At 68.6% G+C, this 49075-nt stretch carries 42 protein-coding genes; 15 read left to right on the top strand and 27 right to left on the bottom strand.

The features are described from left to right. Nucleotides 1-628: AsmA family protein (locus B551_RS02765; RefSeq protein ID WP_043437002.1), on the bottom strand; the 628-nt coding region annotated here is incomplete at its 3' end. 271 nt (nt 629-899) lie between these two features. Here B551_RS02765 and B551_RS02760 point away from each other — a divergent pair. Then, nucleotides 900-1742 carry a ThiF family adenylyltransferase gene (locus B551_RS02760; protein ID WP_043437022.1) on the top strand — a complete coding sequence of 281 codons (843 nt, stop codon included), beginning with the start codon at nt 900-902 and terminating at the stop codon, nt 1740-1742. Nucleotides 1743-1836: 94 nt separating this feature from the next. On the opposite strand, the gene B551_RS02755 is transcribed toward B551_RS02760, so the two are convergent. Next, nucleotides 1837-2415, bottom strand: a complete 579-nt coding sequence (locus B551_RS02755) for an ATP-binding protein (RefSeq protein WP_006580022.1) — start codon at nt 2413-2415, stop codon at nt 1837-1839. Between the two features lie 117 nt (nt 2416-2532). Between B551_RS02755 and B551_RS02750 the strand changes: the two genes are divergently transcribed. Then, on the top strand, nt 2533-3057 hold the full coding sequence (locus tag B551_RS02750; protein WP_023263435.1) for a hemerythrin domain-containing protein: 525 nt from the start codon (nt 2533-2535) through the stop codon (nt 3055-3057). Nucleotides 3058-3273: 216 nt separating this feature from the next. Here the strand turns inward: B551_RS02750 and trxA are convergent, their stop codons facing one another. Then, complete coding sequence (trxA, locus tag B551_RS02745; protein ID WP_006578662.1) at nt 3274-4119, bottom strand: thioredoxin; 846 nt, start codon at nt 4117-4119, stop codon at nt 3274-3276. Nucleotides 4120-4428: 309 nt separating this feature from the next. Between trxA and B551_RS02740 the strand changes: the two genes are divergently transcribed. Next, the gene (locus tag B551_RS02740; RefSeq protein ID WP_023263434.1) at nt 4429-6129 is read left to right on the top strand and encodes a long-chain fatty acid--CoA ligase; all 1701 of its coding nucleotides are present in this window, start codon (nt 4429-4431) and stop codon (nt 6127-6129) included. A gap of 30 nt (nt 6130-6159) precedes the next feature. Here the strand turns inward: B551_RS02740 and B551_RS02735 are convergent, their stop codons facing one another. Then, complete coding sequence (locus B551_RS02735) at nt 6160-6966, bottom strand: ankyrin repeat domain-containing protein (protein WP_157071897.1); 807 nt, start codon at nt 6964-6966, stop codon at nt 6160-6162. A gap of 13 nt (nt 6967-6979) precedes the next feature. Then, nucleotides 6980-7729: a gamma-glutamylcyclotransferase gene (locus B551_RS02730; RefSeq protein WP_006578664.1), complete on the bottom strand. Its 750-nt coding sequence runs from the start codon at nt 7727-7729 to the stop codon at nt 6980-6982. Nucleotides 7730-7891: 162 nt separating this feature from the next. On the opposite strand from B551_RS02730, the gene B551_RS02725 reads away from it, so the two are divergent. After that, nucleotides 7892-8212: a hypothetical protein gene (locus B551_RS02725; RefSeq protein ID WP_006578665.1), complete on the top strand. Its 321-nt coding sequence runs from the start codon at nt 7892-7894 to the stop codon at nt 8210-8212. 139 nt (nt 8213-8351) lie between these two features. Here the strand turns inward: B551_RS02725 and B551_RS02720 are convergent, their stop codons facing one another. From B551_RS02720 to B551_RS02695, 6 genes are all read right to left on the bottom strand, one after another. Further along, nucleotides 8352-8699 carry an FKBP-type peptidyl-prolyl cis-trans isomerase gene (locus tag B551_RS02720; RefSeq protein ID WP_006578666.1) on the bottom strand — a complete coding sequence of 116 codons (348 nt, stop codon included), beginning with the start codon at nt 8697-8699 and terminating at the stop codon, nt 8352-8354. A 151-nt stretch (nt 8700-8850) separates the two neighbouring features. Further along, nucleotides 8851-9399, bottom strand: a complete 549-nt coding sequence (locus B551_RS02715; protein WP_006578667.1) for a YaeQ family protein — start codon at nt 9397-9399, stop codon at nt 8851-8853. 177 nt (nt 9400-9576) lie between these two features. After that, complete coding sequence (locus B551_RS02710; RefSeq protein ID WP_023263433.1) at nt 9577-9897, bottom strand: hypothetical protein; 321 nt, start codon at nt 9895-9897, stop codon at nt 9577-9579. Nucleotides 9898-10023: 126 nt separating this feature from the next. Then, complete coding sequence (locus B551_RS02705) at nt 10024-10407, bottom strand: MAPEG family protein (RefSeq protein ID WP_006578669.1); 384 nt, start codon at nt 10405-10407, stop codon at nt 10024-10026. An 83-nt stretch (nt 10408-10490) separates the two neighbouring features. Next, the gene (locus tag B551_RS02700; RefSeq protein ID WP_006578670.1) at nt 10491-10709 is read right to left on the bottom strand and encodes an RNA-binding S4 domain-containing protein; all 219 of its coding nucleotides are present in this window, start codon (nt 10707-10709) and stop codon (nt 10491-10493) included. A gap of 159 nt (nt 10710-10868) precedes the next feature. Next, complete coding sequence (locus tag B551_RS02695) at nt 10869-12626, bottom strand: glutamine--tRNA ligase/YqeY domain fusion protein (RefSeq protein WP_006578671.1); 1758 nt, start codon at nt 12624-12626, stop codon at nt 10869-10871. A 223-nt stretch (nt 12627-12849) separates the two neighbouring features. Between B551_RS02695 and B551_RS02690 the strand changes: the two genes are divergently transcribed. The 4 genes from B551_RS02690 to B551_RS02675 all read left to right on the top strand — a co-directional run bounded on the left by B551_RS02690 (nt 12850) and on the right by B551_RS02675 (nt 17526). Then, nucleotides 12850-14274 (top strand): CoA transferase, encoded by a 1425-nt coding sequence (locus B551_RS02690; protein ID WP_023263432.1) that lies wholly within the window; start codon nt 12850-12852, stop codon nt 14272-14274. A 206-nt stretch (nt 14275-14480) separates the two neighbouring features. Then, entirely contained in the window at nt 14481-15452 is a 972-nt protein-coding gene (locus tag B551_RS02685; RefSeq protein WP_006576712.1) for an NAD-dependent epimerase/dehydratase family protein, read from the top strand. After that, on the top strand, nt 15449-16855 hold the full coding sequence (locus tag B551_RS02680) for an NAD(P)/FAD-dependent oxidoreductase (RefSeq protein WP_006576713.1): 1407 nt from the start codon (nt 15449-15451) through the stop codon (nt 16853-16855). The genes B551_RS02685 and B551_RS02680 overlap by 4 nt, the downstream gene beginning before the upstream one ends. Further along, entirely contained in the window at nt 16852-17526 is a 675-nt protein-coding gene (locus tag B551_RS02675; RefSeq protein WP_006576714.1) for a TetR/AcrR family transcriptional regulator, read from the top strand. Before B551_RS02680 ends, B551_RS02675 begins: the two co-directional genes overlap by 4 nt. 25 nt (nt 17527-17551) lie before the next feature. On the opposite strand, the gene B551_RS02670 is transcribed toward B551_RS02675, so the two are convergent. From B551_RS02670 to B551_RS02640, 7 genes are all read right to left on the bottom strand, one after another. Then, nucleotides 17552-18154, bottom strand: coding sequence for a 2-hydroxychromene-2-carboxylate isomerase (locus B551_RS02670; RefSeq protein WP_006576715.1), 603 nt, complete (start codon nt 18152-18154; stop codon nt 17552-17554). Between the two features lie 7 nt (nt 18155-18161). Next, nucleotides 18162-19133, bottom strand: coding sequence for a tripartite tricarboxylate transporter substrate binding protein (locus B551_RS02665; protein WP_006576716.1), 972 nt, complete (start codon nt 19131-19133; stop codon nt 18162-18164). Then, on the bottom strand, nt 19130-20710 hold the full coding sequence (locus tag B551_RS02660) for an AMP-binding protein (RefSeq protein WP_006576717.1): 1581 nt from the start codon (nt 20708-20710) through the stop codon (nt 19130-19132). Before B551_RS02660 ends, B551_RS02665 begins: the two co-directional genes overlap by 4 nt. Before the next feature lie 150 nt (nt 20711-20860). Then, nucleotides 20861-21478: a pyridoxamine 5'-phosphate oxidase family protein gene (locus B551_RS02655; RefSeq protein WP_006576718.1), complete on the bottom strand. Its 618-nt coding sequence runs from the start codon at nt 21476-21478 to the stop codon at nt 20861-20863. A 97-nt stretch (nt 21479-21575) separates the two neighbouring features. Then, nucleotides 21576-22445, bottom strand: coding sequence for a PhzF family phenazine biosynthesis protein (locus tag B551_RS02650; protein WP_023263431.1), 870 nt, complete (start codon nt 22443-22445; stop codon nt 21576-21578). Between the two features lie 155 nt (nt 22446-22600). Further along, the gene (ggt, locus tag B551_RS02645; RefSeq protein ID WP_023263430.1) at nt 22601-24226 is read right to left on the bottom strand and encodes a gamma-glutamyltransferase; all 1626 of its coding nucleotides are present in this window, start codon (nt 24224-24226) and stop codon (nt 22601-22603) included. A 51-nt stretch (nt 24227-24277) separates the two neighbouring features. Next, nucleotides 24278-25255: a tripartite tricarboxylate transporter substrate binding protein gene (locus B551_RS02640; protein ID WP_023263429.1), complete on the bottom strand. Its 978-nt coding sequence runs from the start codon at nt 25253-25255 to the stop codon at nt 24278-24280. Between the two features lie 240 nt (nt 25256-25495). Between B551_RS02640 and B551_RS02635 the strand changes: the two genes are divergently transcribed. Further along, nucleotides 25496-26386 carry a LysR substrate-binding domain-containing protein gene (locus B551_RS02635; protein WP_023263428.1) on the top strand — a complete coding sequence of 297 codons (891 nt, stop codon included), beginning with the start codon at nt 25496-25498 and terminating at the stop codon, nt 26384-26386. Nucleotides 26387-26466: 80 nt separating this feature from the next. On the opposite strand, the gene B551_RS02630 is transcribed toward B551_RS02635, so the two are convergent. Beyond that, nucleotides 26467-27969 (bottom strand): tripartite tricarboxylate transporter permease, encoded by a 1503-nt coding sequence (locus tag B551_RS02630; RefSeq protein WP_006578404.1) that lies wholly within the window; start codon nt 27967-27969, stop codon nt 26467-26469. A 10-nt stretch (nt 27970-27979) separates the two neighbouring features. Beyond that, complete coding sequence (locus B551_RS02625; protein ID WP_006578403.1) at nt 27980-28441, bottom strand: tripartite tricarboxylate transporter TctB family protein; 462 nt, start codon at nt 28439-28441, stop codon at nt 27980-27982. A gap of 414 nt (nt 28442-28855) precedes the next feature. On the opposite strand from B551_RS02625, the gene B551_RS02620 reads away from it, so the two are divergent. Further along, complete coding sequence (locus tag B551_RS02620; RefSeq protein ID WP_023263427.1) at nt 28856-30574, top strand: potassium/proton antiporter; 1719 nt, start codon at nt 28856-28858, stop codon at nt 30572-30574. Here the strand turns inward: B551_RS02620 and B551_RS02615 are convergent. From B551_RS02615 to B551_RS02600, 4 genes are all read right to left on the bottom strand, one after another. Further along, nucleotides 30571-33447, bottom strand: a complete 2877-nt coding sequence (locus B551_RS02615; RefSeq protein ID WP_006578401.1) for a hypothetical protein — start codon at nt 33445-33447, stop codon at nt 30571-30573. The two genes, B551_RS02620 and B551_RS02615, sit on opposite strands and share 4 nt — an antisense overlap. Nucleotides 33448-33650: 203 nt before the next feature. Then, on the bottom strand, nt 33651-34679 hold the full coding sequence (locus B551_RS02610) for a tripartite tricarboxylate transporter substrate binding protein (RefSeq protein WP_006578400.1): 1029 nt from the start codon (nt 34677-34679) through the stop codon (nt 33651-33653). 125 nt (nt 34680-34804) lie between these two features. Beyond that, nucleotides 34805-35263 (bottom strand): DUF2214 family protein, encoded by a 459-nt coding sequence (locus B551_RS02605; protein ID WP_006578399.1) that lies wholly within the window; start codon nt 35261-35263, stop codon nt 34805-34807. 121 nt (nt 35264-35384) lie between these two features. Then, nucleotides 35385-36605 carry a CaiB/BaiF CoA-transferase family protein gene (locus B551_RS02600; RefSeq protein WP_006578398.1) on the bottom strand — a complete coding sequence of 407 codons (1221 nt, stop codon included), beginning with the start codon at nt 36603-36605 and terminating at the stop codon, nt 35385-35387. A gap of 369 nt (nt 36606-36974) precedes the next feature. Here B551_RS02600 and alaS point away from each other — a divergent pair, with 369 nt between their 5' ends. Then, nucleotides 36975-39599: an alanine--tRNA ligase gene (gene alaS, locus B551_RS02595; protein ID WP_006578397.1), complete on the top strand. Its 2625-nt coding sequence runs from the start codon at nt 36975-36977 to the stop codon at nt 39597-39599. Nucleotides 39600-39803: 204 nt separating this feature from the next. On the opposite strand, the gene B551_RS02590 is transcribed toward alaS, so the two are convergent. Continuing rightward, on the bottom strand, nt 39804-41024 hold the full coding sequence (locus B551_RS02590) for a GNAT family N-acetyltransferase (RefSeq protein ID WP_052511241.1): 1221 nt from the start codon (nt 41022-41024) through the stop codon (nt 39804-39806). A gap of 167 nt (nt 41025-41191) precedes the next feature. On the opposite strand from B551_RS02590, the gene B551_RS02585 reads away from it, so the two are divergent. Both B551_RS02585 and glnK read left to right on the top strand, forming a co-directional pair. Further along, entirely contained in the window at nt 41192-43309 is a 2118-nt protein-coding gene (locus tag B551_RS02585; protein ID WP_043437009.1) for an NAD(+) synthase, read from the top strand. Between the two features lie 81 nt (nt 43310-43390). After that, complete coding sequence (gene glnK, locus B551_RS02580) at nt 43391-43729, top strand: P-II family nitrogen regulator (protein WP_006578394.1); 339 nt, start codon at nt 43391-43393, stop codon at nt 43727-43729. A gap of 63 nt (nt 43730-43792) precedes the next feature. Here the strand turns inward: glnK and B551_RS02575 are convergent, their stop codons facing one another. Both B551_RS02575 and trxB read right to left on the bottom strand, forming a co-directional pair. Beyond that, entirely contained in the window at nt 43793-44491 is a 699-nt protein-coding gene (locus tag B551_RS02575) for a Smr/MutS family protein (RefSeq protein WP_023263425.1), read from the bottom strand. Between the two features lie 295 nt (nt 44492-44786). Beyond that, nucleotides 44787-45734: a thioredoxin-disulfide reductase gene (gene trxB, locus B551_RS02570; protein ID WP_043437006.1), complete on the bottom strand. Its 948-nt coding sequence runs from the start codon at nt 45732-45734 to the stop codon at nt 44787-44789. A gap of 184 nt (nt 45735-45918) precedes the next feature. Between trxB and B551_RS02565 the strand changes: the two genes are divergently transcribed. Further along, entirely contained in the window at nt 45919-48240 is a 2322-nt protein-coding gene (locus tag B551_RS02565) for a DNA translocase FtsK (RefSeq protein WP_023263423.1), read from the top strand. Between the two features lie 132 nt (nt 48241-48372). Next, complete coding sequence (lolA, locus tag B551_RS02560) at nt 48373-49029, top strand: outer membrane lipoprotein chaperone LolA (RefSeq protein WP_023263422.1); 657 nt, start codon at nt 48373-48375, stop codon at nt 49027-49029. The last annotated feature ends 46 nt before the right edge of the window (nt 49030-49075 follow it).

The following is a 49075-nucleotide window of genomic DNA, read 5'->3' as shown; positions in this document are numbered from 1 at the left end:
AAGGTGCCGATGAAGGTGCGGATGAAGGTGCAAGCGGGCCGTCGCGATCCTTGTCATATAGCTGGGCATCGCCGATGGTCTCCAGCGTCGCGCGCAGTTCGATCTTGCTGGCGGCGTCGTTCAGCGCCAGATGGCCGCGCGTCAGCACCACCTCGCCGATTTCCAGATGCCATTGCGATGGCTCCTTGTCTTCGCGGGTGGGGAAGGTCCAGTTGTTGCGCTTGTCGGCCAGCCGTTCGAGCGCGACCGAGGGGCCGTCGATCGTGATGGTCGGCAGCGAGATCTCGCGCGCCAGCAGCGGCAGCGGCCGCAGCAGGAACACCAGCTCGCGCGCGGTGGCGAGGTTGGGCTGCTGGGTCCAGTCGGGATTGCCGATCGTGATGTCGCGCGCGGACAGCCGCGGCCACGGCACCAGGCGCCGCCAGCCGCTCTCGCCTTCTGGCCGGCGCCAGGTCAGGATCAGGTCGCCATTGACGGCGAATGGCCGCCCGATCGCATCGCTGACCTTCTCGTTGAGCCACGGCTTGAGGCGGTTCCAGTCGAACAGCAGCACGAAGGCCACCACCGCCGCAATCAATACCAAGGGCGTCAACACACTCCACAGCACGGCCTGGCGGCGCATCGACATTGAAGGGCTCCTGGCCGGCGCACGCGCGGACCGGGCTGGTGCGCTGGCGCGGCGGACGTACCACGTTGCGGCTATTGTATAGTTGCGCGCCGGGCCGTCCTGTCGGCATGCGACTGACAATGATGCCCGCGTTTTCCGCATTTTTCGCCCGCCGCCGCGCCTTGTCCCTGCCGGCCGGCGGGTCCAGCCGATGGTGAAGTCCTCGATGGCCGACGACCGCAACGCGCACTCCCGACCCGACCACAATGACGACCCCGCCGCCGCGCTGGCGCTGGCGGAACTGCCTGCCGCGCTGCCGCACGACAGCGCCGAGGCCGACGACTATCACCGCCGCTTCGGCGGCGTGGCGCGGCTCTACGGCGCCGAGGGGCTGGCCCGGCTCGAGGCGGCCAGCCTCTGCGTGGTCGGCATCGGCGGGGTCGGCAGCTGGGCCGCCGAGGCACTGGCCCGCAACGCGGTGGGCCGCATCACGCTGATCGATCTGGACCATATCGCCCCGTCCAATACCAACCGGCAGATCCACGCATTGGGCGACGAGTACGGGCGCGCCAAGGTCGAGGCGATGGCGCAGCGGCTGGTGCAGATCAACCCGCGCGTGCGGGTCCGTCCGGTCGACGATTTCGTGACGCCCGACAACGTCGAGGCGCTGCTGGCCGGCCACGACTACGTGATCGATGCGATCGACGCGGTCAAGGTCAAGATCGCGATGCTGGGCTGGGCCCGGCGCCAGCGGCTGCCGATCGTCACCTGCGGCGGCGCGGGCGGCCAGCTCGACCCGACCCGCGTGCGCGTCGCCGACCTGTCCCGCACGATCCAGGACCCGTTGCTGGCCAAGGTCCGTGCCGGGCTGCGCAAGCAGTGGGGTCTGCCGCGCGACCCGAAGAAGCCGTTCGGCCTGCCGGCGGTCTATTCCGACGAACCGTTGCGCTATCCCGAGCCCGAGCAGCAGGCATGCGAGATCGACGAGGCGCCGTTCGCCGACGCCGCCCATCCGCCGCGGCAGGGGCCGCAGGGGCTGGCCTGCGCGGGCTTCGGCTCGTCGGTGGCGGTCACCGCGGTGTTCGGCTTCGTCGCGGCGTCGGTGGCGCTGAGCGCGATCGCGCAGGCCCGCTGACGCTGGCGGTTCTCTGTCGCCCCCGCGAACGCGGGGGCCCAGCGACTTGAGCTCAAGCCACTGGGTCCCCGCCTGCAGGGAACGACACGAGTGTTCAGGCGCGCAGCGCGTCCAGCAGCCGCGCGACCTGCGCCTCGCCGGGCGCGAGGTTGTCGAAGAAGATCAGTTCGGGATAGTCGGCCGCCGCCGGCATGAAGCGCCGCTGCCGATAGTCTTCCCAGTGCGCGAGCTTGTAGGCGTCGTTGGGATTGCCGCGCCGCACGATGCGCGCGTGCGCCTCGTCCTCCGGCAGATGGACCCAGACGATGCGCACCGTGGTGCCGGCCGGCACCGCCAGCCAGTTCGGGTCGCTGAGCCGATGCTCGCGGATCTCGCGCGACAGCGGGCCGATCACGATCGCGCTGATGCCCAGCGCCAGGTTCTCGCGCGCGGTATCGAGCAGGCCCTGGTATTCCGGATCGCGCAGATGCTGCAGATAGAGCGGACTGTCGCGGTCGTTGGGATCGCCGGTCAGCGCCCCCATCGCGGCGGCGCTGTAGCGGCCGTACAGCGTGTCCTTGTCGAGCAGGCAGAACGGCTCGCCGGTGGCCTCCATCAGCGGGCCGATCAGCCGATGGGCCAGCGTGGTCTTGCCGGTACCGGCATGTCCGCAGAAGAAAATCAGTCGTGGCATCGAGGGGAACGAAGGGGGAAGGACGGCGTGCCCGGCGCGGGATTCGCGCGGGATTCGGTATCCTTGCGCGTATCCCTGTGCCTTCGGGCATTCCGCGCAGCATAACCGATCGCCTACATGACCGTTTCCGCTCCCGCTTCCGCTCCCGGTTCCGCTCCCGCTCACGCTGACGCCTCCGATCACGCGGCGCCGGCCCCCACGGCTTCCCCTGCCGCACCGCCCGAGCTCGACAGCAGCGCGCTGCCGGCCGACCTGCATCTGGGCGAGCCGGTCACCGACCATACCCATGCGGAGTTCGTGCTGCTGCTGGAGGCCGCCGCGCGTGCCGGCGACGATGGCTTTCTGGCGGCGCTGGACGAATGGATCGACCACACGCGCTATCACTTCGGCATGGAAGAGGCGTGGATGGAGGCGATGAACTTCGGGCCGCGCCAGTGCCATGCCGGCGAGCATCGGCAGATGCTGGAGATCGTCGACAAGGTCCGGGCCAAGGTCGAGCAGGAAGGAGACTTCGAGACCGGGCGCCGCCTGGTGGCGGAACTGCCCGGCTGGTTCGCGCTGCATGTGCGCAAGCAGGACGCCGCGATGGTCGCCCATATGCGGCAGAACGGCTTTACGTTGGTGGAGGGGCCGGCGGGTTGAGGGTGGGGCGATTGCCTGCGCTTCAAGACCACCCCCTCTCCCCAATCCTCTCCCCCTGAGGGGGAGAGGGGGGCGCACTCGGCAAGCTCGGACAGACATAGCGATCGGTTTTCTGCTTTCCTGCTCGCCGGACATCGCGGTCGGTTTTCTCCCCTCTCCCGCTTTGCGGGAGAGGGGCCGGGGGAGAGGGCAGCCGCCCCCGTCAGCCCAACGGCCTCAGTTCAACGCCGCACTCAACTGCCGCCGCCAGCGCGACACCGCCTCCGGCGCGTCGCCCATCATCTCGAACACCGACAGCATCGTCTTGCGGCCGACATCGTCCTCGAAGCCGCGGTCGGTGCGCACGATCGCCAGCAACTGCTCCAGCGCCGGTTCGTATTGACGGCGGGCGATCAGCAGCCGCGCCAGATCGAGCCGGGCCTGCAGGTCCGCGGCATTGGCCTCGATGCGGCCGGTCAGCGTGGCCTCGTCGGGCAGGTCGCCCAGGCCCTTCATCGCCTCGAGCCGCGTCTGCAGCGCGGCGTAGGCATCGTGCTGCGGCGCGCGCGGCGTCAGCATGCCGAACTGGGCCTCGGCTTCCTCCAGCGCATTGCCGTCGAGCAGGAACGCGATGTAGTCGATGCGGGCCTCGTCGAAGCCGGGATCGAACGCCAGCGCGGCCTGGAAGGCCTCGCGCGCGATGTCGCGCTTGCCGCCGGCGGCCGCCTGTCGTGCCTCGCGCAGCGCGATCTGGCCCGGGTTCGGCGTGACTCGCGCGATGAATTCGCGCAGGCCCGATTCGGGAAGCACGCCGATGAACTGATCGACCGGCTTGCCGTCGACAAAGGCCACCACATGCGGAATGCTGCGCACGCCGAAGTGGGCGGCCAGCTCCTGATTCTCGTCGACGTTGATCTTGGCCAGCTTCCACTTGCCGCCGGCCTCGCGCTCGAGTTTTTCCAGCAGCGGGCCCAGCGTGCGGCACGGTCCGCACCATGGCGCCCAGAAGTCCACCAGCACGGGGACGCTGCGCGACAGCGCAATCACGTCGTGGTCGAAGTTCTGCAGGGTGACGTCGCTCATTCCTTGCCTCGCTGTTCGTGAATTCCTGATATCGCGTGTGATCCGCGCCCGGCCCAGGCGCATGCCGCCAGGTTCGGCAACGCGCCGTACGGCCGGATCCCTGTGATCGATGTGGGGACGGCGCCGCTCATGTCAACCCTGTTTGCGGGAATCTACCCCTTGGAAATAGAACGGTCGTTCGGTTATATTGCTTGACGATTCGCCGCCGAGGCTGCTTGCCGGCCGCGGCGGCGTCGGCTCATCGCCAGACTACGACGCCCAGCAACGACGCTCGAGAACAGGTCGCGAAGACCGCTCAGGAGACAACGCATGCAGACCCAGAAGCCCGCCGCGCGCCCGCATTTCCAGTTCTGGCCCAAGCGGGCGCCCACCGCCATCGTGCTGCCCGAGACCTCGCTGTGGGTCAATCTGGAAGTGTCGGCGCGCCGCTATGCCGACAAGGCCGCGATCCGCTACTTCGGCAAGGCCATCACCTTCCGCGAGCTCGAGGCGCAGGCGACCGCGCTGGCCGGCTGGCTGCAGCGCGAGGCCGGCGTGGCCAAGGGCGACCGGGTGCTGCTGTACATGCAGAACTGCCCGCAGTTCATCGTCGGCTACTACGCGATCCTGCGTGCCGACGCGGTGGTGGTGCCCGTCAATCCGATGAACCGCGCCGAGGAATTCAAGCACTACATCACCGACGCGCAGGCGCGCGTGGCGATCTGCTCGGCCGATCTGGCCGGCGGCGCCGCGGCCGCCAATGCCGAGCTGCCGCAGGAGCAGCAGCTGCAGCATCTGCTGGTGACCCAATACGCCGACGCGCTGCCCGAGCGCCACGAACACCCCGAGGACGCGCCGCCCGCCTGGCTGACCGCCGAGCACCCGCTGCCGGCCGGCGCCGTGCCCTGGCGCGACGCGCTGGCCTCCGGCCACCAGCCCAGCCCGCATACCGCAGGTCCCGACGACATGGCGGTAATGCCCTATACCTCGGGCACCACCGGTTTCCCGAAGGGCTGCATCCATACCCATCGATCGGTGATGCACAACGTGGTCGGCGGTTCGACCTGGTCGGGCTCGGGCGCCGAGTCGGTGATCCTGTCGGTGCTGCCGCTGTTCCACGTGACCGGCATGCAGTACGGCATGAACGGCCCGATCTACAGCGGCGCGACCGTGGTGATGCTGCCGCGCTGGGACCGCGAGGTCGCGGGCCGGCTGATCTCGCGCTACCAGGTCACGCACTGGACCAATATCCCGACGATGGTGATCGATTTCCTGGCCAGTCCGAATCTGGCCGAGTTCGACCTGTCGAGCCTGCGCTATATCGGCGGGGGCGGGGCGGCGATGCCGCAGGCGATCGCCGAGCGGCTGCGCGAGCAGTTCGGCCTGAACTATCTCGAAGGCTACGGCCTGTCCGAGACGATGGCGCCGACCCACAGCAATCCGTCGGACCGGCCCAAGCTGCAGTGCCTGGGCGTGCCAACCTTCAACACCGATGCGCGCGTGGTCGACCCGGTCACGCTGAAGGAGCTGCCGCCGGGCGAGGTCGGCGAGATCATCGTCTGCGGCCCGCAGGTGTTCAAGGGCTACTGGGGCAAGCCGGACGCGACGCGCGAGGCCTTCATCGAGTTCGAGGGCAAGACCTTCTTCCGCACCGGCGACCTGGGCCGGATGGACGAGGAGGGCTATTTCTTCATCACGGACCGGCTCAAGCGGATGATCAACGCGTCCGGCTTCAAGGTCTGGCCGGCCGAGGTCGAGAACCTGCTGTACAAGCATCCGGACGTGCAGGAGGCCTGCATCATCGGCACGCGTGACGCCTATCGCGGCGAAACGGTCAAGGCCGTGGTCGTGCTGAAGGCGCACGCCAAGGGCAAGACCACCGCCGACGACATCATTGGCTGGGCCAAGGACAATATGGCCGCCTACAAGTATCCGCGCGTGGTCGAGTTCGTCGACGCACTGCCGAAGTCCGGGACCGGCAAGGTGATGTGGCGCCAGTTGCAGGAAGCCGAGAACGCGCGCCTCCGTTGATGCCGCGCGGTGCAAGGGGTGCGCGGCCGCTCAGTGCCCGCGCACCCGCATCAGCATCTTGACCATCGTCTTGTAGCCGCGCTCGCGCGCATGGCGCGTCGGCGTGACGCCGTCGCGATCGGCCAGGTTCGCATCGGCGCCGGCGTCGAGCAGCAGCTGCACCACGTGCTCGTAGCGCGCGCTGCCGTCGCCGAGCACGATCGCCTCGAGCAGCGCCGTCCATCCCAGCGCATTGACATGATCGACCGGCACGCCGGCCTGCAGCAGCAGCTGGACCACCTCGGGGTTGCCGTGCTGCGACGCCGCGGTCAGCGCGGTGCCGCGATAGCGGTCGGTGCTGCGCGGATCGGCGCCGTGCGCCAGCGCCAGCCGCACCAGTTCGAGCTGGCCGCTGGCGGCGGCCAGCAGGAAGGCGCTGTTGGCCTGCTCGTCCTTGTGATTGACATCGGCGCCCGCGTGGATCAGCGCGCGGGCCGCCTCGCCATGCCGCTGATAGACCGCGAGCAGCAGCGCCGTGCGTCCGCGCTCGTCGGCGGCATGCGGCGACGCGCCGGCACCCAGCAGCTTGCGCACCAGCGCCGCGTCGCCGAGCGAGGCGGCAGTCAGCAGATTGCGGTTCAGCCCGCTCAGCCCGTCGTGTGGCCTGCCGGCGCTGCCCGGCTGCGTGGCGGCACGTTGTGGGGACGACGGCGAAGCGGGAGCCGGCGAGGACGAGCCGGGCCGGGCCGCCATCGATACGCCGGCCGGCCCTGACAGCAAGGCCCCACCGAGCAGCAGCCCCGACAACCCCAGCGCTTCGGCGACCATCAGGCGGCGGGCTCGGGCGGGGGCGGGCATGGCGCTCTCCGGTTCAGGCGGCGTTGGCCGCTTTGCTGTCGGCGGCGGGCTCGCCGGCCGATTCACCGTCCGATTCGTCGGCCGGTTCCGCGTCGGCGGCCTGGATCTGCCGCCACAGCCGGCCCAGATAGGGGTCGTCGACGCCGTGCGTGGCCAGGCCCAGCAGTGTCTGGTGCAGATAGTCGCGCGCGGGGCCGTACAGGCCGGTGGCGCGCCGCAGGCAGGCCACCACGCGCTCGTCGGGCAGGCGGCCGGCATAGGCTTCGTGGGCGCGGTTCATCACGAAGGCGAGCGCCCGCTGCGGGGCCGCATCGCCATCGAGCTTCACGCGCAGCCACCGCGGATGGTAGGCGCCGGTCATCATCTCCCGGCGCCACAGCACGCGGAATTCCTGCTCGACGACGTGGCTCGGGATGCGGAACACCATGCCGTGGCAGCTGCCGCCGCGGTCCAGGCCGAGCACCAGGCCGGGGTTGTCCCAGGTGCCGCGATTGATGCGCGAATAGAGGTAGAAACCGCGGTGGTAGCCGTGCACGGTCGCGAGCCGGCGCTCGGTGTGCACCACCATCGGGTTCCAGATCAGGGAGCCGTAGCCGAACAGCCAGACGTCGCCATGCATGTCCGGCTGGTCGGGCCGGCGATCCAGCGTGGACCGCAACGAGCGCTCGAGCGCGTCGTCCGACAGCAGCGAGGAAGCCACCGGGGTACCGCCCAGCGTGGTCCGCAGCCGGTCCGCTTCGAGATCTTGTCGGGTGATGGCCATGGTGCAAGCATAATGCAAAGCCGGGCAGCGGGAGGCTTGGTACACCACATGGCAGGAAGATGTCGGCGTGGGGCAACGGGGAAGCCCTACCCACTGCCGGCGGGGTGGCGGCCGATGTTGCGCCGTCCTTACAATGGCTGCCAACTACCAGGAGGGACGGATATGGCGCGAACACTTACGGTGGCCTTTGGCACCGGCAAGGAATTCGAGTTCACCATCGGCGATACCGAACTCGCGGGCATCAGCGACGATGCGGGCTGGCGCTGGTTCGACCGGGAGTATGCGGAGCTCGACTGCCAGGCGTCCAGCCCGGTGGGCAAGGTGCTGGTCATCGACAAGATCCTCAGCGTGGCGCGCTTCTCGGGCGAGCAGCGCTTTGCCGGCGATCCGGACTGGGCCCGGGAGTACGCGCGGCATGCCGCGCATATCCTGGGCCGCGATAAGGTGCGCGTCGACGTCGGCAACGCGTCGATCGGCTTCTGAGCGTGTTGGCTGGCTCGTACCCGCAGACGACGCCCGATCGACCATCATGTCATTCCCGCGAAGGCGGGAATCCAGCGTCTTCAAGAGTCACTGGGTCCCCGCGTTCGCGGGGACGACAAACCTGGCGTGCTGAACCGCCTCAGACGGCCAGCAGCTCCACTTCGAACAGCAGCGTGGCGTTCGGCGGAATCACGCCGCCGGCGCCGCGTGCGCCATAGCCCAGGTCGGCGGGAATCACCAGCCGGCGGGTGCCGCCGACCTTCATGCCTTGCACGCCTTCGTCCCAGCCGCGGATCACGTGGCCGGCGCCCAGCGGGAACACGAAGGGATCGTTGCGATCCTTGCTCGAATCGAATTTGCGGCCGGCCTGGCCGTTCTCGTACAGCCAGCCGGTGTAATGCACGGTGACGTGCTTGCCCGCGGTCGCTTCGGCGCCCTGGCCGGTCACGGTGTCTTCGTATTGCAGGCCGGAAGGAGTGGTGATCATCGGTCTTTCCTTTGTGTGACTGCGCATCGCGATCGGCGATCGCGACCCGCGTGGTGATTCGGAGCATGGACCCCGCGGCCGTGGCCGGCGCTCACGGTCCTGCCGCAGTGCTGCCGCGGTGCTGCCGAGACGGCAGTGTACCCGCAAGCGCTCAGCCGTCGGCCCGCTGCCAGGTATCCAGGCGCAGCTGCACGCTGCGCTCGTCGTCGCTGAACCAGATCTCGCCGTCCTGGATCGTCACGGTCAGCCGCATCGCGCGGCGCGCCATGCCGGCCAGCGCGTCGACCGCCTCGCCCGGCACCGCGTGGACCGTCAGATTGCGCAGCTTGCCGGCCTTGCCGGCGATGCCCTTCCACCATTCGCGGGCGCTGGCGGGCTGGTAGGCGAACACGGTCACGCGCGCGGCACGCGAGGCCGCGCGCTTGAGCCGCGTCTCGTCGGGCTGGCCCAGGTCGATCCAGTGTTCGATCTCGCCGGTCAGGCTGCGCTCCCACAGGTCCGGCTCGTCGGGCTCGTCAAGCCCGCGCGTCAGGCTCAGCGTCTCGCTGGCCTCGCAGGCGAACGCCAGCAGCCGCACCATCATGCGGGCATCGTTCTCGGACGGGTGTTGCGCGACGGTCAGCGCATGGGTGCCGTAGTAGTGCCGGTCCATATCGGAGATCGACAGCTCGGCTTTGCAGATGGTGGACTTCAGGGCCATGGGGGAAGAGGGGGCGGCGGGCCGGCCGATGGCGCGGGCAGGATGCCCGGCATGGCCGGCCGGCAAAGCGCGCATGTTACCCGATCACCGCGCGCATGACGGTGCGGGACATGGCCGCAGGCAAGCGGCAGCGGACTGTGAAAAACACAACGCCGCGCGGGAGGCGCGGCGCGGATGTCAGCGGGACTTGCGGTAATCGCTGAGGTAGAAGCGCAGCAGCGCGGAGGCGATCACCAGCGCGAGGAAGGCGGCGGCGATGACCATCGCCTGGCCGGCCGGGCTGTCGACCTGCCCGTTGACGCCGAGTTCGACCAGGCGGCCGATCACCAGCATCACCAGCACCGGGATCACCAGGGCGCGGCGGCCGTAGGTACGCATCACCCAGCCGGGGAAGTTGCGCAGATGGCCGACGAAATCGCGCGGAATGCTGCAGATCAAGCACGCCCCTGCGGCAGCGAGCGAAGCCGCCACCACATCCCCCAGTCCAATCCCGAACATGATTCCCCGTCCCGTCGCACCCGGGCGAAACATGCCGGGGCTAAATTTTGCAAAGCGCTGATTCTACAGAAGATTTCGGGATCTCAGGTGTCGCCTGGTCGACCTGTGAAAGAAGCCGACACTCTGTCAGGGCACCAGCACCGGCAGCAGGAAAATGCCGAGCACACACAGGAAGCCCAGCGTCCAGCACAGCGAGCGCAGCGTGGCGCGATCGGCGAGATAGCAGACGGTGTAGAGCACGCGGATCACGATGAAGGCGACCGCCAGCTCGTCGATGCGCGCCTGCGGCGCCTGCAGATGGCTGGCGCACAGCACCGCGGCGGCGAACAGCGGGAAGGCCTCGAAGTGATTGCGGTGGGCCAGGTCGGCGCGGCGGGCGCGGCCGCTCTGCCGCTCCAGCCAGGCGCGCGGGTCATGGTTGTCGAAGCCGGGCGCGCCCCATTTGGCGATGCCCACCGTGACGATGGGCAGGATGCCGGCGATCAGCACGCACCAGAAAGCGATCGGCATGGCGTTGTCCTTGGTTCTGTCGTGGGCGGCAGGCAGCGCTCAGGCCGTGATGAGGCAGCGGTCCCGCAGCAATGAGGCAGCAATCACGCCGCCACCACCCGGATCGTCACGCCCGGCAGCGTCACCACCTGGCCGGCGCGGATCTTCGCGGTCTTGCGCGACTCGGCCACGCCGTCGACCGCGACCTCGCCGGCAGCGACCAGCGCCTTGCCGGCGCCGCCGCTGTCGACCACGCCGGCCAGCTTGAGCAGATCGTTCAGCGCGATGTGCTCGCGGTCCAGCGGGAAGGTCAGGGTCTGCATGGTGAAGATCGGGTTTGGGTGTGTGGCATCGGTTGCTGACAAAGCCTCAATAACCATCATGTCGTTCCCGCCAAAGCGGGAATCCAGCGTCCTTGAAAGCCACTGGGTCCCCGCGTTCGCGGGGACGACCGGCTTTGTCGGCAATCGAGGACAGGGCGCCTACTTGCCCCAGCTGTCCTTCAGTCCGACGATGCGGTTGAAGACCGGACGGCCGGGCTGGCTGTCGACCCGGTCCGCGACGAAGTAGCCGTGCCGCTCGAACTGGAAGCGGTCCTCGGCCTTGGCCTCGCGCAGGCCGGGCTCCAGATACGCTGTGACCACGCGCTTGGAGTCGGCGTTCAATGCATCGAGGAAGTTCTTGCCGCCGGCGTCCGGATGCGGGTCGTTGAACAGCCGGTCGTACAGCCGCACCTCGGCCTGCAGCGCATGCTCGGCGCTGACCCAGTGGATGTTGCCCTTGACCTTGACGCTGTCCGCGCCCGGCGTGCCGCTCTTGGTGTCCGGCAGGTAGTTCGCATGGACTGCGACCACATTGCCGTCGGCGTCCTTGTCGACGCCGGTGCATTCGATCACGTAGCCATAGCGAAGCCGCACCTTGTTGCCCGGGAACAGCCGGAAATAGCCTTTCGGCGGGTTCTCGTTGAAGTCCTCGCGCTCGATCCACAGCTCGCGCGACAGCGGGAACACGCGCTTGCCGAGCTCGGGCTGCTTCGGATGGACCGGCGCCGAGCACTCCTCGCTCTGGCCTTCCGGATAGTTGTCCAGGATCAGCTTCAGCGGATCGAGCACCGCCACGCCACGCGCCGCGCGGGCATCGAGGTCGTCGCGCACCGCACCTTCCAGCGTGCTCATGTCGATCCAGCTGTCCGACTTGGCCACGCCGACGCGATCGCAGAACAGCTGGATCGATTCGGGCGTATAGCCGCGGCGGCGGATGCCGACGATGGTCGGCATGCGCGGATCGTCCCAGCCATCGACGCGGCCCTCGTTGACCAGCTGCAGCAGCTTGCGCTTGCTGGTGATCGCATAGGTCAGGTTCAGCCGGGCGAACTCGTACTGATGCGGCAGCGGCTCGCGGAACACGCCGCATTCGCGCAGCTGGGCCAGCACCCAGTCGTACAGCGGACGGTTGTTCTCGAACTCCAGCGTGCACAGCGAGTGGGTGATGTTCTCCAGCGCATCGGAGATGCAATGCGTGAAGTCGTACATCGGATAGATGCACCACTTGTCGCCGGTGCGATGGTGGTGCGCATGGCGGATCCGGTAGAGCACCGGATCGCGCATCACGATGTTGGGCGCGGCCATGTCGATCTTCGCGCGCAGCACGTGTTCGCCGTCGGCGTACTTGCCGGCGCGCATGTCGCGGAACAGCTGCAGGTTCTCCTCGACGCTGCGCTCGCGGTAGGGCGACGGCGTGCCCGGCTCGGCGAAGTTGCCGCGGCTGGCGGCGATCTGCTCGGCGCTCTGGCTGTCGACATACGCGACGCCGCGTTCGATCAGCTTCTCGGCAAAGGCGTACAGCTGGTCGAAGTAGTCGCTGGCGTAGTACAGGTGGGCCTGCCGGCCGCCCTGCGCGTCGGCGCTGTCCCAGCTGAAGCCGAGCCAGTGCACCGCGTCGATGATCGAATCGACGTACTCGGTGTCTTCCTTGACCGGATTGGTGTCGTCGAAGCGCAGGTGGCAGCGGCCGCCGTAGTCGCGCGCCAGCCCGAAATTCAGGCAGATGCTCTTGGCGTGGCCGATATGCAGATAACCGTTGGGCTCCGGCGGGAAGCGCGTGATCACGGTGGGCAACGGCCGGCCCTGGGCGTCGTTGCGGCCGGCATAGGTGCCGGCGGCCAGATCCTGGTCGATGATGCTGCGCAGGAAGTTCGAGGCGGCGGGCGTGCTGTCTTGGGCTTTCGGGTCGTGGCTCATGGTTTGGCCAGGTTGGGCCGCGGGTCGCGGCCGGCTTCAGGGCGAATTCGGATTCGAGGTAAGGATCGGCGCGGATGGCGCCGGGCCAGCGCACCGCGGCCCCGAGGGCCCGGCATGTTGGCGGGAACCGGGGATTTTACCGTGCCGGCGCATCGGACGCGCGCGCAATCGCTGGAGGCGGGCTAGCATGGAGTCCCATCCCCCTTCGTTGACGAGGAGCGCCATGCCATCGCCCGAACCCGCCGCCGTCCTAGCCGCGCTGTGGCGCACCACCGGCCTGCCCGACACCGCCCTCGCGCAGGCCACGCTGAGCGGAGCCGAACCGGTGCTGCCGTCGTCGTTCGCGGTCGGTACCGCCGCGCAGGCGAGCCTGGCGGCGTCGGCGCTGGCGGCCGCGGCGCTGTGGCAGCAGCGCACCGGCCGCTGGCAGCAGGTCGCGGTCGACATGCGCCACGCCATCGCGGAATTCCGCAGCGAACGTTATCTGCGCGTCGATGGCGGCCCCGCGCCGGAGCTGTGGGACAAGATCGCGGGCGCCTATCGTTGCGGCGATGGCCGCTGGGTCCGGCTGCACACCAACTTCCTGCATCACCGCGACGGCGTGCTGCGCCTGCTCGGCTGCGCCAATCAGAAGGACGAGGTGCAGGCCGCGCTGGGCAAATGGGACGCCGAGGCGTTCGAGACCGCGGCTTCGGATGCGGGCATGGTGGTCGCGGCGATGCGCAGCTTCGACGAATGGGATCGTCATCCGCAGGCCGCCGCGCTGCGCGAGCTGCCGCCGATCGTCATCGAGCGGATCGGCGACGCACCGCCGATGCCCTTGCCGGACCTGCCGGCGCAGGACGCCCGCCCGCTGTCCGGCGTGCGGGTGCTCGAGTTCACCCGCATCATCGCCGGCCCGGTTGCCGGGCGCACGCTGGCCGCCCATGGCGCCGACGTGCTGCTGGTCACCGCGCCGCACCTGCCGTCGATCCCGCCGCTGGTGATCGACACCGGCCGCGGCAAGCGGTCCTGCCAGCTCGATCTGCGCGACGCCGACGACAAGCACACGCTGCACAAGCTGCTGCACGGCGCCGATGTCTTCCTGCAGGGCTATCGGCCGGGCGGGCTCGCGGCGCTGGGCTTCGGCCCCGAGGCGGCGGCGCGCGCCCGGCCGGGCATCGTCTATGTCTCGCTGTCCGCCTATGGCCATGTCGGACCGTGGGCCGGCAAGCGCGGCTTCGATTCGCTGGTGCAGACCGCGACGGGCTTCAACGACGCCGAGGCACGAGCGGCCGGCAGCGACACGCCGCGTCCGCTGCCGGCCCAGGTGCTCGATCACGCCGCCGGCTACCTGCTGGCGCTCGGCGCGATGGCCGCGCTGCACCGGCGCGCCACCGAGGGCGGCAGCTGGCACGTACGCGTGTCGCTGGCACAGACCGCGCAGTGGCTGCGCGGCCTTGGCCGGGTCGACAACGGCCTGCAGGCGCCGGATCAGCGCATCGACGACATCAGCGACCTGCTCGAGGCCGTGCCGTCGGGCTTCGGCATGCTGACGACGGTGCGCCACGCGGCGCAACTGTCGGAGACGCCGGCGCGCTGGGAACAGCCGTCGGTGCCGCTGGGCAGCGACGCGGCCGAGTGGCTGCCGCGCGGTACGTCGAAATAACGCGATCCGACAGCGCCCGTCGCCCCCGCGAACGCGGGGGCGCAGCGTCTTTGGTCCTCCGGCTTCGGGCCAAAGCCGCTGGGCCCCGCGTACTCGACAGGGTGATGCCGTCGCCAAAAAATTTTGACCGCATCGAACCTACTGAGTAGTATGTTTTGGCAAACGGCAGGGGCGACACTTGCCGACACAAAACAGGAGACTGAGGCATGCGGGTTCTGATCACGGGCGCGGCCGGCTTCATCGGCACCGCGCTGCAACGTGCGTTGATCGCGCGCGGTAGCCTGGCCGACGCGGACGGCACGCCGCGCCGGATCCAGGAACTGGTGCTCGCCGATCGCGCCGAGGTGCCGCTGGTGGGCGATGCGACGTGCCGGCGCAACGTGCTGCGCGGGGACCTGGCCGAGCCGGGCTTTGTCTCGCAACTGGCAAGCCTGGCGCCGGACAGCGTGTTCCATCTGGCCGCGAGCCTGACGCTGGAGACCGAGGCCGACGAGCCGCGCGCCTATCGCCTCCATGTCGAGGCGCTGCGCGCGCTGATCGCCGGCTTCGGCAAGCCGCCCCGGCTGGTGCTGGCGAGCTCGATCGCGGTGTTCGGCGGCAAGCTGCCCGCGACCGTCGGCGATGGCCTGCGCGCCGAGCCCGACACGACCTACGGCACGCACAAGGCCATTGCCGAGCTGCTGCTGGCCGACTACAGCCGCCGCGGTCGCGTCGACGCACGGGCGTTGCGGCTGCCGATCGTGCTGATCCGCGACGGCGCGCCATCGCCGGCGGTGTCGGACCGCATCGCCGCGATCGTGCGCGAGCCGCTGGCGGGCCGCGATGTCGTCTGCGGCCTGCATCCGGACACGCGGATGCCGGTCGCGTCCGCACAGGCCGTCGCGCGGGCGCTGATCGCTATGCACGATCTGCCGGCGGACCGCTTGCCGCACGACCGCGCGCTGAACCTGCCGTCGTTGTCGACTACCGTCGCGGAGATGGTGGCCGCGCTGCGTCGCGCGGCGGGCGACGAAGCCGCGGCGCGGGTCCGCTACGAACCCGACCCCGCGCTCCAGCGCGTGATCGACAGCTGGCCGCGTGCCTTCACGTCGGACCGGGCCAGCGCGCTCGGTCTGCATGCCGATCCGGATGTCGACGCGATCCTCGCCGCCTATCTGGACGAGAAGGCGGCGGCATGAAGAACCCCGCAATCGGATTCCGCCGCAACGGCCCGATGTCCGTTGACGAAGGCGAGCGGCAGGCCGAGGCCGCGATGCGCTTCGACGACCGGCTGCCGGCCGAGGTCGCCGCGTTGCCGGTCTGCATCGTCGGCGCAGGCTCGTCCGGCGTGACCGCCGCCAAGGCGCTGAAGGAGAAGGGCATCGCTTTCGACTGCTTCGAGCTGGGCTCGAAGATCGGCGGCATGTGGCGCTACGAAAACGACAACGGCATGTCGTCGGCCTATCGCAGCCTGCATATCGACACCAGCCGCACCAACCTCGGCTACTCCGATTTTCCGATTCCGGACCGCTATCCCGACTTCCTGTCGCACTACGAGGTCATCGAGTATCTGGAAGCCTATGCCGAGCGCTTCGGCATCCCGCCGCATATCCGCTTCAACACACGGGTCGAGCGCGTCGAGCCGGCCGGCGATGGCAGCTGGCGCGTCACGCTGGGCGACGGCAGCAGCCGGCGCTATCGCGCGGTGATCGTCGCCAACGGCCATCTGTGGGATCCGCGCTGGCCGAGCTTCGACGGCCACTTCTCCGGCGAGCAGATTCACTCGCACCACTACCGCACCGCCGAGCCGTTCCGCGACCGCAACGTGCTGATCGTCGGCATCGGCAATTCCGCGGTCGATATCGCGGTCGACGTCTGCAAGTCGGCGAAGCGGACCTGGATCTCGACGCGGCGCAGCGCCTGGATCATGCCCAAATACATCATGGGCCATCCTACCGACCGCTGGTCTGCCTTCTTCGCGCGGCGCCTGCATCTGCCGACGCGCGTCACCCGTACGCTGGTGCGCTGGCTCGCGTATCTGGCCACCGGCGACCAGGCGCGTGTCGGCATTCCGCGGCCGCGCCACGCGATCTGGCGCGAGCATGCGACGCTGAGCCAGGAGCTGATCCCGTATTGCGGTCATGGCTGGATCCGCGTCAAGCCAAACATCCGCCGGCTCGATGGCGAGTACGTCGATTTCGACGACGGCAGCCGAGAAGCGGTCGATGCGATCATCCACGCGACAGGCTACCGGGCCAGCTTTCCGTTTCTCGATCGCCAGGTGTTCGAGGTCGCGGATGGCAAGGCCGAACTCTATCGCCGCATGATGCCGCCGGATCGGCACGGTCTGTTCATGCTCGGGCTGGTGCAGCCGATCGGCCCGACGATCCCGCTGGTCGAGATCCAGGGCAAGTGGCTGGCCGCGGTGCTGGCCAACGAGATCCGGCTGCCGGGCCGGGACGGCATGATGGCGGAGATCGGCGCGCATCGGGACTATGTGTCGCGCCGCTTCGTCGGCTCGGCACGCTACACGCTGGAGGTAGACTTCCGCCGGTATGCGAAGCAACTGTTTCGCGATATCGCCCGGGGAGGGGCGACATGACCCCAAGCAAACAGGAAATCCTGGTCCAGGCCGCGGAATGCTTCATGGAACAAGGCTTCCATGCCACCAGCATCGACGACGTCGCGCGGCGGCTCGGCGCGACCAAGGGCCGCATCTACCATCACTACGCGTCGAAGATCGACCTGTTCTTCGAGGTGCATCGCGAAGGGATGCGCTTGTTGTTCGAGGCCGTCGAGCCCGCGCGCAAGCTCGAGGGCGATGGCGTCACCGTGCTGGCGGCGATGCTGCGCGCGCATGCGGTGGCCGTGCTGCGACACCATACCTTCGAGAGCGTGGTGGCGCAGGGCGTGCAGATGCATCGCTTCGGTGCGACCACGCCGTCGCAGCGGCAGACGCTGGACGAACTGATCGCGAGCCGCGACCGCTTCGAGAAGCTGTTCAAGGATCAGGCCGCGGCGGCGAGGCGCGATGGCTCGCTGGCCGCCGATGCCGACCTGTCGATCGCGGTGAAGACCTTGCTGGGCGGCATCCAGTGGTCGCTGATCTGGTATCGCCCGGAGGCCGATGCCGACGAGCACGCGCGCGAGCGCCTGGCCGAGGCGATGGTGCGTACGCTGGTCGAGGGCATCCGCGCGCGGCCGGAGCGGGCCTGCGCCGCGGCCCCCACCAAAGGCAAGGCGCGCAGCGCGGCGGGCTCGGGCCTCACCTGAGATTCCGCGCTTCGAGCATCGGTTCTCAGGCCGCCTCGTTCAGCAGCCGTTCGACCAGCCACAGCCGATCGACGCCCCACACCGGCTCGCCGTCAACGATAAAGAAGGGCGCGCCGAAGACGCCTTGCGAGACGGCATGGTCCACCGCCGCCTCGAGCCGCCGCTTGCCTTCGGGGGAGGCGATCTCGGCCGCCAGCCAGCCGGTATCGGCGCCGACCGCGGCGGCCTCCTCCAGCACCGCATCGAGATCCGTGATGTCTTCCCCGCGCGCCCACAGCCTGGCGAAGATGCGCTGCGCGAAGCGTTTCGCCTGCGCCGGATCGCGTTCGTCCAGCGCCAGAAAGGCGCGCGATGCCTTGACCGAATTGACGCCCCGCATATCGCGCTGGACGAACGGCACGCCGAATATCCGCGCCATCCGGGGCTTGTCGAGCCGCAGGTAATCCGACTTCAGCGGCGTCTCCATCAGCGGCTTCAGACCCATGATCTTGACCACCGTGACCCCGAGCAGGAAGGGGCGCCACACCACGGTTCGGCCATGGCGGGCCGCGAGCGCATCGATCTGCGTCGAGCCGAAGTAGCCGTAGGGCGAGATGAAGTCGAAATAGAAGTCGATGGGGCTGGCCATCGCCGCCTCATCCCATCTTGATGTTCAGTTGCTCGATGGTCCGCCGCCAGTACGCGGATTCGCGCTGCACGCGCCCGCGGATCTGCTCGGGCGACAGGTCGGAGGCCACCATGCCCTGCGTCTGCAGCAGCGGTGCGAAGTCCGGCGCGTGCGTGGCGCCGCGGATGGCCGCAGCGAGCCGGTCCACCGTCGCGCGCGGCGTGGCGGCCGGGACATAGGTGGCGATCCAGTAGCCGGGCGCGGCGATATTGGGGTACCCCGCCTCGGCCAGCGTGGGCACGTCCGGGAACAGCGCGTTGCGCCGTTCGCCCGCCACGGCCAGCACGCGGATCTTGCCGGCCTTCTGCTGCACGAGCGCCAGGCTCGCCGGCGGGAACGAAAAGCTGTACCGGCCGGACAGCAGCTCCACCATCGCCGCGCCCGCGCCCTTCATCGGCACATGCTGGGCAGAGACCTTCGCCTCGCGCTTGTAGAGCTCGCCGACGACATGGCTGGGAAAGCCGGCGCCGGACGATACATAGTTGGCCTTGTCCGGCCGCTGGCGCAGCAGCGTCGCCAGTTCCTGCGCCGTCTTGGCCGGCGAATCGGCCGGCACCGCCAGCACCACGTCGCCGCCATCGCCGACGATGGCCACCGGCATCAGGTCGCGCGATGCATCGTAGGGCGTGTCCGGCATCAGCGCCGGAATGGTGGTCAGCGGCCCGTCGACCGAGAACAGCACCGTATGGCCGTCGGCCTTGCTGCGCACCACCGAGTTGACGCCGATGGTGCCGTTGGCGCCGCCGCGGTTCTCGGTGACGACGCTGTGGCCCAGCGTGGTCTTGAGCTTCTCGGCCAGCGTGCGCGCCAACGCGTCGCTGGGACCGCCAGGCGCCGCTGGCACCACCAGCGTGACGGTACGCGACGGAAACTCCTCGGCCAGCGCCGCGCCGCCGCAGACCAGCATCATCGAGGACAGGAGCGTGACGAGGGCTTTCATGCTGGGCTTCCTTCGGCTGGCACATTGCGGTCACGGTCGTCGTCCCGGGCCTTGGTGGCGTTGTCCGCGGCAAGGCGGCGCAGCTCGCCCTTGGCGACCTTGTTGATGCCGGCCAGCGGCAGGCTGGCGAGAAAGCGGATCTCGCGCGGCACCTTGAAGCCCGCAAGCCGCGCGCGGCAAGCCGCGTCGATCTCGCGGGACAACGCTTCGGTCGAAGCGCTGGCATCGGTCGGCACCACGAAGGCGACCGCGACCTCGCCCATGGCGCCATCCGCACGGCCCACCACCGAGACATCGGCGACGCCCGGCACCGCGCGGACCACGCGTTCGACTTCCGCCGGCGACACGCCTTCGCCGCCGCACTTGATCACGTCGCGCGTACGCTCCAGGAACTGGATCGAGCCGTCGGCGTGGACCTTCATGCGATCGCCGGTGCGGAACCAGCCGTCGGCCGTGAAGGCGGCAGCGTTGGCTTCCTCGTCGTTGAAGTAACCGGCAAAGAGCGTCCGTCCGCGCTCGCCGAGGATCTCGACCTCGCCGACCTCGCCCGGCGCGAGCGACGCGCCGCCGCTGCCTGCCATCCGGGCTGCGTAGCCGGGCGCGACCCACCCGATGGCACCCGGTGCGACCGCCCGGTCGGCCTGTCCCAGGATGCCCGGCGCGAGCAGTTCGGTCATGCCCCACCAGCCCAGGATCGGCACGCCGAAATGCCGCTCGTACTCGGGCAGCCAGACCGAGTTGCACCACAGCCGGAAGGCGTGGGCCGGCGGCACGGGCTGGCGGAACAGCGCCGCACTGGTGAATTGCACGTGCGGCGCAAAGGTGCAGCGCCGCGCCAGCGCCACCGGCCAGAAGCGGCTTGCGGAAAAGCGTGGCAGCAGCACGATGGTGGCGCCTGCGTGCAGGGCGGGCAGCACGCTCCAGGCCAGCCCCACGACGTGATAGAGCGGCAGCGGGACCAGCACGATATCGGAGCGCAGCAGCCCGATGCCGGCCGCACACGATTGCGCCGCCCACAGCGCGTTCGCGCGCGACCAGACCACGGCCTTCGGGCGCGACGAGGTGCCGGACGTGAACATCATGCTGCCGGGGGCAAGCGGGTCCAGTCGCACGCGTTCGACCGGGGCATCGTGCAACGACGCGAAGCCTGCCGTGTCGTCGGCATCGCCGGCATCGATGACGATCTGCCAGCGCAGGCGGTGTGCCCCGGCACCGGTGGAAGGGGGCGTACCGGGCAATCCGCGCTGCGTGACGATGCCGACCGCGCCGGTGTGGTCGGCGAAGAAGGCCAGCTCGTCGGTAGCCGACTTGGGATTGAGCACCACGCAGACCGCGCCAATCCAGGCGCAGCCGAACCAGGTCAGCAGGAACTCGGGACAGTTGTTGGCATGCAGCAGCACGCGATCGCCGGGCCGCACGCCGCGCTGGGCGAGTCCGCCGGCGACGCGGCGGACGTCATCGAGGAAGGCCCCACGGCTCCACTCGCGCCCGGCGCCCTCGAATGGCTCCCAGGCCAGCAGCAGCCGATCCGGTTGCTCGCGCGCCCGGGTTTCGAGCAGGTCGACGATATCGTCCATGGGCCTCCCGCCACATGCTGCTCGGAGGAAAGAGCGCACGGGCAAGGCCCAGTGTACGGAGGGGACATCCCCATGTCATATGCCGTTTTATCGCACCGGCTTAACACGGGGTTATGGTCCGGGCGTGGCCGCCCGGCCCGCGGCGCTCTGTCAGTACAGCGTCTGGCGGATCCGCTGCGGCAGTTCGGCGTCGTAGGTGCGGCCGTCGATGGCATCGCGGCTCAGCGTCGCCAGGATGGTACCGGTGCTCGGCAGCGCGCTGCGCGGAATCTGCGCTTCGGGCGACCACAGCCGCGAACGCACCAGCGCGCGGGCGCACTGGAAGAATACCGAGCGGATCGCGATCAGCAGCACGGTGGAGGGGGCCTTGCCGTCGACCGTGCATTGCGCGATCCGCTCCGGATCGGTCGAGATCGTCGCCGTGCCGGCCACGCGCAACGTCTCGTCGACGCCCGGCACCAGGAACAGCAGGCCGACGCGCGGGTCGGCGACGATATTGCGCAGGCTGTCGATGCGGTTGTTGCCGCGGCGGTCCGGCAGCAGCAGCGTGCGGTCGTCCAGCACCTTGACGAAGCCGGGCGCATCGCCGCGCGGCGAGCATTCGGCCATGCCGTCGGCCACCGTCGACAGCAGGCAGAACGGCGAGGCCTCGACGAAGGCGCGATAGTGCGGATGCAGGTAGTCGACTTCCTTGGCGAGCGAGGCCGGCGCGGGATTGCCGTAGCGCGTTTCCAGGTCTGCCAGCGTGGCGATGGTGTGGTCGGTCATGGCGGATGGGCGGTCGAGCGAGGTGGAGGAGCGGGGCGGCCGCGGGTTGGTATTCCCGACGGGGGGTGCGTTCGGGCGGTGGGCGGCAACGGCAAGTCTACAGCGTGACGGTGCCCCGGCCGATTTCGATCACGCGGCCGCCGACGCGGATCGCGCCCTCGCCATCTTCGGTATCGACTTCCAGCCGCAGCCGGCAGGGCCGCTCGACCAGATCGCCCTGGGCAATCTCGTAGCGCGCCGGCAAGGCATGGCCGGTGGCGAGCAGCCAGCCGCCGAGATTCGCGCAGGCCGAGCCGGTGCCCGGGTCCTCGGCCACGCCGCCGCCCTGCTTGGTGAAGAAGTAGCGCGCGACCACGCGGCCCGGCTGCTGCGGATCGAAGGCGAACAGATAGGCGGTCTTGCGGCCGAGGCTGCTGGCGGGCCAGGCGTCCAGGCGGCTGCCGTCGGGCACCGCGCGGCGCACGGCGTCGGGGCTGCTGAGCGGCACCAGCAGCTGATCGGCGCCGGTATCGACCCAGATCGGCGAGCCGGCCAGATCGTCGGCCCGCAGTCCGAGCAGCGCGGCGACTTCCGCATCGGGCAGTGGCGCCGGCGCGGTCTTCGGCTGGCCGCGATGCGGCGCGGTGAAGCTCCACACATCGCCTTGCGCGCGCACCGGCACGACGCCCGCCTTGAACTCGAGCGTCAGCGCATCGCCGGTGTTGCGCAGCGCCCGTACCGCATGCGCGGTGCCCAGCGTCGGATGGCCGGCGAAGCGCATCTCATAGCCGGGCGTGAAGATCCGCACCATCGCGTCGGCCCGCTCCGACGGCAGGATGAAGGTCGTCTCGGACAGGTTGAACTGCAGCGCCAGCGCCTGCATGGTGGCGTCGTCCAGCCCGCGGCCGTCCTCGAACACACACAGGGGATTGCCGCCGAAGGTCGATTCGGCAAAGACATTGAGCAGGCGGAAGGCGTAGGTGGGCATGGCGGTGGCATCGATAAATGACAAGCTGCCAGTGTAGGGCGATGGGCGCGCGCGGCCATGTACAGTTGACGACTCATCGATCGGGCCAGTGCAAAAAAAACGCCGGCATGGTGCCGGCGCAATGAGTGTCCAGGGGGACGGCTGTTCGGGGAAGGTCAGAACCCCACCGCCTGTCCGTCGCGACGGCTGTCGCTGGCGGCGACATAGCCGTGTTCGGCATCTTCCGACAGGCGCCAGATGAACTGGCCGGAGCCGAAGTCCATATACGGGTCCGCCACCGACTTGAGCTGGTGGCCGCGGTCCTTCAGGCCCGCAACGGTGGCCGGGTTCATCGTCGCTTCGACGTCCAGCGTGAAGTCGCGGTTGACCTTCCAGCGCGGCGCGCAGCAGGCGGCCTGCGGCTGCTGCTTGTAGTCCAGCATGCGCACCACGGTCTGCAGATGGCCCTGCGGCTGCATGTCGCCGCCCATCACGCCGAAGCTCATCACCGGCTGGCCGTCGCGCGTCATGAAGGCGGGGATGATCGTGTGGAACGGGCGCTTGCCGCCGGCGACCACATTGGGCGACTTCGGATCCATCGAGAAGCCGACGCCGCGGTTCTGCAGGCTGATGCCGGTGCCGGGCACCACCACGCCGGAGCCGAAGCCCATGTAGTTCGACTGGATGAACGAGATCATCATGCCGCTCTCGTCGGCCGCGGTCAGGTAGATCGTGCCGCCGACCTTGGGCATGCCGAAGTCAAAATGCGTGGCGCGCTTCATGTCGATCAGCTTGGCGCGCGACTTCAGGTAGCCGTCGTCGAGCATCTGCTCGGGCGTGACTTCCATGCTGCGCGGGTCCGACACGTAGCGATACAGGTCGGCGAACGCCAGCTTCATTGCCTCGATCTGCAGATGCTGCGAGTCGATCGAATCGACCGGCAGGTTGCCCACGTCGAAGTTGTCCAGGATGCCGAGCGCCATCAGCGCGGCGATGCCCTGGCCGTTGGGCGGAATCTCGTGGATCTCATAGCCGCGATAGGACTTGCGGATCGGCTCGACCCAGTCCGGGCGGTAGTCGCGCAGGTCGGCCATCGTCATCGCGCCGCCGCACTCCTTGCTGAAGGCGGCGATGCGCTCGGCGATCTGGCCTTCGTAGTAGTCGCGGCCGCCGCTGGCGCCGATGCGGCGCAGCGTTTCCGCGGCGGCCTTCATCACGAACTTCTCGCCGGTATGCGGCGCGCGGCCGTTCGGCATGAAGGTGTCGGCGTAGCCCGGCTGGTCCTTCAGGTCCGGCACCGCGGCGGCCCACTTGTGCGCGACGATCGGTGGCACCGCGTAGCCGCGCTCGGCGATCTCGATCGCCGGTTCCATCAGGTCGGCGAACGGCAGCTTGCCGAAGCGCTCGTGCAGCGCGGCCCAGCCGGCCACCACGCCCGGCACGGTGACGCTGTCCCAGCCGCGGATCGGCCGCTTGGCCAGCCCGTTGCCTTCCTCGCCGTACTTGTTGCGGAAGTACTCGGGGTTCCAGGCGGCCGGCGCCACGCCCGACGAGTTCAGGCCGTGCAGCTGCTTGCCGTCCCACAGGATCGCGAAGGCATCGCTGCCCAGGCCGCACGACACCGGCTCGACGATGGTGATCGCGGCGGCGGCGGCGATCGCCGCGTCGATCGCGTTGCCGCCCTTGAGCAGCATGCGCAGGCCGGCCTGCGCGGCCAGCGGATGCGAGGTCGATACCACGTTGCGCGCGAACAGCGGAATGCGCACGGAGGGGTAGGGATTGGTCCAGTCGAAGGTCTGCATGGCTTGTCTCTTGGCGTTGCCGCCGTGATGGCGGCTATGGTTGTCTGCCGCTTATTCCGCGGTGATGTTGCGGTCCTTGATCAGTTTGCCCCAGCGGGCGCTTTCCTTGCTGACGATCGCCGCGAACTGCGCGGGCGTGCCGCCGACCGGCTCGGCGCCGAGCTTGGCCAGCCGTTCCTTGACCTCCGGCGCCTGGATCGCCTTGTTGAACTCGGCGTTCAGGCGCGTCACCAGGTCGGCCGGCAGGTTCTTCGGGCCATAGATGCCGAACCAGGTCTCGCTGACGAAGCCGGGCAGGCCCGATTCGCCTACGGTCGGCACGTCGGGCACCAGCGACGAACGCTTCGGGCTGGTTACCGCCAGCGCCTTGAGCTTGCCGTCGCGCACGTGCGGCAGGGCGGTGACGATGCTGTCGAACAGGATATGCACCTTGCCCGAGATCAGGTCGGCGATCGACAGCGCGGTGCCCTTGTACGGGATGTGCGTCAGCTGGACGCCGGCCTGCGCGCTGAAGGCCTCGGCCATCAGATGGACCACGGTGCCGTTGCCGCTGGACGCGTAGTTCAGTTCGCCGGGGTGCGCCTTGGCATGGGCGATCAGTTCCTTGACGTTGTTGACCGGCAGATGGTTCGTCACCACCAGCAGGTTGGTCGCGCTGGCGACCTGGCCGATCGGCGTGAAATCGGTCTGCACGTTGTACGGCAGCTTCGGATGAATATGCGGTCCGATCGAATGCGTGCTGCTGGTGGCCATCAGCAGCGTGTAACCGTCGGCCGGGGCCTTGGCTGCCATGTCGGAGCCGATCGAGCCGCCCGCGCCGGGCCGGTTGTCGACCACGACCTGCTGGCCCAGGTTGGCGCCGACCTTCTGCGCGATCGCGCGCGCCAGCAGGTCGGTCGCGCCGCTGGCGGGGAAGGGCACGATCAGGCGGATCGGCTTGGCGGGATAGCTCTCGGCCAGGGCGGGCGCGGCGGCGAAGGCCAGCGTCGCCGCCAGGCCGGTGCCCAGCAGGCGCAGCCAGGATGTCATCTCAATCTCCGTGGACGTTGTCGTTCGATGCCGGCGGACCGGCCGATGGCGCATTATTCCGTGCAGCTTTACATAATGAAAGCTAATATTTCTTTCTTTTGCCTCAAGTTTCCCTTAAGGCTGACTTCGGGCTGACTTCGGGCTGACTTCGGGCCGACTTCGGGCCGACTTCAGGTCGCGCTTCAGGGTTTCATTGAACGCTGTCCCGGCCATCCGGCGAGGGCCGCTTCCCCTTATGTTATGAGCACCATTCGCTTTCTTCGCACCTTTGTCGCGGTCGCCGAGCACGGCTCCTTCGCCGCCGCCGCCGGCCATGTCGCGCTGACCCAGGCCGCGGTCAGCCTGCAGATGCGCGCGCTGGAGGGCGAACTGCGGCGCGACCTGTTCGATCGGACCGGGCGCGTGGTCGTGCTCAATGCGGGCGGGCGCGAGCTGCTGCCGCGCGCGCGCCAGCTGCTCGCGCTGTACGACGAGATGCGCGCCGCGCCCGAGACGCCCGAGGCGATGGCGGGCGCGGTCGCCGTCGGCGCGGTGGTGTCGGTGATGGGCGGCCTGTCGCATGTGGTGGCCAGCATGAAGACCGAGCATCCGGCGCTGGACGTCCGGCTGGTCGGCGCCAAGTCGATCGAGCTGGCGACGCTGGTCGAGGCCGGCGAGCTCGACGCGGCCATCGTGGTGGAGGGGCCGGGCCGGCTGGCGGGGGCGCTGCGCTGGACGCCGCTGTATCGGGAGCCGCTGGTGGCGATCGCCGCGGCCGGCAGCGCCGCCACGGATGCGCGCCAGGCGCTGGCGGGGCAGGCCTTCCTGCGCTTCGACCGCACGCAGCTGACCGGCATGCTGGTCGAGCGGGCCCTGCGGCGCGCGCATCTGCGCGTCAACGAGTTCCTCGAACTCAATTCGATCGAGGCACTGGTCGAACTGGTGCGGCAGCAGGTCGGCGTCACCGTGGTGCCGCTGCTGCAGCGGGCGCGCTGGCGCGACGACGAGGCGTTGCGGGTGCTGCCGCTGGAGGCCGGCGGCGAGCCCGTATGGCGCACCATCGGCATGCTGGAGCGGCGCGACCATGCGCGCCGGCATATCACCGAGGCGATCCGCGCGGCGTGCGCGGCGCTGTTCTGCGCGCCGCGCTAGGCCGGGTTCGCATCGATCGGGGCCCAAAAAAAAACGGGGTGCCGGCCGGCACCCCGTTTCACGTCTTGCATCGTTGCTTCTTATTCTTCCTGGAACGCTTCCTCGCGCTTGGCCTTGATCGACGGCAGGGCCACGATCAGCACCAGGATCGCGGCGGCGATCAGCAGGCTCAGCGACAGCGGACGGGTGAAGAACACCGAGAACTCGCCGCGCGACAGCAGCAGCGTGCGGCGGAAGTTCTCTTCCATCATCGGTCCGAGCACGAAGCCGAGCAGCAGCGGCGCCGGTTCGCACTTGAGCTTCAGGAACAGATAGCCCACCACGCCGAAGGCCGCGGTCTGGAACACGTCGAAGGTGGTGTTCTGGACCGAGTAGACGCCGATACAGCAGAACGTCAGGATGGCCGGGTACAGGAAGCGGTAGGGCACCTTCAGCAGCTTGACCCAGATGCCGATCAGCGGCAGGTTCAGGATGATCAGCATCAGGTTGCCGATCCACATCGAGGCGATCAGGCCCCAGAACAGCTGCGGGTTGCTGGTCATCACCTGCGGACCCGGCTGGATGTTGTGGATCGTCATCGCGCCGACCATCAGTGCCATCACCGCGTTGGGCGGGATGCCCAGCGTCAGCAGCGGAATGAACGAGGTCTGTGAAGCGGCGTTGTTGGCCGATTCCGGACCCGCCACGCCTTCGATCGCGCCCTTGCCGAACTCCTGCGGATACTTCGACGACTTCTTCTCCAGCGTGTAGGCCGCGAACGAAGCCAGCGAGGCGCCGCCGCCCGGCAGGATGCCCAGCGCCGAGCCGAGCACGGTGCCGCGCAGCACCGCCGGGACCATGCGCTTGAAGTCTTCCTTGGTCGGGAACAGGTTGGTGATGCTGTCGGTGAAGGTCTCGCGCTTTTCGCGTTGCTCCAGGTTCGCGATGATTTCCGCGAAACCGAAGATACCCATCGCCACGGCCACGAAGTTCAGGCCGTCGGTCAGTTCCGGCACGTCGAACGAGAAGCGCGCCGCGCCCGAGTTGACGTCGGTACCGACCAGACCCAGCAGCAGGCCCAGCACGATCATCGCGATCGCCTTGACCAGCGAGCCCGAGGCCAGCACCACGGCGCCGATCAGGCCCAGCACCATCAGCGAGAAGTACTCGGCGGGGCCGAACTTGAACGCCAGTTCCGACAGCGGCGCGGCAAAGCCGGCCAGGATCAGCGTGGCCACGCAGCCGGCGAAGAACGAGCCCATGCCCGCGGTCGCCAGCGCCACCCCGGCGCGGCCGCGCCGCGCCATCTGGTAGCCGTCAATGGTTGTCACCACCGAGGACGATTCACCCGGCAGGTTGACCAGGATCGCGGTGGTCGAGCCACCGTATTGCGCGCCGTAGTAGATGCCCGCCAGCATGATCAGCGCGGCCACCGGCGGCAGCGTGTAGGTGATCGGCAGCAGCATCGCGATGGTCGCGAGCGGTCCCAGGCCGGGCAGCACGCCGATCAGCGTGCCGAGCAGGCAGCCGAGAAACGCGTAGGCCAGGTTCTGGAAGGTCAGGGCGGTCGAGAAGCCGATGCCCAGGTTGGTTAGCAGTTCCATCTGGCGCTCCTTAGCCGGTAATGAAGGCCGGCCACACCGGCATCTGCAGATTGATGCCGTAGACGAAGGCGCCCATGCTGATCAGCACCAGCACGATGGTGTTCAGGATCGCGCCGCGCCATGTGAACTCGTGGCTGGCCATCGACGACACCAGCACCAGCACGATCACCGACAGCACCATGCCCAGCGGCTTGAGCAGCAGGCCGAACAGCACCACCGAACCGAGGATCCACAGCAGCAGCTTGATATCCCAGCGGGCCAGCTCGTCGCCCTCGCCCTTGCTGGACATCGATCCGATCAGCACCAGCACGCCCAGCAGGGCGAGCACGACGCCGAGCCAGAACGGGAAATACCCCGGGCCCATCTTCGCGGCGGTTCCCATCGAATAGCCGCGAGCGACCCAGGAAAAGCCGAATCCGACCAGGATGAACATCAGGCCGGAGGCAAAGTCCTTTTGGCTACGTATGCGCAAAATGATTCTCCTCGATTTGACAAAACTGGTGCTTGCGGTGCTGTGAGCCGCGCGTCGATGGCGCTGGTCTCATGGTGTCGCGACGGGCCGTTGCGGCGTTTGTGCGGTGCAACGAAATCGCGCGCGGCACCCTCCCCGTCCGCAGGCAGGGGGAAGGTAAGGGCGCCACCTTTCAGCGACCTTTCAGATGTCTGCAAACTTGGTCAATGTGAGGGTATCTCCCTAGGTCCCCGCCGAAGCCGCCTGACCGGTCGTACCGGAGGGCGGTGCCGTGGACCGCGGCGGTGCCGTCATGGCCGTCGGCTATCATCGGCAGCGCCGCGGCGGTCATGCCGCGCCGCCGCGCCGTCGTGCGCATTCATGCGACGGCGTACGCCGTCGTCGCCTCCTCCACCGTTACTTGCAAGGGCCAGTTTGGAAAGCATTGAACACGTGATCCTGATCGGCGCCGTGGTGATGTCGCTCGGCATCGTCGTCGGCGCCTTCTCTTCGCGCATCGGCGTGCCGTTCCTGCTGGTATTCCTGCTGGTCGGCATGCTGGCCGGGGTGGACGGGCCGGGCGGAATCCGCTTCTCCAATACCTGGCTCAGCTTCCTGGTCGGCAATCTGGCGCTGGCCGTGATCCTGCTCGATGGCGGACTGCGAACCCGGTACGAAACCTTCCGGGTCGCGTTGCGGCCGTCGCTGGCGCTGGCCACCGTGGGCGTGCTGCTGACCACCGGGCTGGTCGGCCTGTTCGCCGCCTGGGTGCTGGAGATCGACTGGAAGCTCGGCCTGCTGCTGGGCGCGATCGTCGGCTCGACCGACGCGGCCGCCGTCTTCTCGCTGCTCAACAGCAGCGGGGTGCGGCTGAAGGAGCGGGTCGCCAGCGTGCTGGAGATCGAATCGGGCATCAACGATCCGATGGCGATCTTCCTGACGCTGACGCTGATCGAGTGGATCCATGCGCCGGAAGGGCTCGGTGGCGGCGCGCTGCTGTGGCGGCTGCTGGTGCAGTTCGGCGTCGGCGGCGCGCTGGGCCTGGCGCTCGGCTATTGCCTGGCCAATGTGCTCGAGCGCATCCGGGTCGCCGAGGGACTGCAGGCGATCCTGCTGTGTTCGGGCGGCGCCATGGTGTTCGCGATCGTGCAGAGCGCCGGCGGCAGCGGCTTTCTGGCGGTGTATCTGACCGGCATGCTGATCGGCAACCGCGACCGCGCGGTCAGCCCCGACGCGATGCGGGCGATGGACGGCATGGCGTGGCTGGCCCAGTCGGCGATGTTCCTGCTGCTGGGCCTGCTGGTGACGCCGCACCGGATCTGGGACGTGGCAGTGCCGGCGATGGCGGTGGCGCTGTTCCTGATGCTGGTCGCTCGTCCGCTGGCGGTCTGGATTTCGCTGCTGCCGTTCCGCTTCAATGCGCGCGAGAAGGGTTTCATCGCGTGGATGGGACTGCGCGGCGCGGTGCCGATCGTGCTGGCGCTGTTCCCGCTGCTGCAAGGCATGCCCGATGCCGGCCTGCTGTTCCGCATCGCCTTTGCCGTGGTGCTGGCCAGCCTGCTGCTGCAGGGGACCACGGTACCGTTCGCCGCGCGGCTCGGGCGCGTGCTGCGGCCAGCGTATCCCGAGCCGCTGGCGCGCGAACGCCTGCACGGCACGCGCGCGCCGGCGATGGACCTGATGCAGTTCGAGGTCGAACCCGACTCGGCGGCGGCCGGCGTGCGCGCGGATCGGCTGGAATTGCCGCCGCGTTGCCGCCTGATGACGGTGGTCCGCGACGAGGCGCTGATGCCGCCCGAACGGGCCGTGCTGCACGCCGGCGATACCATCTCGGTGCTGGGGCCGGCGAGCAGCGTGCCGACGCTGGCGCGGCTGTTCAGCACGCCGGAGCGGGCGCCGGTCTGGCAACAGGTCCCGCACGACTTCGTTCTGTCGGGCGACGCGCTGCTGCGCGACGTCGCCGGACTGTACGGCACGCGGGATCTGACGCCGAGCGAATATCCGTCGACGCTCGAGGCCGCGATGCTGAACGCCTTTGCCACGCCGCCGGTGGAAGGCGACGCGGTCGAGATCGCGGGACTGACCCTGACCGCGGCGCGCATGGAGGATGGCCGGATCTTGCAAGTCGGGTTGAGGTTGCCGCGGCAGGCTTAGCGCAATGCTCCCATATTGACCAGTTGGCGTACGGTCCAGCCCAGCACGGGGGGCAGCTTGCCGCTATACAGGTCGAGCACGATCTTGCCGGCAGAGGGCTTGCTGCGTTGCACTTGCTGGCGGGACGGGTCGGACAGCGCGAACTTGCCGGTATCGCCTTTGGGATCGGGCATTTCCATGCCGGCGATGCGTATTGTCGAGACGACCCATTGCAGCGAGTGGGCCAGCGCGTCCAGCGCCCGGTGCACCGCCTGCAGGTCCTCACGGTATGGCGCGACCGCGGCGTCCGGCAGGTCGGCGGTATGGTCGAGGGGGACGACGTGCTCGCGCCGGATCCGGTCGATCAACGGCAGCGCATTCGCTGCCGCCTCGCGCAGTTCCAGCGCCTGTCGGCGCGTGGCGTGGTTCGCGTCGAGTTCGCCTTCGTGGTTCATCGGGGCCAGCCAGCCCGGCAGTTTCGCACTCGCGCGTTCCAGCACGTCGCAGACGGTTTCCAGCATGCCGGGCCTGGACCGGCTGCCTTCGAGCGCGTCGCGCAGTGTCCGCTCGATATCCCGCTTGAGATTCCCCATCTGCGCCGCCGATTGCCGGCGTAGCTGCTCGATTTCCGCGTCCAGGCGATTCTCCAGCGCATTGGCGGTGTCGCCCAGCGCCATCGAGGCATGGCGGTCGGCATGGTCCCATTGCTGCCGCAACGTGTGGGCGAGCGCGCTGTTGCCATCCTTGTCCAGCTCCGCCAACTGCCAGCCGGTCCCGCCGTCCCGGCCGGGGCCGCCCGCATCGGGCTCGTCAATGCCGTGGTCCGCCATCCTGGCGCGATACTGGTCGCGCAGGCTGGCCCACTGCTGCAGCGAGCCGTCCAGCGTGCGGGCCGCCCTGACCGCAAGCTGCCCTTCCTGCTGCGCCACGTCTTGCACGCGCCTGGCTTCGAGGCGCCGATTGTGTGCGTTCATCAGCCGGCCGGTAATGTGGACGCTGGCCAGGTCGAGCAGCGTTGCGGCCATCGCGCCGGCCGGCACGCTGGTGGTCCAGTCCGACAGTTCGGGGAACAGGCCGCGCAGTTCGTCGAGCCGGGCTTCGGCGAGCAGCATGTCGCGGCGCACCTGCTCCATGACCTCGTGCCGTGCGCGCAGAAACGACTTGATCGCGGGAAACATGACGCCGATCACATCGGACGGGCCAAGCTCGGCGTTGCGGATACGGTCGTGCAGCGCATGTACGCCGGCCTGCCAGCGTGCCTCCAGCGGGATCGCCGGATAGCCGCCGCGCCGGTGCGACGCGTGGCCGTGGTCTTCGGCAAAGTCGTCGAGCAGCGCGGCAACGTTGTCGCAGATGGCGGCGATCGGCCAGCGTTCCCGGAAGAAGCGCGCGAACAGCTTGCGCGCGCCGTTCAGCATGGGGCGGTGGTTCAGGGCCACGGCTTCGGTTTCGCCGGCTTCGAGCGCGGCGGACAGCCACTGGAAGTCGCTGCTGTCGAGCTCGCCTCGTGTGGCTTCGTCGAACGGATACCGATCGCTGGCGCGCACGAGCGCGGCAATGGCCGCGGCCCGCTCGTGTCCATGGCCGAGGTCGTGCAGATATTGCAGGTTGCGGGCCGCGAGAAACTGCCGCAGGCAGGCGGGGTCCGACAATTTCGCGTCGACGACGCGCAGCAGTGCTGCCTCGTCCATCCGTTCGCCGCGTGCGGTATGGCGATCGACTTCCTGCTGTACGGCCACGCACAAACCCTTGACCAGATCGGCGCGGATCAGGTCGCGCTGCTTCTGCACCGCCAGGTTGCCGTCCAGTTGCGCGCGCGCATGGCTGCGGCGCTGCATCAGCGAGCGGATGTGCGTCGCGTCCTGGCTTAGCGGGCTCAGTGCCAGTTCGCCATCGCAACGGCGCAGCACGTCGTGCAGCTCGCGCTCCTTCAGCGCCGCGAGCAGGCCGGTGCGGTTGGTCAGCAGATCGGTCAGCTTGTCGCCGGCTTCGTGGTCGGCATCGTCGTCGGACTCGCGTGCCAACCGGGACCGCTTTTGCGCGATGTCGGCTTCGTTCTGCTTCAGGTCGCGCACCAGTTCCCCGTGCTTCAATTCGGCCAGCAATCCCGCGACCGCGGCCTCCCGGTCGCAGGCCTTGCGTTCGCTGGGGCTCATCGCCGCCTGCTGGATCGGTCCGGCGCGCAGACGGCGATCGTATTCGCGCAGCCATCGGTCGCGTCCTGCGATGTTGTTCGGGCTCGCCAGCTCGGGGGCGCAACTGGCCAGCGTGGATAGCAGCACGGCGGGATCGCGCTGGCGCGCCCGCGTGGTTTGCGCCTGCAGTCCCAGCTTCAGCTGTTCGGCGACGTAGGCGCGGGTGGCGGGCAACGGACAGGCAGCGCCGTGGCCGACGGTGCCGCCGAGCCCGAGGCTGATGCCATCGAGCATCGCGTACAGCGGCGTGGCCGTCGCGGAATTGGCGGCCGCGGTCAGCAATTCGGCATAGAGCCGCTGATTGGCGCGGTGCACGGAGAGGGAGCAACGAAACAGCTGGAACACCTGGTGCAGCGCCGCGTGGGAAAGATAGCTGCCGCGCTCGATGCGGTCTGCGATGGTCAGGCCCGGTACGCGATCGCCGGGCAGGGCCAGGCTGGCGCGGCACAGGCGCTCGCGTACCGCGGCGCCGCCCCGGCTTTCGAACGCGGCGATCAGCGCGCGCCATGACGCCCGGTTGCGCGCGGCGTCGGCGCTGGTCTTGCCGATACGGAAGGTCCGGTGAAGCCCGGCGCGCAGCGCCATGCCGAAACTGCTGCCGAGCTCCAGCTTGCCGTCGGCGCTGCACTGCACGTGACAGCCGCCGTGCCAGGCGGCAGGCGGCAGCGGCATGTCGAAGTCGATGTGGCTGACGGCCATGATGTCCCCCGAGGGCGTTTCGATTCGCAAGCAACCTGGTAGTCGCGTGGCTCACGATAGGGGCAAGGCCATGTCCGGGCATGCGCAAACATCGTTAAATCCGTCCGCGCGGCAATGTCGATGTCAAAAAAGGAAACGGCCCGCCGCCCATGACGGGCGGCGGGCCGCTATCGCGCCAGCCGGGGAAGGCCGGGCAGATGTCGTCAGTCGACCTTCGCGCCCGAGGCCTTGACGATCTGCGCGTACTTCTTCAACTCGCGCTGCACCAGCGCGCCGAACTGTTCCGGCGTGGTCGGCGCGGGCTGGGCGCCGATACGGGCCATGCGCGCCTTCATCTCGTCGGTCTTCAGGATCGCGACGATCTCGCGATTGAGACGGTCGACGACGTCGCGCGGCACGTTGGCCGGCGCGAACACGCCGAACCAGGTCGAGATGTCGAAGCTCTCCAGGCCCAGGCCCTTGCCCGCCTCGGCGATGGTCGGCAGTTCGGGCACGGCGCTGGCGCGCGCCGGCGTGGTCACGGCGAAGGCCTTGAGCTTGCCGGCCTTGATATTGGCGCTGGCCGAGGCCAGGTTGTCGAAGATCAGGTCGGTCTGGCCCGACAGCACCGACAACTGCGCCGGCGCGGCGCCGTTGTAGGGAATATGGACCATGCTGACTTTCGCCAGGCTCTTGAACAGTTCGCCCGACAGATGGCCGGCGCTGCCGTTGCCGCCCGAGGCGTAGTCCAGCTTGCCCGGGTTCTTGCGCGCGTATTCGACCAGGTCGCGCACCGATTCGATGTGCAGCTCGGCGGCCTTGCCCGGGTGCATCACCAGCACGTTGGGCACGTCCGCAACCAGCGTGATCGGCGTGAAGTCCTTGATCGGGTCGTACGGCATCTTCGCGAACAGCGTCGGGTTGATCGCGTGCGTCGCGACCGCGCCCATCACGATGGTGTAGCCGTCGGCCGGTTGGCGGGCCACGTAGTCGGCGCCCAGGTTGCCGCCGGCGCCGGGCCGGTTCTCGATGACGACCGGCTGGCCGAGCGAGTCCTTGAGCTTGTCGCCGATCGCGCGGGCGACGGTGTCGAGCGGACCGCCGGCCGGATAGGGCACGACGAACTTGATCGGCTTGCTCGGCCAGGCGGCGGCAGGCGGTTGGGCAGCGGCCGGAGCGGCGAACAGGGCGGCGCCGACGGACGCCACGAGGGCGGCCGCGCTCAGCGCGTTGGCGGCGAAGGTCTTGAACATGGTAGCCAGTCAGCAGGTTTGGGAATCGGCGGGCGCGGCGGGTCCGCCGGCGCCTCGTATTGGTTTCGTATCGGTCTTGGGTGTCTTCAGTGTCTTGCGTGTCTTCGCCGTCCTGGCGGCCGGACTCAGCCGCGGATGCCGAGCCCGCGCGCCATCATCACGGCGCACAGCGGCAGCAGGATCAGCAGATGCGCTTCGATCATGACCCAGCGGCGCGCGGCCTTCAGCTCGGCGTCGGACGGCACGAAGCCGGCCTGGCCCGCGGCCTGCACGCGCCAGCGGCGGAAGCGGAAGGTCGGCGGCAGCGAGCACAGCGCGATCAGCACGAACACCGTCATCTTGGCGTGGAACCACGGGTTGGGCAGATAGAACTCGACGCCCTTGGCGCCGTAGAACAGCCGCAGCAGGCCCGTGGCCAGCGCCGCCATCGCGGAGCCGAAGTACAGCAGATCGTAGATGCCGACGCGGCGCACCGCGGCCGGCGTGATGCCGGGCCGCAGTACGACCGCCTCGGCCACCAGGAAGGTGATCAGCGCGAAGATGGACAGGAAGTGGAGAAAAGCGAGCAAGGCATCGATCTGCATGGGTACTCCGGCTCGGTTCAGGATGGGAGAGGGGCGGAATCGGTGCGGGCGACGGCCGGCCCCGCGGCCGCCGCCTCGTCATTCATCGCTCAGACCGTGATACCAATCGTCATTCGAACCGTCACAGCACGCCCCTGGCCCGCAGTTCGGCGATGCGCTCCGGCGAATAGCCGAGCATCTCGCCCAGCACTGCGTCGGTATGCTCGCCCAACAGCGGCGGGTGACGGACCGCCTGCGGCGGCGTGGCGCTCATCTTGATCGGACTGCCGACCAGCTTGACCTCGCCGGCGCTGGGGTGCGGCAGGTCCACGCGCAGGCCGCGCGCCTTGACCTGGGCGTCCTCGAACACATCGTCCAGCGTATTGATCGGGCCGCAAGGCACGCCGGCCGCCTCCAGGTCGGCGATCCACTGCGCGCGCGTACGCGGCCGGACCATCTCGGCCAGCATCGGCACCAGCGTGTCACGGTTGGCCACGCGCTGCGGATTGGTGGCGAAGCGCGGATCGGCCGATAGTTCAGGCCGGCCGCCGGCCTCGACGAACTTGCGGAACTGCCCGTCGTTGCCGACCGCGACGATGATCCAGCCGTCGGCCGCCTGGAAGGTCTGGTACGGCACGATGTTCGGGTGCGCGTTGCCCCAGCGCTTCGGCGCGACGCCGCTGGCCAGGTAGTTGGTGTTCATGTTGGCCAGCATGGCGACCTGCACGTCAAGCAGCGCCATGTCGATGTACTGGCCCTCGCCGGTGCGGTCGCGGTGCGCCAGCGCCGCCAGTACCGCGATGGTCGCGTACTGGCCCGTCATCAGGTCGGAGATCGCCACGCCCGCCTTCTGCGGCCCGCCGCCGGGCAGGTCGTCGCGCTCGCCGGTCAGGCTCATGAAGCCGCCCATGCCCTGGATGATGAAGTCGTAGCCCGGGCGGGCGGCGTAGGGGCCGGTCTGGCCGAAGCCGGTCACCGAGCAGTAGATCAGGTCCGGCTTGACCGCCTTCAGCGATTCGTAGTCGAGGCCGTACTTCTTCAGCTGGCCGACCTTGTAGTTCTCCAGCACCACGTCGCTTTGCGCCGCCAGCTCGCGGACCAGCTGCTGGCCCTCGGGCGTGCTGATGTCGCAGGTCACCGAGCGCTTGTTGCGGTTGGCGGCGAGGTAGTAGGCCGCCTCGGCGGTGTCGCGGCCCGACTCGTCCTGCAGCCAGGGCGGGCCCCAGGTCCGGGTGTCGTCGCCGGCGCCGGGCCGTTCGATCTTGATCACGTCGGCGCCGAAGTCGGCAAGGTTCTGGGCGCACCAGGGCCCGGCGAGCACGCGGGTCAGGTCGAGAACGCGGAGGTGGCTTAAGGCTCCCATGGGAATATCAGGCGGTATCGGTGAGGCGGCTGGACGGCGAATCGGGCAGGGCGGCGAGGCCGGCTGGCGGAACGGACCGGCGAGACGGGCCGGCAAGACCTGGCCGGCAAAGCCAGACGGCACTGGCGCGCAGGCGGGCGGGCCGCCCCGGCCCGGACAGCCAGCACTGTACCACCGGCGGGTCGCCGGACGCACATCCGCGGACTTCGGCGGCGGTGTCGCCTGCATGCCGCGCATGCCGCCCCGGCAGGCCCCGCGACCACCGGCCCAGCCTGCCGTTGCGGCGGCGTTCCCCGTATAATCAACGGTTTGCAAATCCAATCCGACTGCGCCCTGCGATGTCCATGCGGGGACGCCTTGCCCCCAAACATGAAAGTCTCCGACATCCGCAGCAAGTTCCTGCAGTTCTTCGAATCGAAGGGCCATACCGTGGTCCGCTCGTCGAGCCTCGTGCCCGCCAACGATCCGACACTGTTGTTCACCAACTCCGGCATGGTGCAGTTCAAGGACGTCTTCCTCGGCACCGACAAGCGGCCCTACTCGCGCGCGACCTCGTCGCAGCGTTCGGTGCGCGCCGGCGGCAAGCACAACGACCTGGAAAACGTCGGCTATACCGCGCGCCACCATACCTTCTTCGAGATGCTGGGCAACTTCTCGTTCGGCGACTACTTCAAGCGCGAGGCGATCCAGTACGCATGGGAGCTGCTGACCAAGGTCTACAACCTTCCGGCCGAGAAGCTGTGGGTCACGGTCTATGCCGAGGACGACGAGGCCTATGACATCTGGGCCAAGGAAGTCGGCGTGCCGGTCGAGCGCATCGTGCGGATCGGCGACAACAAGGGCGCGCGCTATGCGTCCGACAACTTCTGGCAGATGGCCGACACCGGTCCCTGCGGCCCGTGCTCGGAAATCTTCTACGACCACGGTCCGGACGTCTGGGGTGGCCCGCCGGGATCGGCCGAAGAGGACGGCGACCGCTACATCGAGATCTGGAACCTGGTGTTCATGCAGTTCAACCGGGACGAGCAGGGCAACATGACGCCGCTGCCCAAGCCCTGCGTCGACACCGGCATGGGCCTGGAGCGCATCGCCGCGGTGCTGCAGCATGTGCACAGCAACTACGAGATCGACCTGTTCCAGGCGCTGATCCGCGCCGCCGCGCGCGAAACCGGCGTCGACGACCTGAACAACAACTCGCTGAAGGTCATCGCCGACCATATCCGCGCCTGCTCGTTCCTGATCGTCGACGGCGTGATCCCGGGCAACGAAGGCCGCGGCTACGTGCTGCGCCGGATCGTGCGCCGGGCGATCCGCCACGGCTACAAGCTGGGCCGCAAGACGCCGTTCTTCCACAAGCTGGTGGCCGACCTGGTCGCGCAGATGGGCGAGGCCTATCCGGAGCTGGCCGAGGCCGAGCCGCGCGTGGTCGAGGTGCTGAAGGCCGAGGAAGAGCGCTTCTTCGAGACCATCGAGAACGGCATGAGCATTCTCGACGCGGCGCTGGCCGACCTGAAGGCCAAGGGCGGCAACATGCTGGACGGCGAGCTCGCGTTCAAGCTGCACGACACCTATGGCTTCCCGCTGGACCTGACGCAGGACGTCTGCCGCGAGCAGCAGGTCGCGGTCGACGAGACGGCCTTCGACGCCGCGATGACGCGCCAGCGCGAGCAGGCCCGCGCCGCCGGCAAGTTCAAGATGGCCGCCGGCCTCGAGTACAGCGGCGCCAAGACGACCTTCCACGGCTACGAGAAGCTGGTGCTGAATGACGCCAAGGTGGTCGCGCTGTACGTCGACGGCGCCTCGGTCGACACCATGCAGCCGGGCCAGACCGGCGTGGTGGTGCTCGACCACACGCCGTTCTACGCGGAGTCGGGCGGCCAGGCCGGCGACCAGGGCGAGATCAAGGCCGGTGCGGCGGTGTTCGCGGTGGCCGATACGACCAAGGTGCAGGCCGATGTGTTCGGCCATCAGGGCACGCTCGCCGGCGCCGCGCTGAAGGTCGGCGACACGGTGACCGCCGAGGTCGACGCGCTGCGCCGCGCGCGCACGATGCGCAACCACTCCGCGACCCACCTGATGCACAAGGCGCTGCGCGAAGTGCTGGGCAGCCACGTGCAGCAGAAGGGCTCGCTGGTCGACGCCGACAAGACCCGCTTCGACTTCTCGCACAACGCACCGCTGACCGCGGCGCAGATCCGCGAGGTCGAGGAGATCGTCAATGCCGAGATCCTGCGCAACGAGGCCACCGGCGCCGAGCTGATGCCGTTCGACGATGCCGTCAAGAGCGGCGCGATGGCGCTGTTCGGCGAGAAGTACGCCGACGAGGTGCGCGTGCTGTCGATCGGCAGCTCGAAGGAACTGTGCGGCGGCACCCATGTGGCCCGCACCGGCGATATCGGCCTGTTCAAGATCGTGGTCGAGGGCGGCGTTGCGGCCGGCATCCGCCGCGTCGAGGCGATCACCGGCGACAACGCGCTGCACTATCTGCAGTCGCTGGACGCGCGCCTGAACGAGGCCGCGTCCGCGCTGAAGGCGCAGCCGAGCGAGCTGGTGCCGCGCATCGGCCAGATGCAGGACCAGGTCCGCGCGCTGGAAAAGGAGCTGGAGCGCCTGAAGAGCAAGCTGGCCGCGTCGCAGGGCGACGAGCTGGCGAGCCAGGCGATCGAGGTCAAGGGCCTGAAGGTGCTGGCCGCCCAGCTCGAGGGCGCCGACGTCAAGACGCTGCGTGAGACCATGGACAAGCTCAAGGACAAGCTCAAGAGCGCGGCCATCGTGCTCGGCGCGGTGCAGGACGGCAAGGTCAGCCTGATCGCCGGCGTCACCGCCGACGCGACCGGCAAGGTCAAGGCCGGCGAGCTGGTCAACTTCGTCGCCCAGCAGGTCGGCGGCAAGGGCGGCGGCCGCCCGGACATGGCCCAGGCCGGCGGCACCGAACCGGCGAAGCTGCCGGCGGCGCTGGCGGGCGTGGGCGAGTGGGTGGCGGCGAAGGTTTGAAGTAGCGCGACCTTTCGGATGCCTCTGACCGGCTCCCCTCTCCCACATGTGGGAGAGGGGCTGGGGGAGAGGGCAAAGGGCGTCTGCAACCGCTGACGGCGCTGGCATCACTACCGGCGTTTCCCTCTCCCCCGACCCCTCTCGCGCAAGCGGGAGAGGGAGAACACCTCCGCCGTGAGCTATTTCGCGCTCACACTGGCCGCGCTAGCCCGGCTCCCCCGCCGTCCTCGCATACGGCGTCCTGTCGTTCAATTCATCCAGATACGCATCGATTCCCGCGCGTTCGCGCGCGAGGAAGCGCTCGACCGCATCGGCGAAGGCCGGGTGCGCGAGCCAGTGGGCCGAGCGCGTGGCGACCGGCAGGAAGCCGCGTGCCATCTTGTGTTCGCCCTGCGCGCCGCCCTCGAAGGTGCGGATCCCGTGTTCGATGCAGAAGGCCAGCGGCTGGTAGTACGCGGTTTCGAAATGCAGGCAGGGATGGTGTTCGAGCGCGCCCCAATAGCGGCCGTACAGCGTGCTGACCGCCGGATCGTCGTCGTAGACCAGCAGCGAGGCGGCGATGTCACGGCCCTCGCGGCGGGCGATCACCATCAGCAGATGCTCGGGCATCGCCGCGCCGATGCGCTCGAAGAAGTCCAGGTTCAGATACGGCGTCGAACGGTGTTCGCGATAGGTCTGCCGATAGCAGCGATGGAACAGCCGCCAGTCGTCGGGGCCGATCTCCATGCCGCGCAGATGGCGGAACGAAATGCCGGCCTCGGCGACGCGGCGCCTTTCCGCCCGGATGTTCTTGCGCTTCTTCTGCGACAGCGTGGCAAGGAACGCGTCGAAGTCCGGATAGCCGGGATTGGTCCAGTGAAACTGCACGCCGTGGCGCATCATCATGCCGGCCTGCTGCATCAGCTCGGCCTCGGCGTCGTCGGGGAACAGCACATGCAGTGAGGACAGCTGGCTCTGCTCGGCCAGCGTCAGCGCGACCTGCAGCAGCAGCTCGCGCGCCAGCGCGTTCTCGGCCAGCAGGCGCGTGCCTTGCACCGGCGTGAACGGAATCGCCGACAGCCACTTCGGGTAGTACTCCAGGCCATTCTGCGCATAGGCATCGGCCCAGGCCCAGTCGAACACATACTCGCCGTACGAGTGCGCCTTGGCGTAGAGCGGCATCGCCGCGGCCAGGCGCTCGCCGTCGGCGGTCTCCTTCCACAACGTCAGATGGCGCGGGCTCCAGCCGGTGTCGTCGCTGGCGCTGCCGCTCGCATGCAGCGCATGCAGGAAGGCATGGCGCAGGAACGGCGTGCGGCCGGGCTGCCGCGCCAGCAGGCCGTCCCACTCCACCGGCGAGAGGTCGGCCAGGTTCTCGACGATACGCGTGCGATAATTCTCGGGTCGCTCCGCCGGCATGGCGGCGCTGCCTGCGTGGGATGGCATGGACTTGCTTGCTTTCACGATGTGCCTTGCCGAGGTCCGTGGGACCTGCGGCCAGAAGGGGTGATGCGGGTGGTTGCGGGGCAGGTGCCGACTCGCATTATCGCCTGTGGCCGCGCCTGGCATCGGTCCGGCACCATGCGGCCCTGCGCACAACAAGGGTGTTCAAGATGAGCCGATTCTTCAATCTGTATTCCCATGGCTTCGTGCGCGTGGCGGTCGGCGTGCCACGCTGCAAGGTCGCCGATCCCGCCTTCAACGCGCAGCAGACCATCGCGCTGGCCCGCCAGGCGGCCGACGCCGGCGCCGCGCTGGTGGCCTTCCCCGAGCTGGGTTTGTCGGCCTACAGCTGCGACGACCTGTTCCATCAGAAGACCCTGCTCGACGCCTGCGAGCGTGCGCTGGGCGAGATCGTCGAGGCCTCGCGCACGCTGCCGTGCGCGCTGGTGGTCGGCATGCCGCTGCGGGTCCAGCATCAGCTGTTCAACTGCGCGGTGGTGGTCGCCGGCGGCCAGCTGCGTGGCGTCGTGCCCAAGAGCTTCCTGCCCAATTACTGGGAATTCTACGAGGCGCGCCAGTTCAGCGCGGCCGACTGCGCCACGGTCGACCAGGTAGACCTGCTGGGCCAGAGCGTGCCGTTCGGCGCCGGCCTGCTGTTCGAGGTCGAGAACATCCCGCTGCTGCGCTTCCATGTCGAGATCTGCGAGGACGTCTGGGTGCCGATCCCGCCGTCGTCGTTCGCCGCGCTGGCGGGGGCAACGGTGCTGGTCAATCTGTCGGCGTCCAATATCGTGATCGGCAAGTCCGGCTACCGCCATCAGCTGGTGTCGCAGCAATCGGCCCGTTGCCTGGCCGCCTATCTGTACAGCTCGGCCGGCAAGGGCGAATCGACCACCGACCTCGCCTGGGATGGCCAGGCGCTGGTCTACGAGAATGGCGAACTGCTGGCCGAATCGGAGCGCTTCGCCGACGATTCGCACATGATCTTCGCGGACGTCGATCTGGAGCGGCTGTCGCGTGAGCGCATGCACATGACGACGTTCGGCGATTCGGTGCGCCGCCATGCCGGCGAGGTCGCGAAGTTCCGCACCGTCGGTTTCGTGCTGGGGGTCGACGAGGACCGCGATCTGCCGCTGCAACGCCGCGTCGAGCGCTTCCCCTATGTGCCGGCCGATCGCCGGCGGCGCGACGAACGCTGCAACGAGGTCTACCAGATCCAGGTGCAGGCGCTGGTGCAGCGTCTGTCGGCCACCGGCATCTCGAAGGTGGTGATCGGCGTCTCCGGCGGCCTGGACTCGACCCATGCGCTGCTGGTCTGTGCAAAGGCGATGGACCGGCTGGGACTGCCGCGCGCCAATATCCTCGGCTTCACGATGCCGGGCTTTGCCACCAGCGACCGCACGCTGCAGCAGGCCAGGCGGCTGATGGAGGTGGTCGGCTGCACCGCGCGCGAGATCGACATCCGGCCGAGCTGCCTGGCGATGCTCAAGGACCTGGGCCATCCGTTCGCCGACGGCAAGCCGGTCTACGACGTGACCTTCGAGAACGTGCAGGCAGGCGAGCGCACCAATCATCTGTTCCGGCTGGCCAATCACCACAACGGCATCGTGATCGGCACCGGCGACTTGAGCGAGCTCGCACTGGGCTGGTGCACCTACGGCGTCGGCGACCACATGTCGCATTACAACGTCAATGCCAGCGTGCCGAAGACGCTGATCTCGCATCTGGTGCGCTGGGTCGCCGAAACGGGCCAGATCGGTGCGGGTGGCAGCGAGGTGCTGCTCGACGTGCTGGGCACCGATATCAGCCCGGAACTGGTGCCGGGCGATTCCAGCGACAAGCCGGGCCAGAAGACCGAAAGCGTGATCGGGCCCTACGAGCTGCAGGATTTCAATCTGTACTACACGTTGCGCTTCGGCTTCACGCCGTCGAAGGTGGCCTACCTGGCGCTGCATGCCTGGGGCGACCGCGAGGCGGGGCAGTGGCCCGAGGAGGCCCATGTCGCGCGCAACGAGTACGAGCTGGCCGACATCAAGCGCAACCTGCGCATCTTCCTCGACCGCTTCTTCCGCACCAGCCAGTTCAAGCGCTCGTGCATTCCGAATGCGCCGAAGGTCGGCTCCGGCGGTTCGCTGTCGCCGCGCGGCGACTGGCGCGCGCCCAGCGACAGCGAGTCGAGCGCGTGGCTGGCCGATCTGGACCGCATTCCGGACACCGCCGCTGCGCCGAACGCCCGGGGCAAGGGCGGGGCGGCCCCGCAGGCCGGCAATCGACACGACAAGGGGTGATCCCCAACCCGCTTTGGCGCGTCATCGCGCCGCGCGGGCTAGAATCTTGCATCAACCAATCACGACAGAAAGGGGGCCGACATGAAGCAAATTACCGCCATCATCAAACCGTTCAAGCTGGACGAAGTGCGTGAGGCGCTGGCCGACGTGGGCGTGACCGGCCTGACGGTCACCGAAGTCAAGGGCTTCGGCCGGCAGAAGGGCCACACCGAGCTGTATCGCGGCGCCGAGTATGTGGTCGACTTCCTGCCGAAGATCAAGATCGAGGTGGTCGTGGCCGAGAGCCAGCTCGATACCGTGCTGGACGCGATCGTCAAGGCGGCCCATACCGGCAAGATCGGCGACGGCAAGATCTTCGTCACCGAGATCGAGCGCGTGATCCGGATCCGTACCGGCGAGCAGGACGAAGCGGCGGTCTGACGCCGCCGGGTTTTGCCCCTCTCCCGTCCGGGGGAGGGAATTGCAGCCGTCACGCGGCAGCCGTCACGCGTACGGCTGACGCAGCAACACCATCAAGGCCCCCGAGCCGCCCTCGGCGCCCCGGGCCTCCACGAAGGCCAGCACTTCCTCCTTCTGCACCAGCCAACTGCGCACCTTGCCCTTGAGCACCGGCTGCTTGTCCGGCGAGCCGTTGCCCTTGCCGTGGATCACCCGCACGCAACGCACGCCGCGCCGCACGCAACGGCGCAGGAATTCGGCCAGCGCCTCGCGCGCTTCGTCGCGCCGCAGTCCGTGCAGATCGATGCGGTCCTGCGGCACCCATTCGCCGCGCCGCAGCTTGCGTATGACGTCGTTGCCGATGCCAGGGCGGCGGAACGACAGCGTATCGTCGGTCTCCAGCAGGTTTTCCACATCGAAGTGATCCGATAGCGAGGCCGCCAGTACCGCCTGGTCGTCGAGCCGGGTTTGCACCGGCACCGGCTCGGGCCGCCGCGCGGGCGGCGTCACGCGGTTGCGATCGCGCAGTGTCTGGACATTGCCGATGCTGTTGCGGAACACGTTGGCTTCCAGCGCCGCCTGGCGCGCGGCTTCCTCGGCGGCAAGACGCTCGGCCTCGCGGCGCTCGGCGTCGGCCTTCATCTGGTCGCGCAGGCGTGCCAGATCGTCGAGACCAAGGCGGGTACGGGCGGGAGTGGGGGACGAACCGGCAGGGCGGCCGGATTTGCTGGCACCGTGCTTCATGATGGGAAAAGCGGCACCGCCGCGGGGCGGCGGGCAAGACCGTGAAACCGGCAAGGTAACACGATCGGCGGCAGAAGGTGGCGCGGGTGGAGGGGCGGAATCCCTCTCCCCCAGCCCCTCTCCCGCAAGCGGGAGAGGGAGAAAACCAGGGGCAGCGGAGACGCCGGCTTGCCCCTCCTCCGCTCGCGGGGTAGGGGAGAAAGCCAAGGGACAGCGGACACGCCGGTTTTCCCCTCTCCCGCTTGCGGGAGAGGGGCAGGGGAGAGGACAGCTCGCCGAAGGCGAGCAACAAGACTTACTTCAGCGCTTCGACGTAGCGCTGCGCGTCGAGCGCGGCCATGCAGCCGGTGCCGGCGCTGGTGATGGCCTGGCGATAGACATGGTCCTGCACGTCGCCGGCGGCGAACACGCCCGGGATGTTGGTGGCCGTGGCGTCGCCCGACAGGCCGCTCTTGGTCACGATATAGCCATTGTTCATCTCCAGCTGGCCGACGAACAGGTCGGTGTTCGGCTTGTGGCCGATCGCGACGAACACGCCCGCGAGCTTGCGCTCCTCGGTGGTGCCGCTCTGCACATTGCGGATGCGCACACCGGTCACGCCCGACTCGTCGCCGACCACCTCGTCGAGCACGGTGTTCCAGACGATCTCGACGCGGCCTTCCTTCTCGCGTGCCAGCAGGCGGTCGACCAGGATCGGCTCGGCGCGGAACTTGTCGCGGCGATGGATCACGGTGACCTTGCTGGCGATATGCGACAGGTACAGCGCCTCTTCGACCGCGGTATTGCCGCCGCCGATCACCGCCACTTCCTGGTTCTTGTAGAAGAAGCCGTCGCAGGTCGCGCAGGCCGACACGCCGCGGCCCATGAAGTTTTCCTCGGAAGGCAGGCCCAGGTACTGCGCCGAGGCGCCGGTGGCGATGATCAGCGCATCGCAGGTGTACTCGCCGGCGTCGCCGACCAGGCGGATCGGACGCTCGGTCAGCTTGGCCGTATGGATGTGGTCGAAAATGATTTCGGTCTTGAAGCGCTCGGCATGCTCGAGAAAACGCTGCATCAGCTCGGGGCCCTGCACGCCGTTCGGATCGGCCGGCCAGTTCTCCACGTCGGTGGTGGTCATCAGCTGGCCGCCCTGGGCCAGGCCGGTGATCAGCACCGGCTCCAGGTTGGCGCGCGCCGCGTAGACGGCGGCGGTGTAGCCGGCGGGACCGGAACCGAGAATCAGCACTTTCGCGTGTTTGGCCATGATGCGTTCCTGTGGCCGGCGTGCGCCGCGCGCCGGCATGGGTAATCGAAAACCCGCATTATAAGTGGACCGGCGTTGGCGCATTGTTGCAAATTCCAATGGCGGCGATAGCCTGCGGGGGAGGTAAAATGCCGCCACCGCAATTCCGTACGGCGCCGTGCCGCGCCGCCATCCGTACCCCCGCATGGCCAGAACCACCACGACCACCCGCACCGATCCCTCCGTCCTGCCTTCCCGCATCGGCAAGCTGTTGGGAGAAGTACGCTGGTTCCTGCTGCTGGCCGCGACGCTGGCCTTCCTGTGCATCCTGGCCAGCTACAGCAAGGCCGACCCGGGCTGGTCGCACGCCAATCAGGTGGCGCAGATCCACAACCTTGGCGGCCGCGTCGGCGCCTGGCTCGCCGACGTGCTGTTCTTCATCTTCGGTTTCTCCGCCTACTGGCTCGGCGTGCTGCTGGTGCGCCGCTGCTGGCGCGGCTGGCGCATGCTGACCGCCGAGTTCCCCGACCAGGTCGGAGAGGCGCGCCAGGGCGTGGTGGTCAGCTGGATCGGCTTCGGCCTGACGCTGGCCGCCAGCATGGGCCTCGAGGCGGTTCGCATGTACCCGCTGCGCGAGGCGCTGCCGCGCGCGCCCGGCGGCGTGCTGGGCGATCTGCTGGGCGGCTGGCTGCAGACCGCGCTGGGCTTTACCGGCGCCACGCTGCTGCTGCTGTTGATGCTGGCGATCGGGCTGTCGCTGTTCTTCCATTTCTCGTGGCTGTCGGTCTGCGAGAAGGTCGGCGCCTTCGTCGAGACCGCCTTTCTCGGCTTCAAGGCGCGCCGCGAAAGCAAGCAGGACCGCATCATCGGCGAGGCCGCCAAGGTCGAGCGCACCGAGACCGTCGAGGTCCAGCGCGTGCGCATCGAGGAGGCGGCGCCGGTGCAGATCGTGCGGCCGCAGGCAGTGCCCAAGCACGAGCGGGTCGAGCGCGAGAAGCAGCAGCCCTTGTTTGCCGACCTGCAGGATGCCGACCTGCCGCCGCTGTCGCTGCTGGACCCGGTACCGGTCTCGCAGGAGACCGTCAGCGCCGAGACGCTGGAATTCACCTCGCGCCTGATCGAGAAGAAGCTCAAGGACTTCGGCGTCGAGGTCAAGGTCGTGGCTGCCTATCCGGGTCCGGTGATCACCCGCTACGAGATCGAGCCGGCCACCGGCGTCAAGGGCAGCCAGATCGTCAACCTGGCCAAGGACCTGGCGCGCTCGCTGTCGCTGGTGTCGATCCGCGTGGTGGAGACCATTCCGGGCAAGAACTACATGGGCCTTGAGCTGCCGAATCCGAAGCGCCAGGCGGTGCGGCTGGGCGAGATCCTCGGCTCGCAGGTCTACAACGAGAGCGTCTCGCAGCTGACGCTGGCGCTCGGCAAGGACATCGCCGGCAAGCCGGTGGTCGCCGACCTGGCGCGCATGCCGCACTGCCTGGTTGCCGGTACCACCGGCTCGGGCAAGTCCGTCGGCATCAACGCGATGATCCTGTCGCTGCTGTACAAGGCCAAGGCCGACAGCGTGCGGCTGATCCTGATCGATCCGAAGATGCTGGAGATGAGCATCTACGAGGGCATCCCCCATCTGCTGTGTCCCGTGGTTACCGACATGCGGCAGGCCGGCAATGCGCTGAACTGGGCGGTCGGCGAAATGGAGCGCCGCTACAAGCTGATGAGCAAGATGGGCGTGCGCAACCTGGCCGGCTACAACAAGAAGATCGACGAGGCGGCGGCGCGCGAGGAAAAGATCCCGAATCCGTTCAGCCTGACGCCCGACGCGCCCGAACCGCTGGAGAAGCTGCCGACCATCGTGATCGTGATCGACGAGCTGGCCGACCTGATGATGGTGGTCGGCAAGAAGGTCGAGGAGCTGATCGCGCGGATCGCGCAGAAGGCGCGCGCGGCCGGCATCCATCTGGTGCTGGCGACGCAGCGGCCGTCGGTCGACGTGATCACCGGCCTGATCAAGGCCAACGTGCCGACCCGGATCTCGTTCCAGGTCAGCAGCAAGATCGACTCGCGCACGATCCTGGACCAGCAGGGCGCCGAAACGCTGCTCGGCATGGGCGACATGCTGTATCTGGCGCCGGGCACCGGCCTGCCGGTGCGCGTGCACGGCGCCTTCGTCTCGGACGACGAGGTGCACCGCGTGGTCGACAAGCTGAAGGAAGCCGGCGAGCCCAACTATATCGAGGGCATTCTCGAGGGCGGCCTGGCCGAGGGCGACATCGGTGTCGATGGCATGGGCGGCGGTGCCGGCATCGGCGGTGGCGGCGAGGCCGACCCGCTGTACGACCAGGCGGTCGAAGTCGTGCTGAAGAACCGCCGCGCGTCGATCTCGCTGGTGCAGCGCCATCTGCGCATCGGCTACAACCGCGCGGCGCGCCTGCTCGAAGACATGGAGAAGGCCGGCCTGGTCTCGGCGATGTCCGGCAACGGCAACCGCGACATCCTGGCGCCCGCCGGCGGCGCGCGCGACGAATAGCGCGCGCGGGTGGCCGGTCCGATGCCCGGTAATATGCCGTTACGCGTGTCACGCTTGCTGACGCCCGCGGACGGAATCCGGCGCCGCTCCCCGGCTCTAACCGGACACTTACCCAATACAAGGATCGATTGCATGCCTAATCGCGTACTGGCGTCCGCACTTGCCGCCGTCGGCGCTGCCGCCACCTTGGGCTGGGCCGCGCTGGCCCCGGCCACCGCGCAAGCCGCCGCCACCGATCAGCTGAAGACCTTCGTCACCACCGTCAAGAGCGCACGCGGCGAATTCACGCAGCGTCAGGTCAAGGGCACCGGCGAGGCGATGCGCGTCACCGGCACCTCGAGCGGCACCTTCGTATTCTCGCGCCCCGGCAAGTTCTCCTGGCGCTATACCAAGCCCTACGAGCAGCTGCTGCAGGCCGACGGCCAGACGCTCTTCATCTACGACAAGGATCTGAACCAGGTCACCGAGCGCAAGCTGGACGCCGCGCTCGGTTCGAGCCCGGCAGCGATCCTGTTCGGCAGCAACGACCTGGAGAAGAGCTTCGTCGTCAAGGACGGCCCGACCCGCGACGGCATCGAATGGCTGGAGCTGACGCCGAAGGCCAAGGACACCCAGTTCGAGCGGATCGGAATCGGCTTCAAGGGCGGCAATCTGGAAGCGATGGAGCTGCGCGACGCGTTCGGCAACACCACGCTGCTGACCTTCAGCGCGATGCAGAAGAACCCGTCGCTGCCGGCCGACACCTTCCGCTTCAGCGTCCCCAAGGGCGCCGACGTGATCCGCCAATGAAGCCGGCCAGCTCGAGCCCCGGGGCGCTGCGATTGGCGCGGGGGTT

The organism is Cupriavidus sp. HPC(L), from assembly GCF_000307735.3.
Taxonomy (GTDB): domain Bacteria; phylum Pseudomonadota; class Gammaproteobacteria; order Burkholderiales; family Burkholderiaceae; genus Cupriavidus.
Note: the sequence above shows the minus strand (reverse complement) of the source record. Positions and strands in the feature narration are given on the sequence as shown.

Excerpts from the sequence above, each read along its gene's own strand:
- B551_RS02665 (WP_006576716.1), bottom strand. The coding sequence starts at position 19,133 with ATGAAAGCCCTCGTCACGCTCCTGTCCTCGATGATGCTGGTCTGCGGC.
- B551_RS02715 (WP_006578667.1), bottom strand. The coding sequence starts at position 9,399 with ATGGCCCTGAAGTCCACCATCTGCAAAGCCGAGCTGTCGATCTCCGAT.
- B551_RS02730 (WP_006578664.1), bottom strand. The coding sequence starts at position 7,729 with ATGGCCATCACCCGACAAGATCTCGAAGCGGACCGGCTGCGGACCACG.
- B551_RS02615 (WP_006578401.1), bottom strand. The coding sequence starts at position 33,447 with ATGGCCGTCAGCCACATCGACTTCGACATGCCGCTGCCGCCTGCCGCC.
- B551_RS02680 (WP_006576713.1), top strand. The coding sequence starts at position 15,449 with ATGAAGAACCCCGCAATCGGATTCCGCCGCAACGGCCCGATGTCCGTT.
- B551_RS02610 (WP_006578400.1), bottom strand. The coding sequence starts at position 34,679 with ATGTTCAAGACCTTCGCCGCCAACGCGCTGAGCGCGGCCGCCCTCGTG.
- alaS (WP_006578397.1), top strand. The coding sequence starts at position 36,975 with ATGAAAGTCTCCGACATCCGCAGCAAGTTCCTGCAGTTCTTCGAATCG.
- glnK (WP_006578394.1), top strand. The coding sequence starts at position 43,391 with ATGAAGCAAATTACCGCCATCATCAAACCGTTCAAGCTGGACGAAGTG.
- B551_RS02565 (WP_023263423.1), top strand. The coding sequence starts at position 45,919 with ATGGCCAGAACCACCACGACCACCCGCACCGATCCCTCCGTCCTGCCT.
- B551_RS02600 (WP_006578398.1), bottom strand. The coding sequence starts at position 36,605 with ATGGGAGCCTTAAGCCACCTCCGCGTTCTCGACCTGACCCGCGTGCTC.
- ggt (WP_023263430.1), bottom strand. The coding sequence starts at position 24,226 with ATGCAGACCTTCGACTGGACCAATCCCTACCCCTCCGTGCGCATTCCG.
- B551_RS02670 (WP_006576715.1), bottom strand. The coding sequence starts at position 18,154 with ATGGCCAGCCCCATCGACTTCTATTTCGACTTCATCTCGCCCTACGGC.
- B551_RS02655 (WP_006576718.1), bottom strand. The coding sequence starts at position 21,478 with ATGACCGACCACACCATCGCCACGCTGGCAGACCTGGAAACGCGCTAC.
- lolA (WP_023263422.1), top strand. The coding sequence starts at position 48,373 with ATGCCTAATCGCGTACTGGCGTCCGCACTTGCCGCCGTCGGCGCTGCC.
- B551_RS02720 (WP_006578666.1), bottom strand. The coding sequence starts at position 8,699 with ATGATCACCACTCCTTCCGGCCTGCAATACGAAGACACCGTGACCGGC.
- B551_RS02750 (WP_023263435.1), top strand. The coding sequence starts at position 2,533 with ATGACCGTTTCCGCTCCCGCTTCCGCTCCCGGTTCCGCTCCCGCTCAC.
- B551_RS02650 (WP_023263431.1), bottom strand. The coding sequence starts at position 22,445 with ATGCCCACCTACGCCTTCCGCCTGCTCAATGTCTTTGCCGAATCGACC.
- B551_RS02630 (WP_006578404.1), bottom strand. The coding sequence starts at position 27,969 with ATGGAACTGCTAACCAACCTGGGCATCGGCTTCTCGACCGCCCTGACC.
- B551_RS02575 (WP_023263425.1), bottom strand. The coding sequence starts at position 44,491 with ATGAAGCACGGTGCCAGCAAATCCGGCCGCCCTGCCGGTTCGTCCCCC.
- B551_RS02685 (WP_006576712.1), top strand. The coding sequence starts at position 14,481 with ATGCGGGTTCTGATCACGGGCGCGGCCGGCTTCATCGGCACCGCGCTG.
- B551_RS02735 (WP_157071897.1), bottom strand. The coding sequence starts at position 6,966 with ATGCCCGCCCCCGCCCGAGCCCGCCGCCTGATGGTCGCCGAAGCGCTG.
- B551_RS02700 (WP_006578670.1), bottom strand. The coding sequence starts at position 10,709 with ATGCAGACCCTGACCTTCCCGCTGGACCGCGAGCACATCGCGCTGAAC.
- B551_RS02705 (WP_006578669.1), bottom strand. The coding sequence starts at position 10,407 with ATGCCGATCGCTTTCTGGTGCGTGCTGATCGCCGGCATCCTGCCCATC.
- B551_RS02740 (WP_023263434.1), top strand. The coding sequence starts at position 4,429 with ATGCAGACCCAGAAGCCCGCCGCGCGCCCGCATTTCCAGTTCTGGCCC.
- B551_RS02755 (WP_006580022.1), bottom strand. The coding sequence starts at position 2,415 with ATGCCACGACTGATTTTCTTCTGCGGACATGCCGGTACCGGCAAGACC.
- B551_RS02635 (WP_023263428.1), top strand. The coding sequence starts at position 25,496 with ATGAGCACCATTCGCTTTCTTCGCACCTTTGTCGCGGTCGCCGAGCAC.
- B551_RS02585 (WP_043437009.1), top strand. The coding sequence starts at position 41,192 with ATGAGCCGATTCTTCAATCTGTATTCCCATGGCTTCGTGCGCGTGGCG.
- B551_RS02710 (WP_023263433.1), bottom strand. The coding sequence starts at position 9,897 with ATGTTCGGGATTGGACTGGGGGATGTGGTGGCGGCTTCGCTCGCTGCC.
- B551_RS02725 (WP_006578665.1), top strand. The coding sequence starts at position 7,892 with ATGGCGCGAACACTTACGGTGGCCTTTGGCACCGGCAAGGAATTCGAG.
- B551_RS02695 (WP_006578671.1), bottom strand. The coding sequence starts at position 12,626 with ATGAGCCACGACCCGAAAGCCCAAGACAGCACGCCCGCCGCCTCGAAC.
- B551_RS02675 (WP_006576714.1), top strand. The coding sequence starts at position 16,852 with ATGACCCCAAGCAAACAGGAAATCCTGGTCCAGGCCGCGGAATGCTTC.
- B551_RS02660 (WP_006576717.1), bottom strand. The coding sequence starts at position 20,710 with ATGGACGATATCGTCGACCTGCTCGAAACCCGGGCGCGCGAGCAACCG.
- trxB (WP_043437006.1), bottom strand. The coding sequence starts at position 45,734 with ATGGCCAAACACGCGAAAGTGCTGATTCTCGGTTCCGGTCCCGCCGGC.
- trxA (WP_006578662.1), bottom strand. The coding sequence starts at position 4,119 with ATGAGCGACGTCACCCTGCAGAACTTCGACCACGACGTGATTGCGCTG.
- B551_RS02605 (WP_006578399.1), bottom strand. The coding sequence starts at position 35,263 with ATGCAGATCGATGCCTTGCTCGCTTTTCTCCACTTCCTGTCCATCTTC.
- B551_RS02690 (WP_023263432.1), top strand. The coding sequence starts at position 12,850 with ATGCCATCGCCCGAACCCGCCGCCGTCCTAGCCGCGCTGTGGCGCACC.
- B551_RS02640 (WP_023263429.1), bottom strand. The coding sequence starts at position 25,255 with ATGACATCCTGGCTGCGCCTGCTGGGCACCGGCCTGGCGGCGACGCTG.
- B551_RS02590 (WP_052511241.1), bottom strand. The coding sequence starts at position 41,024 with ATGCCATCCCACGCAGGCAGCGCCGCCATGCCGGCGGAGCGACCCGAG.